Annotated in this window: 47 protein-coding genes (2 of these 47 only partly in view); 26 read left to right on the top strand and 21 right to left on the bottom strand. The window is 72.2% G+C overall.

Translation table 11 applies throughout. The annotated features are described in order from the left end of the window. On the top strand, positions 1 to 1038 hold the 3' portion of the coding sequence (locus ABGB21_RS06685) for a macrolide family glycosyltransferase (protein ID WP_347676789.1). 156 nt of this gene lie to the left of the window's left edge; 1038 of the gene's 1194 nt are visible here — the last part of the coding sequence; its start codon lies beyond the left edge, outside the window; its stop codon occupies positions 1036 to 1038. A 125-nt stretch (positions 1039 to 1163) separates the two neighbouring features. Here ABGB21_RS06685 and ABGB21_RS06680 read toward each other — a convergent pair whose 3' ends face one another. From ABGB21_RS06680 to ABGB21_RS06660, 5 genes are all read right to left on the bottom strand, one after another. Further along, positions 1164 to 2495 (bottom strand): arginase family protein, encoded by a 1332-nt coding sequence (locus tag ABGB21_RS06680; protein WP_347676787.1) that lies wholly within the window; start codon positions 2493 to 2495, stop codon positions 1164 to 1166. Between the two features lie 64 nt (positions 2496 to 2559). Further along, a complete protein-coding gene (locus ABGB21_RS06675; RefSeq protein ID WP_347650997.1) occupies positions 2560 to 3492 on the bottom strand; it encodes a tetratricopeptide repeat protein in 933 nt (310 codons plus the stop codon). Between the two features lie 101 nt (positions 3493 to 3593). After that, positions 3594 to 5282: a methylmalonyl-CoA mutase family protein gene (locus tag ABGB21_RS06670; protein WP_347650998.1), complete on the bottom strand. Its 1689-nt coding sequence runs from the start codon at positions 5280 to 5282 to the stop codon at positions 3594 to 3596. Between the two features lie 115 nt (positions 5283 to 5397). Then, positions 5398 to 5847, bottom strand: a complete 450-nt coding sequence (locus ABGB21_RS06665) for an Asp23/Gls24 family envelope stress response protein (RefSeq protein ID WP_347650999.1) — start codon at positions 5845 to 5847, stop codon at positions 5398 to 5400. A 105-nt stretch (positions 5848 to 5952) separates the two neighbouring features. After that, positions 5953 to 6780, bottom strand: a complete 828-nt coding sequence (locus ABGB21_RS06660) for an AraC family transcriptional regulator (RefSeq protein WP_347676785.1) — start codon at positions 6778 to 6780, stop codon at positions 5953 to 5955. A gap of 49 nt (positions 6781 to 6829) precedes the next feature. Between ABGB21_RS06660 and ABGB21_RS06655 the strand changes: the two genes are divergently transcribed. Beyond that, positions 6830 to 7291: a DUF2000 domain-containing protein gene (locus ABGB21_RS06655; protein ID WP_347651001.1), complete on the top strand. Its 462-nt coding sequence runs from the start codon at positions 6830 to 6832 to the stop codon at positions 7289 to 7291. A 58-nt stretch (positions 7292 to 7349) separates the two neighbouring features. Here the strand turns inward: ABGB21_RS06655 and meaB are convergent, their stop codons facing one another. After that, on the bottom strand, positions 7350 to 8309 hold the full coding sequence (meaB, locus tag ABGB21_RS06650; protein ID WP_347651002.1) for a methylmalonyl Co-A mutase-associated GTPase MeaB: 960 nt from the start codon (positions 8307 to 8309) through the stop codon (positions 7350 to 7352). 92 nt (positions 8310 to 8401) lie between these two features. After that, positions 8402 to 9631: an acetyl-CoA C-acetyltransferase gene (locus tag ABGB21_RS06645; protein WP_347676783.1), complete on the bottom strand. Its 1230-nt coding sequence runs from the start codon at positions 9629 to 9631 to the stop codon at positions 8402 to 8404. 65 nt (positions 9632 to 9696) lie between these two features. Between ABGB21_RS06645 and mce the strand changes: the two genes are divergently transcribed. Then, complete coding sequence (mce, locus tag ABGB21_RS06640) at positions 9697 to 10167, top strand: methylmalonyl-CoA epimerase (RefSeq protein ID WP_347651004.1); 471 nt, start codon at positions 9697 to 9699, stop codon at positions 10165 to 10167. 96 nt (positions 10168 to 10263) lie between these two features. On the opposite strand, the gene ABGB21_RS06635 is transcribed toward mce, so the two are convergent. After that, positions 10264 to 11190 (bottom strand): hypothetical protein, encoded by a 927-nt coding sequence (locus ABGB21_RS06635; protein ID WP_347651005.1) that lies wholly within the window; start codon positions 11188 to 11190, stop codon positions 10264 to 10266. Positions 11191 to 11321: 131 nt separating this feature from the next. Between ABGB21_RS06635 and ABGB21_RS06630 the strand changes: the two genes are divergently transcribed. From ABGB21_RS06630 to ABGB21_RS06610, 5 genes are all read left to right on the top strand, one after another. After that, positions 11322 to 12335, top strand: a complete 1014-nt coding sequence (locus ABGB21_RS06630) for a TIGR03621 family F420-dependent LLM class oxidoreductase (protein ID WP_347651006.1) — start codon at positions 11322 to 11324, stop codon at positions 12333 to 12335. Positions 12336 to 12489: 154 nt separating this feature from the next. Next, on the top strand, positions 12490 to 13770 hold the full coding sequence (locus tag ABGB21_RS06625; RefSeq protein WP_347651007.1) for a cell division protein DivIVA: 1281 nt from the start codon (positions 12490 to 12492) through the stop codon (positions 13768 to 13770). 182 nt (positions 13771 to 13952) lie between these two features. Then, positions 13953 to 16241: a hypothetical protein gene (locus ABGB21_RS06620; RefSeq protein WP_347676781.1), complete on the top strand. Its 2289-nt coding sequence runs from the start codon at positions 13953 to 13955 to the stop codon at positions 16239 to 16241. A gap of 106 nt (positions 16242 to 16347) precedes the next feature. Next, on the top strand, positions 16348 to 17592 hold the full coding sequence (locus tag ABGB21_RS06615) for an AI-2E family transporter (protein ID WP_347676779.1): 1245 nt from the start codon (positions 16348 to 16350) through the stop codon (positions 17590 to 17592). Between the two features lie 296 nt (positions 17593 to 17888). Next, positions 17889 to 19229, top strand: a complete 1341-nt coding sequence (locus tag ABGB21_RS06610) for a hypothetical protein (RefSeq protein ID WP_347676777.1) — start codon at positions 17889 to 17891, stop codon at positions 19227 to 19229. Here ABGB21_RS06610 and ABGB21_RS06605 read toward each other — a convergent pair. The 5 genes from ABGB21_RS06605 to ABGB21_RS06585 are packed head-to-tail and all read right to left on the bottom strand — an operon-like array spanning position 19199 to position 24602. After that, positions 19199 to 20533 (bottom strand): Coenzyme F420 hydrogenase/dehydrogenase, beta subunit C-terminal domain, encoded by a 1335-nt coding sequence (locus ABGB21_RS06605; protein ID WP_347676775.1) that lies wholly within the window; start codon positions 20531 to 20533, stop codon positions 19199 to 19201. The genes ABGB21_RS06610 and ABGB21_RS06605 overlap by 31 nt on opposite strands. Positions 20534 to 20559: 26 nt before the next feature. Further along, entirely contained in the window at positions 20560 to 21858 is a 1299-nt protein-coding gene (locus ABGB21_RS06600) for a polysaccharide pyruvyl transferase family protein (RefSeq protein WP_347676773.1), read from the bottom strand. A 29-nt stretch (positions 21859 to 21887) separates the two neighbouring features. Continuing rightward, the gene (locus ABGB21_RS06595) at positions 21888 to 22523 is read right to left on the bottom strand and encodes a PIG-L family deacetylase (protein ID WP_347651013.1); all 636 of its coding nucleotides are present in this window, start codon (positions 22521 to 22523) and stop codon (positions 21888 to 21890) included. Continuing rightward, a complete protein-coding gene (locus tag ABGB21_RS06590) occupies positions 22523 to 23347 on the bottom strand; it encodes a glucose-1-phosphate cytidylyltransferase (RefSeq protein ID WP_347651014.1) in 825 nt (274 codons plus the stop codon). Before ABGB21_RS06590 ends, ABGB21_RS06595 begins: the two co-directional genes overlap by 1 nt. Positions 23348 to 23372: 25 nt before the next feature. Next, positions 23373 to 24602, bottom strand: a complete 1230-nt coding sequence (locus tag ABGB21_RS06585; RefSeq protein ID WP_347651015.1) for a class I SAM-dependent methyltransferase — start codon at positions 24600 to 24602, stop codon at positions 23373 to 23375. Positions 24603 to 24781: 179 nt separating this feature from the next. Here ABGB21_RS06585 and ABGB21_RS06580 point away from each other — a divergent pair, with 179 nt between their 5' ends. The 4 genes from ABGB21_RS06580 (at position 24782) to ABGB21_RS06565 (ending at position 29592) form a co-directional block, all read left to right on the top strand. After that, positions 24782 to 25822: an SDR family oxidoreductase gene (locus ABGB21_RS06580; protein WP_347651016.1), complete on the top strand. Its 1041-nt coding sequence runs from the start codon at positions 24782 to 24784 to the stop codon at positions 25820 to 25822. Continuing rightward, entirely contained in the window at positions 25819 to 26997 is a 1179-nt protein-coding gene (locus ABGB21_RS06575) for a methyltransferase domain-containing protein (RefSeq protein ID WP_347651017.1), read from the top strand. Before ABGB21_RS06580 ends, ABGB21_RS06575 begins: the two co-directional genes overlap by 4 nt. Before the next feature lie 14 nt (positions 26998 to 27011). Next, positions 27012 to 27926, top strand: coding sequence for a glycosyltransferase family 2 protein (locus ABGB21_RS06570; protein ID WP_347651018.1), 915 nt, complete (start codon positions 27012 to 27014; stop codon positions 27924 to 27926). 64 nt (positions 27927 to 27990) lie between these two features. Then, positions 27991 to 29592: a lipopolysaccharide biosynthesis protein gene (locus ABGB21_RS06565; RefSeq protein ID WP_347651019.1), complete on the top strand. Its 1602-nt coding sequence runs from the start codon at positions 27991 to 27993 to the stop codon at positions 29590 to 29592. A 37-nt stretch (positions 29593 to 29629) separates the two neighbouring features. Here the strand turns inward: ABGB21_RS06565 and ABGB21_RS06560 are convergent, their stop codons facing one another. Continuing rightward, positions 29630 to 30481: a helix-turn-helix transcriptional regulator gene (locus tag ABGB21_RS06560; protein WP_347651020.1), complete on the bottom strand. Its 852-nt coding sequence runs from the start codon at positions 30479 to 30481 to the stop codon at positions 29630 to 29632. Between the two features lie 103 nt (positions 30482 to 30584). Here ABGB21_RS06560 and ABGB21_RS06555 point away from each other — a divergent pair, with 103 nt between their 5' ends. Then, positions 30585 to 31313 carry an SDR family oxidoreductase gene (locus ABGB21_RS06555; RefSeq protein WP_347651021.1) on the top strand — a complete coding sequence of 243 codons (729 nt, stop codon included), beginning with the start codon at positions 30585 to 30587 and terminating at the stop codon, positions 31311 to 31313. A gap of 23 nt (positions 31314 to 31336) precedes the next feature. Here the strand turns inward: ABGB21_RS06555 and ABGB21_RS06550 are convergent, their stop codons facing one another. Further along, a complete protein-coding gene (locus ABGB21_RS06550; RefSeq protein WP_347651022.1) occupies positions 31337 to 34195 on the bottom strand; it encodes a PQQ-dependent sugar dehydrogenase in 2859 nt (952 codons plus the stop codon). Between the two features lie 284 nt (positions 34196 to 34479). Then, entirely contained in the window at positions 34480 to 37311 is a 2832-nt protein-coding gene (locus ABGB21_RS06545; protein WP_347651023.1) for a PQQ-dependent sugar dehydrogenase, read from the bottom strand. A 435-nt stretch (positions 37312 to 37746) separates the two neighbouring features. On the opposite strand from ABGB21_RS06545, the gene ABGB21_RS06540 reads away from it, so the two are divergent. Genes ABGB21_RS06540 through ABGB21_RS06515 form a run of 6 tightly spaced genes read left to right on the top strand, consistent with a single transcriptional unit; the run spans position 37747 to position 44291 of the window. After that, complete coding sequence (locus ABGB21_RS06540) at positions 37747 to 39102, top strand: glycosyltransferase family 4 protein (RefSeq protein WP_347651024.1); 1356 nt, start codon at positions 37747 to 37749, stop codon at positions 39100 to 39102. 60 nt (positions 39103 to 39162) lie between these two features. Then, positions 39163 to 40143 (top strand): hypothetical protein, encoded by a 981-nt coding sequence (locus ABGB21_RS06535; RefSeq protein ID WP_347651025.1) that lies wholly within the window; start codon positions 39163 to 39165, stop codon positions 40141 to 40143. A gap of 53 nt (positions 40144 to 40196) precedes the next feature. Next, positions 40197 to 41603 carry an O-antigen ligase family protein gene (locus ABGB21_RS06530; RefSeq protein WP_347651026.1) on the top strand — a complete coding sequence of 469 codons (1407 nt, stop codon included), beginning with the start codon at positions 40197 to 40199 and terminating at the stop codon, positions 41601 to 41603. Beyond that, entirely contained in the window at positions 41600 to 42448 is an 849-nt protein-coding gene (locus ABGB21_RS06525; protein ID WP_347676771.1) for a glycosyltransferase, read from the top strand. Before ABGB21_RS06530 ends, ABGB21_RS06525 begins: the two co-directional genes overlap by 4 nt. After that, complete coding sequence (locus ABGB21_RS06520; protein ID WP_347676769.1) at positions 42445 to 43299, top strand: glycosyltransferase; 855 nt, start codon at positions 42445 to 42447, stop codon at positions 43297 to 43299. Before ABGB21_RS06525 ends, ABGB21_RS06520 begins: the two co-directional genes overlap by 4 nt. Further along, entirely contained in the window at positions 43296 to 44291 is a 996-nt protein-coding gene (locus tag ABGB21_RS06515) for a glycosyltransferase family 2 protein (RefSeq protein WP_347676767.1), read from the top strand. Before ABGB21_RS06520 ends, ABGB21_RS06515 begins: the two co-directional genes overlap by 4 nt. Positions 44292 to 44370: 79 nt before the next feature. On the opposite strand, the gene ABGB21_RS06510 is transcribed toward ABGB21_RS06515, so the two are convergent. Next, positions 44371 to 45171 carry an alpha/beta hydrolase gene (locus ABGB21_RS06510; RefSeq protein WP_347651030.1) on the bottom strand — a complete coding sequence of 267 codons (801 nt, stop codon included), beginning with the start codon at positions 45169 to 45171 and terminating at the stop codon, positions 44371 to 44373. A 28-nt stretch (positions 45172 to 45199) separates the two neighbouring features. Further along, positions 45200 to 45526: a hypothetical protein gene (locus tag ABGB21_RS06505; RefSeq protein WP_347651031.1), complete on the bottom strand. Its 327-nt coding sequence runs from the start codon at positions 45524 to 45526 to the stop codon at positions 45200 to 45202. A 175-nt stretch (positions 45527 to 45701) separates the two neighbouring features. On the opposite strand from ABGB21_RS06505, the gene ABGB21_RS06500 reads away from it, so the two are divergent. The 6 genes from ABGB21_RS06500 to ABGB21_RS06475 all read left to right on the top strand — a co-directional run bounded on the left by ABGB21_RS06500 (position 45702) and on the right by ABGB21_RS06475 (position 52816). Continuing rightward, a complete protein-coding gene (locus tag ABGB21_RS06500; protein WP_347676765.1) occupies positions 45702 to 46811 on the top strand; it encodes an Ig-like domain-containing protein in 1110 nt (369 codons plus the stop codon). A gap of 146 nt (positions 46812 to 46957) precedes the next feature. After that, on the top strand, positions 46958 to 48073 hold the full coding sequence (locus ABGB21_RS06495) for an Ig-like domain-containing protein (protein ID WP_347651033.1): 1116 nt from the start codon (positions 46958 to 46960) through the stop codon (positions 48071 to 48073). 59 nt (positions 48074 to 48132) lie between these two features. Continuing rightward, positions 48133 to 49236 (top strand): FG-GAP-like repeat-containing protein, encoded by a 1104-nt coding sequence (locus ABGB21_RS06490; protein ID WP_347651034.1) that lies wholly within the window; start codon positions 48133 to 48135, stop codon positions 49234 to 49236. Between the two features lie 40 nt (positions 49237 to 49276). After that, complete coding sequence (locus tag ABGB21_RS06485; protein ID WP_347651035.1) at positions 49277 to 50389, top strand: Ig-like domain-containing protein; 1113 nt, start codon at positions 49277 to 49279, stop codon at positions 50387 to 50389. 52 nt (positions 50390 to 50441) lie between these two features. Beyond that, the gene (locus ABGB21_RS06480; RefSeq protein WP_347676763.1) at positions 50442 to 51563 is read left to right on the top strand and encodes an FG-GAP-like repeat-containing protein; all 1122 of its coding nucleotides are present in this window, start codon (positions 50442 to 50444) and stop codon (positions 51561 to 51563) included. Positions 51564 to 51727: 164 nt separating this feature from the next. Beyond that, on the top strand, positions 51728 to 52816 hold the full coding sequence (locus ABGB21_RS06475; protein ID WP_347676761.1) for an Ig-like domain-containing protein: 1089 nt from the start codon (positions 51728 to 51730) through the stop codon (positions 52814 to 52816). 13 nt (positions 52817 to 52829) lie between these two features. Here ABGB21_RS06475 and ABGB21_RS06470 read toward each other — a convergent pair whose 3' ends face one another. The 3 genes from ABGB21_RS06470 to ABGB21_RS06460 all read right to left on the bottom strand — a co-directional run bounded on the left by ABGB21_RS06470 (position 52830) and on the right by ABGB21_RS06460 (position 56564). Next, positions 52830 to 54698 carry a 3-hydroxybutyryl-CoA dehydrogenase gene (locus ABGB21_RS06470; protein ID WP_347676759.1) on the bottom strand — a complete coding sequence of 623 codons (1869 nt, stop codon included), beginning with the start codon at positions 54696 to 54698 and terminating at the stop codon, positions 52830 to 52832. 121 nt (positions 54699 to 54819) lie between these two features. Next, positions 54820 to 55875 (bottom strand): alpha/beta fold hydrolase, encoded by a 1056-nt coding sequence (locus ABGB21_RS06465; RefSeq protein WP_347676757.1) that lies wholly within the window; start codon positions 55873 to 55875, stop codon positions 54820 to 54822. A gap of 131 nt (positions 55876 to 56006) precedes the next feature. Continuing rightward, positions 56007 to 56564 (bottom strand): FHA domain-containing protein, encoded by a 558-nt coding sequence (locus ABGB21_RS06460; protein ID WP_347676755.1) that lies wholly within the window; start codon positions 56562 to 56564, stop codon positions 56007 to 56009. Between the two features lie 248 nt (positions 56565 to 56812). Here ABGB21_RS06460 and ABGB21_RS06455 point away from each other — a divergent pair, with 248 nt between their 5' ends. Then, positions 56813 to 57671, top strand: partial view of an aldehyde dehydrogenase family protein gene (locus ABGB21_RS06455; protein WP_347676753.1) — the 5' portion only. Its footprint extends 632 nt past the window's final position; 859 of the gene's 1491 nt are visible here — the first part of the coding sequence; the start codon lies at positions 56813 to 56815; its stop codon lies beyond the right edge, outside the window.

Below are 57671 nucleotides of genomic sequence, written 5' to 3'. Positions count from 1 at the left end.
CCGTACCGCTCGACGCTGCCCGGCCCCGACGAGGAGTGGGTCGAGGATCCGATCGGCCAACTGACGCTCTTCCTCGACGACTCGATCGCGATGCTCCCGCAGCTACGTGCCCGGTACGCCGACGACCGCCCCGACCTGTTCCTCTACGACATCGCCGGCGCACCGGCCCGGCTCCTCGGCGAACAGTGGGGCATCCCCGCGATCCAACTCTCCCCCACCTTCGTGGCCTGGGACGGCTACGAGGCGGAGATGGCGCAGGCGGTCGAGGCGATGCGGGCCGAACCGCGCGGGGCGGACTACTACCGGCGGTTCACGACGTGGCTCACCGAGAACGGGTCGTCGGTCACCGACAGCCTCGCCTTCCAGGGCCGACCGACCCGCTGCCTGGCCCTCATCCCCCGCGCGCTGCAACCGAACGCCGACCGGGTGGACCCCGCCGTCCACAGCTTCGTCGGCCCCGTCCTCGGCGACCGGCCCGACCAGGGCACCTGGACCCGCCCGGCGGGCGTCGAGAAGGTGCTGCTGGTGTCGCTCGGATCAGCGTTCACCCGGCACGCCGACTTCTACCGGCGCTGTGTCACCGCCTTCGGCACGCTGCCCGGCTGGCACACCGTGCTGCAGGTCGGCCGGCACGTCGACCCGGCGGAACTCGGCGTCGTGCCGGACAGTGTGGAGGTGCACACCTGGGTGCCGCAGCTCGCGATCCTGGAGCAGGCCGACGCGTTCCTCACCCACGCCGGCATGGGCGGCAGCAGCGAGGGGCTGTACTGCGGCACGCCGATGATCGCCGTACCCCAGGCCGCCGACCAGTTCGCCAACGCCGAACGACTGGCCGACCTCGGCGTGGCCCGGGTCGTCGACCTGGCCACCGTCACCGCCGACGAACTGCGGACGGCACTGCTGCACCTCACCACCGACGCCGTCGTGTCGGCGCGGTGTGCCGACCTCCGCCGTCAGGTACGTGCCGAGAGCGGCACGGCCCGGGCGGTCGCGCTGATCGAGGCCGAGCTGTCCGCCGCCCCACTCCGGACGGCGTAGGACACCGGTGGTCGGCCGCCGCTCCGCTCCGGACGGCGCAGAACACCGGCGGTCGGCCGCCGCTCCGCTCCGGACGGCGCAGAACACCGGCGGTCGGCGGCCGACGGATCGCCGAGTGTCCCCGGTCAGGCGATCTCGGCTGCCGAGCCAGGTCCGGCAACCCGGTGCGGCCTGTCGTCCTCCGGCCCGGTCTCCACGGCACCGGCGCCGTCGACGGCGGGCGGACCCGCCGGCGGCACGGACTGCGAACCAGTCGACGGCACGAACGGCGCCCGGACCGGCGACCCGGTCTCCGCGGGTCTGAGCTCGAGCGGTGGCACCGTGGGGCGCCGCAGCCGGCCGGGGCCGGCCGACGGGGGCGGACCAACCGGCTCGGCCGCGACCACCGGAGACGGTCGGGGCAACCCGGCCAGCCCGAGCGGCGGCACCTCCCGGGCCCCGCCACCGGTCGACGACCCGGTCGGCCCGTACCGGGGGCCCGGCACCGCCGCCGGTCCGGGCCCGGCCGGGGTGCCGCTCGGCAGCAGCCGGGGCGGTACGACGTCCGGGGTGGTCACCGGACTGAGACCGGCCACCAGCGTGCCGACGATCTCGGCGGCGTACGCCCCGTCCGGGTCGTAGTCCGGGTCGAAGACGGTGACCTCCACCCCGAGGCAGTGCGGGGTGTCGACCAGGCCGGCCAGCAGCAGCTCCAGCTCGGCGAAGGCGATCCCGCCCGGGTCGGGCGCGTCGACCGCCGGCATCACCGCCGGATCGAGCACGTCCACGTCCACGTGCACCCAGTAGCCGACACAGTCGGTCAACTGGTCGTGCGCCCACTGCGCGGTCCGGGCCGCGCCCTCGGCCCGCAACGCCGGGACCGGCCGGGTGACGATCCCGGCCGCCTGCAGGTCGAGCCGGTACTCGTCGTGGGACCGGATGCCGAGCACCACCACGTCGATGTCCCGGAAGTACGGCCGCCGCCCCTCGATCGCGGCCAGGTCGGCCTGGCCCCGACCGGTGACCAGGGCGAGGTCCTCACCGGCCGCCGCACCGACGTACGAGGCGTTGCCCGGGTGCCGGAAGTCGGAGTGGCCGTCCACGAACACCAGCCCGACCCGGCCGCCGACCGCCTCGCCGAGCCGGTGCATGGCCAGCGCCGAACCGAGCAGGATGGCGCAGTCACCACCCAGGACCAGGGGAAACTCCCCCCGGTCGATGATCGTGCCGACCCGGTCGGCCAGCCGCATCGAGTACGACGCGATCGACGCCGCATGACACACCCCGTCCCCGGGACGCCAGTCGCCCGGGTCGTACCGGGGCGGGGTGAGGCAGCCGGCGTCCCGGGCACCGAGCCGGGCGATCAGGTCGTGGTCACGCAGCGCGCCGGGAGCCTTGGCACAGCCCGGCACCGACGTACCGGTCGGTGGACGCAGGCCCAGGTTGGAGGGGGCGTCCAGGACGGCGATCCGGCGCATACATTGCTCCCGTCCGGTATCGCGGCTGCCAGCCGGCATGCCCGCCGCTCGTACTCACATTGTTCTAGAAGAGCGCGCGGGAGAGCGCCCGCCGAGCGGTCGCCACCGCAGGATCGTCCGGACCGGCGATGCTGAAAAGGGACACCAGGTGCTGCCGGGCGGCGTCCCGGTCATCGCCGCTGGTCCGTCGGACCAGGTCGACCAGCCGGGCGTACGCCTGCTCCGCCTGACCGCTGAGTACCTCGATGTCGGCGGCGAGCAGCTGCGCCGGTACGTCGTCCGGCGCCGCCTCGGCCGCGGCCATCGCCGCCGCCGGGTCGACCCCGGCCACCCGCCGGGCCAGCGACACGTGCGCGAGGCCGGCCTCGGCCGCCGCGTCCGCCGGACTCTCCGACAGGATCTTCCGGTACGCCCGCTCGGCCGCGTCCAGGTCCCCGCTGATCAGGGCGTCGTCGGCCTCGACCAGCCGGGGGTCCTCCGGGGCCTCCACGCTCACTCCGGCGGCCTTGAGCAGCGCGGCGATCCACTGCCGCAGCTGGGCCTCCGGCTGCACCCCGGTGAACGCGTCCGCCGGCTGCCCGCCGATGATCGCGACCACCATCGGGATGCCCTGGATCCGGAACATCTGCGCCAGCCGCGGGTTGGCGTCGACGTCGACCTTGGCCAGCACCCAGGCGCCGCCGCCCTCGACGGCGAGGCGCTCCAGCACCGGGGAGAGCTGCTTGCACGGCTGGCACCACTCGGCCCAGAAGTCGATGACGACCGGCGTGGTCAGCGAGCGTTCGAGCACCTCGGACTGGAAGGTGGCCTCGGTGACGTCGATCACGGTGACGCCGCCCGGTCCGCCGGCCGGTGCGCCGGGATATCCGCCGCCCGGCGTCGGACGGCTGGCGGGCGGGGTAACCGGGGACTGTGCGGGCGTCTGGGCGGCGCGCAGTGCGCCGAGGTCGACCGCGCCGCGGGTGAAGATCGACGAGGTGATCCGTGGGTCGCTCATGGTTGTCTAGTCTCGCACGCGCGCCGGCCGTCCCCGACGAACCGCCGGTGGACGACAGCTGACCGGAGCCCGCCCGGCCCGGCCGGCGCACCGGATCCGGGTCAGAACCGGGCCGGCTCGCGGTAGACGCCCCACTCGTCGCGCAGCGCGTCGCAGATCTCCCCGAGTGTCGCCTCGGCGCGTACCGCGTCCAGCATCGGCGGGACCAGGTTCCCGTCGGTACGCGCCACCTCGACCATCCGGGCCAGCGCGGAGCGCACCTCGGCGTCGTCCCGGCCGGACTTGCGGGCGGCCAGCACCCGGCGCTGCTCCAGCTCGACCTCGTGCGAGACCCGCAGGATCTCCAGCTCCTTGGCGACCGTACCGGTGTGGCAGTTCACTCCGACGATCTTCTTGTCGCCCTTCTCCAGCGCCTGCTGGTAGACGAAGGCCGCCTCGGCGATCTGACCGGTGAACCAGCCGTCCTCGATGCCGCGCAGGATGCCGGAGGTCATCGGGCCGATCGGGTGCGGCCCCTCGCCACCCAACTGCCGGATCCGGGCGAAGATCTCCTCCGCCTCGGCCTCGATCTTGTCGGTGAGTGCCTCGACGTACCAGGAACCGCCGAGCGGGTCGGCCACGTTGGTGACCCCGATCTCCTCCATCAGCACCTGCTGGGTCCGCAGCGCGATCTCGGCGGACGAGTCGGTGGGCAGGGCCAGGGTCTCGTCCAGCGCGTTGGTGTGCAGCGAGTTCGTCCCGCCCAGCACCGCGGCGAGCGCCTCCACCGCGGTCCGGACCACGTTGTTGACCGGCTGCTGGGCGGTCAGCGACACCCCGGCGGTCTGGGTGTGGAACCGCAGCCAGAGCGCCTTCTCGCTGGTGGCGCCGTAGACATCGCGCAGCCAGCGGGCCCAGATCCGGCGGGCGGCCCGGAACTTGGCGATCTCCTCGAAGAAGTCGACGTGCGAGTCGAAGAAGAAGCTCAGCCCGGGGGCGAAGACGTTCACGTCCAGGCCGCGACTCAACCCCAGCTCGACATAGCCGAAACCGTCCGCCAGGGTGTACGCCAACTCCTGGGCGGCGGTCGAACCGGCCTCCCGGATGTGGTAGCCGGAGACCGAGAGCGGCTTGTACCGGGGGATGGTGCCCGCGCAGTACTCCATCAGGTCGCCGATCAGGCGCAGGTGCGGCTCCGGGTCGAAGAGCCACTCCTTCTGCGCGATGTACTCCTTGAAGATGTCGGTCTGCAGGGTGCCGTCCAGGGTGGAGATGTCGGCGCCCTGCCGCTCGGCGGCGACCAGGTACATGCAGAAGACCGGCACCGCCGGACCGGAGATGGTCATGCTCGTCGTGACACCGGCCAGGTCGATGCCGTCGAACAGCACCTCCATGTCGGCGGCCGAGTCGATCGCCACCCCGCAGTGCCCGACCTCGCCGAGCGCCTGCGGGTCGTCGGAGTCGCGCCCCATCAGGGTCGGCATGTCGAAGGCGACCGAGAGACCGCCGCCGCCGGCGCCGAGGATCATCTTGTAGCGCTCGTTGGTCTGCCGGGCGTTGCCGAAGCCGGCGAACTGCCGGATCGTCCAGGTCCGCCCCCGGTAGCCGGTCGGGTGCAACCCCCGGGTGTACGGGTACTCGCCGGGCCAGCCGATCCGGGCGAACCGTGGGTCGGCGGTCCCCTCCGGCGGCCCGTACACCGGGTCGACGGTCATTCCGGAGAGCGTCGTGAAGTCCGCGTCCCGCTTCCGGGCCGCGTCGTACCGGGCCTGCCAGCGTTCCCGTCCGGCGGCGATCTCGTCCGCGTTCATCACCGCAGTGTAAAGGGTCAACCTGAACGATCGCTAAGGACGCGGGGAAGGGCCCCTTCCGATCGCTGTCCGCGGCAGAGGGGCCCTTCTCAACAGGTGTACGGCGACGGGACGGTCACGCTCCGGCGGCCGCCGGCGGGTTCAGCTCGATGTCGTCAACCTTGACGTTCACCTCGCTGACCTGGATGCCGTACTTCTCGACCTCCTCGATCACCTTCACCCGGACCGCCTCGGTCACGTCGGCCACGACCTGCCCGGCCTCGATGACCAGCACGATCCTGATGGACGCGCTGGTCCCCTTCACCTCGGCCGAGACGCCCCGGCCGGCATCGCCGACCTCGTCCAGACCGACCCGGTCCAGCACGTTGTTGAAGAACCGGGCCACGTCCCCGCCCAGCTCGGCGACCCCAGGCACCGAGCGGGCCGCCGTACCGGCGATCTTCTCGATGACCTCTTCGGACACCTCGGTCGCACCGCGCGGTGCCGCGGCGGGCGCGGCAGCCGGTGCGGCAGCGGGCGCGGCGGTCTCCGCGGCCTGGCCCGCCTCGTTCGGAACCTCGGTCATGCTCTGTCTCTCCCCTGGTCTTGGCAGCCTGACACGGCGCAGTCAGCGTTGACGGAGCCTACTCGGCACCGGCAAACCAACGGCGTAACGTGACGGATTCTCGGCTCAAGTCCGGCCGACCGGGTCGGCTCCGGCAGCGAACCGGGCCGGGCCGACGCCGAGATACCGGCGGAAGTGCCGGGTCAGGTGTGCCTGGTCGTAGAAGCCGGCGGAGACCGCCACCTCGGCCGGTGGCATCCCGGCCAGCAGCAGCCGACGGGCCAGGTCGATCCGGCGACCGGTCAGATAGCGGTGCGGCGGCAGACCGTACCGTCGGGTGAAGGACCGGACCAGGTGCGTCGGATGCGCCGCCAGCGTCGCGGCGGCCTCGACCAGGGTGATCCCGGTGGTCAGTCGGGCGTCCAGCAGCCCGCGGAGCCGGCCAGCGAGCTGTCCGGTCGCCACGGTCGCCGACCCCGACGGTGCCGGCGGTCCGCCGCCCGGCCGGGTCCGCAGGTGGCCGGACAACCGCTCGCGGACGAACGCCAGCCGGCTCTCCGCCTCGAAGGCGTCCCCCGGGTGTACGAGCGCACGGTGCAGCCGGTGGATCCGGTCCCGCAGCTGCGGGTCGGACAGGCTCGGCGTCTCCACCGCCGCGCCGATCAACTCCTCGCCCAGCACGGACGTGTCGAGATAGAGAACCCGCTTGCGGAAGCCGTGCCGGGTCGCCGACCGGCCGTCGTGCGCGACGTGCGGCGGCAACAGGGTGACCTCCGCCCCGACCGTGCCGTGCTCGGTCCGGTCCAGGTCGTACCGGATGGCGCCGTCGTCGACGATCAGCAGGGTCCAGGCGTCGTGGGTGTGCGCCGGGTAGGCGTGGTCGACGAAGTCCGCGTGGAACACCTCGGCGACGCCGGCCACCGCCGGACGCCAGGCCGCGACCCGGGTACGCACGTCAGGAACGTACAAGACCGGGACGGGGCCGCTCGGCAGGCTCGGTCGGATGAACGATCCGAACATCCCACCGGCCGCTGGGGAGCCGACTCCGCCACCGGTCCGGTTCGACAGCAAGATCGCCGTACTGCTCCGGGACGACCTGGCCGGCTGGCAGCGGCTCAACGTGACCGCGTTCCTGGTCAGCGGAATCGCCGGGGCCGAACCGGAGCTGCTCGGCGAGGACTACCTGGACGCCGACGACACCCGCTACCTGCCGATGTTCCGCCAGCCGGTGCTGGTCTTCGCCGGCGACCGGGACATCCTGGCCGCCGCGCACCGCCGCGCGCTGGACCGGGGCATTCCGCTCAGCGTCTTCACCGCAGACCTGTTCCACACCGGCAACGACCGGGACAACCGGGCCGCCGTACGGGCCGTGCCACGCGCCAAACTGGACCTGGTGGGGTTGGCCCTGCACGGCCCCCGCAACGCCGTGGACAAGGTCCTCAAGGGTGCGGCACTGCACCGCTGACCGGTGTCGGGAAGGCCCCTTCCTGCCCGCCGCCCGGACGACGGGAAGGGGCCCGTCCTTACAGCTCCAGTTGGGTGAGCAGGTCACCGGCGGCGGCGTACGGGTCGGTGGTCCCGTCGGCGACCCGGGCGGCGAGGTCGGCGAGCGCCGTACCGGAGCGAAGCGAGCCGAGCCGGGCGCGCAGGGTGCCGAGCGCGATCGCCTCGACCTCGGCGGCGGCCCGCGCCTCCCGGCGGCGCCGCAGTTCGCCGTGTTCGACCAGCCAGCCCCGGTGCTTCTCGATCGCGGCGACGAGGTCGTCGATCCCCTCGCCCCGGGCGGCGACCGCGCGAACCACCCTGGGACGCCACTCGCCGGGTCCGCGCTCGCCAAGGGCGATCATGCCCTGGATGTCCCGGACGGTGTTGTCGGCGCCGTCCCGGTCGGCCTTGTTCACCACAAAAACGTCGGCGATCTCCAGGATGCCGGCCTTGACCGCCTGGATCGCGTCGCCCATCCCGGGGGCGAGCAGGACCAGCGTGGTGTCGGCGAGCGAGGCGACCTCCACCTCCGCCTGGCCGACCCCGACGGTCTCCACCAGGACGACGTCACAGCCGGCACCCTCCAGCACCCGGACCGCGGCCGGGGTGGCGGCGGCCAGCCCGCCGAGGTGGCCCCGGCTGGACATGGAACGGATGTAGACGCCGGGGTCGGTCGCGTGGTCCTGCATCCGGACCCGGTCGCCGAGGATCGCCCCGCCGGTGAACGGGCTGGACGGGTCGACGGCGAGCACCCCGACCCGGTGGTCCCGGGCCCGCAGCGCCCGGACCAGCTCGTTGGTGGTGGTCGACTTGCCGACCCCGGGCGACCCGGTCAGCCCGATGACCTGGGCCCGGCCGGTGTGCGGGGCCAGCGCCGCCGCGATCTCCGGCAGCAGGTCGTCGCCGGACTCGACCAGGGTGATCAGCCGGGCCACCGCCCGGGGGTCACCGTCGCGGGCCCGCTCGACCAGCAGCGGTACGTCGCGGCTGCGTCGCACCGACACCGGGCCGGCCGGGCCGGGGGCCCCGGGGGCGGACCCGGCCGGAGCCGGCCCGGCTGCCGCTGGTCGTCCGGTGGAGCCTGGTGCGGTCACTCCTGGCCGCCGCCCTGGCGGGGAACCGTGATGATCAGCGCGTCGCCCTGTCCGCCGCCGCCGCACAGCGCCGCCGCCCCGGTGCCGCCGCCCCGGCGGCGCAGTTCCATGGCGAGGGTGAGGACCAGCCGGGCACCGGACATCCCGATCGGGTGCCCGAGCGCGATCGCGCCGCCGTTGACGTTCACGATCTCGGGGCTGACCCCGAGGTCGCGGGTGGCCTGGATGCCGACCTGCGCGAACGCCTCGTTGATCTCGATCAGATCCAGGTCGGCGACGCCGAGTCCGGCCTTGCCCAGCGCGTGGCTGATCGCGTTGGAGGGCTGCGAGTGCAGCGAGTTGTCCGGGCCGGCGACGTTGCCGTGCGCCCCGATCTCGGCGAGCCAGCTCAGCCCGAGTTCCTCGGCCTTGGCCCGGCTCATCACCACGACCGCGCAGGCGCCGTCGGAGATCGGCGACGAGCTGCCGGCGGTGATGGTGCCGTCCGGGGTGAAGGCGGGACGCAGCCGGCCCAGCGACTCGGCCGTGGTGTCCGGGCGTACGCCCTCGTCCTCGCTGATCACCAGCGGGTCGCCCTTGCGCTGCGGCACGGTCACCGGGGTGATCTCCTCGGCGAAGGCGCCGTTCTTCTGCGCGGCGGCGGCCTTCTGGTGGCTGGCGGCGGCGAAGGCGTCCTGCTCGGCCCGGGTGATCCCGTGCCGGCCGTTGTGCCGTTCGGTGGACTCGCCCATCGCGCAGCAGTCCCAGGCGTCGGTGAGGCCGTCCAGCGCCATGTGGTCCTTCACCACCACGTCGCCGTACTTGTAGCCGGCCCGCTGGCCGAGCAGCAGGTGCGGGGCGTTGGTCATCGACTCCATGCCGCCGGCGACCACGATGTCGAACTCGCCGGCCCGGATGAGCTGGTCGGCCAGCGCGATCGCGTCGAGGCCGGAGAGGCAGACCTTGTTGATGGTCAACGCCGGTACGGACATCGGGATGCCCGCCTCGACCGCGGCCTGCCGGGCCGGGATCTGGCCGGCGCCGGCCTGCAGCACCTGACCCATGATCACGTACTGCACCTGGTCGGCGGGGACGCCGGCCCGCTCCAGGGCGGCCCGGATGGCAACGCCGCCGAGCTTCGTCGCCGGGAAGTCCTTCAGGTTGCCGAGCAGTCGCCCCATCGGGGTACGGGCGCCACCGACGATCACGGAAGCCGGCCGGGCCGGTGTCAGGGGAGCTGAAACCATGGGTACTGTCGCCTCCGAGGGGACCTGACGGTACGGCTTAACGATAGTTAGGTCAGACTAGCGTCATGGGTGATGACGTCCCGGCCGAGCCCGCTGCCGACTATGTCACAGGGATCGGACTGCTCCGCATCGATCACGTCGGGGTGGCCGTCGCCGACCTCGACGCCGCGATCGAGTTCCACCAGCGGGTCTTCGGCATGCGCTGCGTGCACACCGAGACCAACACCGAGCAGGGCGTACGGGAGGCGATGCTGAGCGTCGGCCCGGACCCGACCGGTGGCTGCGTACAGCTGCTGGCGCCGCTGACCCCGGACTCGCCGATCGCGAAGTTCCTGGACCGTAACGGGCCCGGTGTGCAGCAGGTGGCGTACACCGTGGCGGACGTCGACGCGGCCTGCGCGGCGCTGCGGGAGCGCGGCGTACGGGTGCTCTACGAGACCCCACGACGCGGCACCGCCGGCTCCCGGATCAACTTCGTGCATCCCCGGGACGCCGGCGGCGTACTTGTGGAACTGGTCGAGCCGGCCACGTCCTGACGGCGGCGCACACCCGTGCCCTGCCGGCGGCGCACGCCCGTGCCCTGCCGGCGGCGCACACCAGTGCCCTGCCGGCGCGGCCGGTCGGCGTGGCGGTCAGCCCGGCACGGCGTCGTGCGCCTCGATCAGCCCGGCCGGCAGCGGGGCCAGGTCGGTGGCCCGGCGGAAGTCGCCGAGGGTGGTGCCGGTGCACTCCGAGTCGACGTTGTGGGCGCCCGCCCCGGACTCGACGTCGGTCAGGTTGACCGCCCGGAAGTCGATCGAGAACCGGGTCCGGCCGGAGGTGTTCGGCACGGTGGTGTGCAGCTGCGCACCCGAGAAGATCAGTACGCCGCCGGGCGGGGTGATCACCCGCAGGTCCGGCTCGCGTTCCAGGTCCTGTTCCAGCCGGGGCTGTTCCCGGGTCTCGGCGTGCACCTGCTGGGCGGCCGCGGTCCGACCGTGCGTGACCCACTCGGCGTAGTTGTAGTTCCGGGAGCTGTTCCGCACCCCGGTGCCGAAGTACCTCGGGTGGAAGGCCATCACGTTCGACTCGACCACGTCGTACACCGGCATCCAGAAGTTGAGCTGCGACATCGGCGCGGAGAACCAGGTGTCCCGGTGCGACTCGAACTGCAGGGTCAGCCCCGCGTTGAGGTACTCGCTGGTCATCGTGCGCAGCCGGGGCACGTCGAAGTACGTCTGCTCCGGGTCGGCGCCGAGGTCGGAGAGCACCCCCCGGACGAGTTCGGCACTGCGTGGGTGGTTGATGAAGGTCGGCTTGAGGTCGGCCAGCACCCGTACGTAGTCCGGGCCGGCCAGGTGGTGCTGGGCGTCGGGCGGGAAGTGGGGGGTGAACGCCGTCTCGACCATCTCCCGGGCGAAGGCGACCAGCGCCATCGAGTGTGGCGTCGGCGAGTAGACGAACAGGTCCCCGGCGAAGAGCCGGGCCCGACGCTCCGCGTCGGACATCGGCGAGTCGAAGTGCAGCACCGTCACTGCGGCCTCCTGCGGTAGCTCACGGTAGGTCTGCGCGTCGGTCACGCTAAGCCGCCCCGGGCCGGGGCGGGGAGGGCCGTCAGGTCACCAACCGTGTCGAGAATCCGACTGCCCGTGGACCGGATCTCCGGCCGAACCGCGTATCCGGGGCCGGTTGGCGCGCTTAGAGTCGGACGATGCCACCCCCGCCTCCGGCCGTCCCCGGCTCGACCGCCGACCCCACCGGTCCCGGGCCGTCCGCCGGTCGCCGGCCGTTCCGGTTCACCGCCTCGATGCCCGGACTCGACCGGCCGGTCGCACGGTGGCGGGACGAGATCCGCCGGATCGAGGACCTCGGCTTCGACTCGGTCTCGGTCTCGGACCACTTCACCGGTGGCTGGGCGATGGACCCGCTGGTGGCGATGACGGTCGCCGCCGAGGCCACCACCCGGCTGCGGGTGCTGGGGCTGGTCTTCTGCAACGACTTCCGGCATCCGGTGCTGCTGCACAAATCCCTGGCCAACCTCGACGTCTTCTCCGGCGGTCGGGTCGAGATCGGGCTCGGCGCCGGCTGGCTGCGTACCGACCACGACGCCGCCGGTCTGCCGTTCGACCCGCCGGGCGTACGGGTGGCCCGGCTGGCCGAGGCGATCGAGGTGCTGGCCGGCCTCTTCGGCGACAAGCCGGTGAGCTTCACCGGCCGGCACTACCAGATCGGTGAGCTGGACGGGCTGCCGAAGCCGGTGCAGCGGCCGCACCCGCCGCTGCTGGTCGGCGGCGGTAGCCGGCGCATCCTCGAACTGGCCGGCCGGTACGCCGACATCGTCGGGATCAACCCACGACTCGCCCCGGACGTCGACCCACTCGCCGCGGTGGCCGAGATGGCTCCGGACCGCTTCGCCCGGAAGGTGGCCTGGGCCCGCTCCGCCGCCTCGGCCGCCGGCCGCGATCCGGAGCGGCTGGAGTTCCAGCTGCGGATGTTCGACGTACGGGTGACGCACCGGGGAGTGACACACCGGTCCACCTCCAGTCACGCCCGGCTGGCCGACGCCACCACCCTGGCCGCCTCACCGGCGGTGCTGCACGGCGACGTCGACGAGTGCGTGGACCGGCTGGTCGCGCTCCGCGAGCGGTACGGAATCAACTACCTGCATCTCGGCGGCAACCTGGACGCCGCCGCCCCGATCGTGGCCCGGCTCGCCGGCCGCTGAGCCACTGCCCCGGCGGTCCCGGCCACCGACACAGCCAACGAAGATCATGAAAAAGGTACGGCTGCCCGGCGGGTCGAGTTGACCATGTGAACTGGGCGCGATACAACGTCCCGGCTCTTGCGAAGGCCCCCGGTGTGTCTGCAAGTATGTCCCAATGCCCCAGCAGCAATCCTCCCCTCTCGCGTTCTTCGACAACGCGAACTCGCAGCCAGACTTCACAGTCGCCCTGCGCGGTTACGACCGTGAGCAGGTCAACAGTCACCTCGGCCGGCTGACCGCGGCGCTGCACCAGGCGCAGCAGGACCGGGCCGACGCCGAACAGCGGATGAACGACGCGCAGCGTCGGCTCCGCCAGGCCGAGCAGCGGCTCGCCGCACTCGAGCAGAAGCTGACCGACACGAACAAGCAGCTCGAGGAGAACAACCGGCCGACCCTCTCCGGCCTGGGCACCCGCGTCGAGCAGATCCTGCGGCTCGCCGAGGAGCAGGCGAACGACCACCGTGGCGAGGCCAAGCGCGAGTCGGAGGGCATCCTCTCGGCCGCCCGGCTGGAGGCCCGGGAGATCACCGACAAGGCGCGCGCCGAGGCCGCCGCGATGAAGGCGTCCGCGGAGCGCGAGGCGGGCAGCGTCCGTACCGCCGCCGAGCGGGAGGCCGCCGAGGTCCGGGTGCAGGCCCGCCGGGAGGCCGACACGCTGCGCGCCGACGCCGAGCGGGAGACCAAGCAGCTGCGTACGGTGACCGCGCACGAGGTCGCCGAACTGCGGTCCACGGTCGAGCGTGAGGTGGCGACGCTGCGGGCGACCGCCGAGCGGGAGATCACCCAGCAGCGCGCGAAGGCGGCCCGGGAGGCCGAGGAGAAGCGCGCCGAGGCGACCAAGCTGCTCGCCGACGCCCGGGACAAGCGGGACAAGGACCTGCAGGCCCTGGAGCTGCAGCTGGCGGAGCGCCGGGAGAAGGCGGAGCGCGAGGAGTCCGAGCGGCACGCCGCCCAGGTCGCCCAGACCCAGAAGCTGGTCGCCGAGGCCGAGCAGCGGGCCCGGGCCGCCCAGGACCGGGCGAAGGAGATCGAGCAGCGCGCCGAGGCCCGCCGGGTCGAGTCGGAGCGCACCGCCAACGACACCGTCGACAAGGCCAAGGCGCTGGCCGACAAGACCGTGAACGAGGCTCGGGCCGAGGCCCACCGCCTGCTCACCGAGGCGCGTACCGAGGCGGAACTGACCACGCAGGCGGCCCGCCGCGAGGTCGAGGACCTCACCCGGCAGAAGGACGCGGTCACCGCGCAGCTCGGCCAGATGCTCTCCGGCCTGGCCGGCATCGTGCCCGGCGTCGGTTCGGCGGCTCCCGCCGCCACCCCCGCGAAGGCCGAGCCGGAGGCGAAGGCCGCCGACAAGAGCGACTCCGACGAGCGGCAGACCGCCGACGTCGCCAGCTGAGCCGACCGATCGCACGGTCGGACTGCGGGGCAGCAGCACGGCCGGGGCCGTACCGGATCTTCCGGTACGGCCCCGAGCGCTGTCCGTCCACCGGATCGTCCCCTAGCATGCCGTGACGCCCGGCCCGATCAACGCCGCCGGGTATGGCCGCAGAACCGGGCGACCCGTGTGAGGATGGGAGCATGTCGTACGGCGAGGACTTGTTCGCCCTGGACGGGGACGTGGCTACGGAGCCGAGCTTCGAGTCGGCCCTGCGGGGCTACGATAAACGGCAGGTGGACCGGTACGTCGCCGAGGCCGAGAAGGACATTGCCCGGTTGGCGGCGCAGCGTGAGCAGGCGTACGCGCAGATCCACAACCTGGCCGGTCAGGTCGAGGTGCTGCAACGCGACCTGATGGCGTTGCGCCGGCAGGTCGGTGTGGTGGACCGTGCCTCGTTCCGGCACCTGGGGCCGGTGGTGGAGCACATCCTGACCCTTGCCGAGGAGCAGGCCGAGGTCATCCACCATCAGGCGACGCAGGACATCGAGGCGCGGCGGGCCGAGGCCGAGCAGGTGCTCGAGGACGCCCGCCAACAGGCCGCCGAGGCGCTGCGCGACTTCGAACTCGCGCTGGCCGCCCGGCGGGCCGAGGAGGAGAAGGTCAACAACGCCCGGCGGGCCGAGGCGGAGGCGGCCGTGGCCGCCGCTGCCGAGGAGGCCACCCGGTTGCGGGAGGCCGCGCAGGCGGCGTTCGTCAAGGCCCAGGAGGAGAGTTCCGAGCTGCGTAACCGGGCCGCCGAGGAGGCGAACCGGCTGCGGGAGGCGAGCCACGCCGCGCACACCAAGGCGCTGCAGGAGGCGAAGCAGCTGCGGGACACCGCCGAGCAGGAGGCGACCCGGCTGACCGAGCAGACCGCCCGGGAGACGTCTGAGCTGACCGACCGGACCAACCGGGAGGCCGAACAGGTCGTCGAACGGGCCCGGCAGGAGTCGGCCCGGCTGCGGCACGCGGCGCAGCACGAGGCGAACCGGCTGCGCGACGCCGCCCAGCAGGAGGCCACCCGGCTGCGGGAGGCCGGCCAGGCCGCCCACGCGATGGCCCAGCAGGAGACCCAGCGGCTGCTCGACGCGGCGCGGCAGGAGGCGGACCGGACCATCGAGCTGGCCCGGGCGGAGGCGTCCCAGCTGCGCGAGGCCGGCCAGGGGGCGTACGCGAAGGCGAAGCACGAGGCGACCCAGCTCCGTGAGTCCGGTCAGGCGGCACACAGCACGGCGACGGCGGAGGCGAAGCGGATCACCGAGGAGACCGAGGAGTTCGTCCGCCGTTCCCGGGCCGAGGTCGAGGAGTACGCCCAGCGGGTCCGGGCGGAGACGCAGTCGGAGCTGGCCGCCTGGCGGTCCGGGGTGGAGCAGGAGATCAACCGGCGGACCGCCGCGGCCGACCAGGAGATCACCGCCCAGCGGGAGGCGGCCGAGCAGGAGATCACCGCCGGCCGGGCCGCACTCGACGACGAACTGGCCGCGTACCGGGCCGGCGCGGACCGCGAGTTCAACCAGCTCAAGGCCGAGCTGGAGCAGTCGATCGAGCAGCAGCGGACCGAGCTGGAGCAGACGCTCGAAGAGCGGCGGACGGAGCTGGAGCAGACGTACCAGACCCGGATGGCCGAGCTGGACCAGGCGTACGAGGAGCGGCGTGCCGAGATCGAGGGCGGCGCCGACGAGCTGCGCCGGGAGGCCGAGGAGTACGCGACCCGGATCCGCGCCGAGGCGGAGGAGCAGGCCGCCGGGAAGCGTCGGGAGGCCGAGGAGCGGCTGACCGAGTTGCAGCGGCAGGCGGAGGAGCAGGCCGCCGCGTCCCGGCTGCAGTTCGAGGAGTACCTGGCCACCGCGCAGCAGCACCTGGCCACCACCCAGCAGCACCTGGCCAGCACCCAGCAGGAGGCAGCGGCCGGGCGCCAGCAGCTGGCCGAGGTGATGCAGGAGTTGGCCGGGGCGCAGCAGGCGCTCGCCGACATCCGGCAGGAGACGGTCGCCTCCCGGCAGGAGTCGGACCGGATCCAGCGGCAGCTGGCGGCGGCCCGGGAACAGCTCGGCAACGAGCAGGACCGGTTGACCGGTACGGAGCAGTCGGCCCAGCGGGCCGAGGAGCAGCTGGAACGGGCCGAGCAGCAGTTGGCGCAGGCCGAGCCGGTGATGCAGCAGCTTGTCGAGGCGGCTGTCGAGCAGGTCTCCGCCGATCTGCGGGCCGACGGTGACCGGCCGGCCCGGGTGACCGACCCGGTGACGAACGGGGCGGACCAGCCGCACGAGGGTGAACCGACGGTGGCGGCCGTGCCGGGCACCGCTGGGCGTGAGCCGGTGCCGACCATGATCACGAGCACCGGGGACTCCGGCAAGCGGAGCGGCAAGCCCACCGTCGACGACCAGGGCAGCAAGACCAAAGAGGAGTCGGGCAGCAAGACCACGAAGGTCACCGCCGACTCGGAGTGACGTCGGCGAGAGAGTGGTGCGGCACCGGGGCGAGAGTGGCACCGGCGAGCGGGGCTGGGGACCGCCCGCTAACCTGACGGGCCTGGCGTGACGTCGGGAGGTGCGGGTGGGAAGCGAGCAGCCAGCGGTGCAGGACGAGGGGTCTGCCGGCCGGACCGACGAGGTACGGCCGGCGGACACCACGTCGGCGGTCGACACGGCGGACAGCACGCCGGCGGGCGATACCGCGCGGGACGAGGAGTCCGCCGGCCCGGCCGCCGAGCAGTCCGCCGGCCCGACTGCCGAGGGTCGGCCCGGGCACGGTGACCGGTTCGGGCGACTCGGTCGGCCGCTGCACCTGAACCCGTTCCTGATCGGCCTCACCGGCGGGCTGGGGCTGCTGCTGGCGTACCTGATCTACCAGGCACTGCGCAACGCCGGCTCGATGCTGGTCCTCATCTTCATCGCGCTCTTCCTGGCGATCGGGTTGACCCCGGCGGTGGCCCGGCTGCGCCGTTGGGGACTGCCGCACGGGCTGGCGGTGACGGTGGTGACGCTTGGCCTGTTGCTGCTCCTCGCCGGCGGCGTCTATGCGCTCATTCCGCCGCTGGTCAGTCAGTCCGGCCAGTTCATCGAGGAACTGCCGGACTACGTCGAACAGTTGCGGCGCAGCGAGACCGTCAACGACCTCGTCGTCCAGTACGACCTGGTGGAGCGGGTGAATTCGGCGGTCAGCCAGGAGAACGTGACCCGGGCCCTGGGCGGGGTCTTCGGCGGCGCCCGGTTCGTCTTCGGCGCGGTCTTCAACGTGCTGACCGTACTGGTCCTGACCATCTATTTCATGGCCACCTTCGACCGGCTCCGCAAACTCGGCTACGGCCTGGTGCCGGCCACCCGGCGGGAGCGGGTCCAGCTGATCGGGGACGCCATCCTCGCCAAGGTCGGCGCGTACATGGTGGGGGCGCTGGCGATCGCGCTGCTGGCCGGGGTGAGCACCTTCGTCTTCGCGGTGAGCGTCGGACTGGCGTACCCGTTCGCGCTCGCCGTGGTGGTGGCGATCTGTGACCTCATTCCGCAGATCGGCGCGACCATCGGCGCGGTGCTGATCAGTCTGGTGGGCTTCGCCGCCGACGTGCCGACCGGTATCGCCTGTGTGGTCTTCTTCCTGATCTACCAGCAGCTGGAGAACTACCTGATCTATCCACGGGTGATGCGTCGCTCGGTCGAGGTCAACGACGCGGCGGCGATCGTCGCGGCGCTGCTCGGGGTGGCGTTGTTCGGGGTGGTCGGCGCCCTGGTCGCCATCCCGGCGGTCGCGGCGGTGCAGTTGGTGCTGCGCGAGGTGGTGCTGCCCCGGCAGCAGCTCCGCTGACCGTACGGGGCGACCGTGCCGGAATGGCGGTGCCCCGCTACCCACATCTGTCCACAATCCGTCTGAATCGAGAATTGTAACCGCTTCAACACGGGTTGTAATATTCATGTCGGGGTCAACAGATCGCACCACCCCTGGCCACACCCCTTCCGACCTGGGAGAAGTGCCGTGGGGGTCGTGACGATCATGCCGGCCGGAGCGAGTCGGCATCCAGAGGCACAAATCAACGGTGGGTGACCTCGTCGGGGGCGAGCCGTTTCCCATGCCGGTGTGTAACGCGCCCGTGGGGGGTAGCCGTGACCGACACCAACGCCGCCAAGTCCACCGAGCCGCCGGGCTCCGTACCCGTGGCGGGCCGGCCACGCCGTCGGAAGCTGCTCGTCGGTGCCTTCACTCTCACCATCGCGGTCCTCGCCGCCAGCGGGTACCTGGTGCTGACCCTGACCGGTCAACCGGTCCGGACCGCGCCACTGGTGCTCGACGAGGCCGGCACGGTCTTCTGGGGACAGACCGTCAACCGCCCGATCGAGGTCGCCGCGAACAGCATCACCATCCGCCGGGTGACGGTACGCGCCGGCGGTACGGCCGCGATCGTGGTCCGCCCCGGGGTGTTCGGCACCCTGGTCGAGGAGAGCACGATCCAGTGCGTCTCGTCCGGGACCGACGGGATCGGGCCGGGCGGCTACTCGGCGCTCCGGGTCCGGGTCAAGGGTTGCCGCGAGGCGTTCCGGCAGACCGAGGGCAATCCAGCCACTATCGTCGATTCGACCCAGGACGGCCGGCCATACCCGGGCGGGACGCCGGCGAGCCCGATCGGTCCGATCCCCGACCCCGCCGCGGCGGCGCAGATGGCGAACGAACCGGTGTACGCCCCGGCGCAGACCCCGCCGACCCCGATCACGTACTGGCCGAGCGCGGCGAACACCGGTGTGCCGGCCGGCACCGCGCTGCGCAACTCGGGCTCGCTCAGCCTCCGTACCGCCGGGCAGGTGGTGACCGGGCTCAACATCGTCGGCTGCATCACGGTCGCCGCGGCCAACGTGCAGATCCTGCGCTCGAAGATCACCTGCAGCAGCACCACGTACTCGATCCGGACCCTGGCCGGGACGACCAACCTGCTCATCCAGGACGTCGAGATCAACGGGATGGGAAAGAACTCGGCCTCGATCTGCTGCACCAACTACACGCTGAACCGGGCCAACGTCTACAACATGATCGACGGCCCCCGGCTGAGCACCAACACCCGGGTGACCAACTCCTACCTCCACAGCCTGGCCCGGGTGCCGAACTCACACAACGACATCCTGCAGAGCACCGGCGGCAACAACGTCCTGGTCCGGCACAACACGCTGCTGTCGTACAACCCGGTGACGAACGACCCGTTCAACTCCTGTCTCACCATCGGCTCGGAGACCGCACCGACGCTGACCAACCTGATCTACGAGGACAACTACTGCAACGGCGGCAACTACTCGATCGGGATCAGCCCCCGGCTGATCGGCTCCAACATCTTTTTCCGGAACAACAAGTACGGCCGCAACTACCGGTACGGCGTCGTCTCGGGTTGGAACCGGGCCGGGGTGACCTGGGACCGGCCCACCAACGTCTACTTCGACAACGGGCGGCCGGTGGTCTGAGCCGCCGCCGACCCGGCCCGGGGTTCCGGCGGCTGGTACGGGGCCAGCGTGGCCGGCTCACGCAGCCGCTTGCGACCGATCCGGCGCAACGTACCCACCGTCGACCGGAGCTTCTCGGCCAGCGACAGGTGCCGCCACCAGATCCCGGCCATCGGCAGGTGCCGGAACCGGGGTGCGGGCAGCCCGGCGAGGCGCAGCGTGGCGACCCGCCCCCAGACCGCTCCCCGGGCGCCGAGCAGGTTCGGCTGCGAGGCCGGCAGGATCGTCGGCGCCACCGGGGTCAGCACCAGCACGCCGGCGGCGATCGCCGCCTCGACCAGCCGTACCCCCCGCTCGGTGCGGGCCAGCACCAGCGACTGTCCGGGGTCGTCCCCGGTCGGCCGGTACCACGGGTCGCCGACCGCGACGTCGGCGAACTCGCCGGTGTGGTCGGGACAGAGGTAGCAGCGCCACTGCCGGTGCTTCTGCAGGATGTCGCCCCACGACTCGGCGTAGCTGAGTTCCCGACGGCGCTCCGGTGGATCGTCGGTCAGCCGGGCCCGGGCCTCGCCCGGCCAGCCGTTGCCCCGGTAGTGCACCGACTCCAGTTTCGCCGGGTCGTCGACCCCGAGCCGGTCGAGCATCTCCAGGGTGCCCCGGGTGGTCGGGGTGCCGGCGCAGAAGATCGCGACGGTCAGCCCGAGTCGCCGGTCGAGCTCCGGCCGCAGCCGCCGGGCCATCCGCACCGCCGCCACGTCACACGGCTTGCCGACGAAGACACACGGCCCGTCGGCCTGCTCCACCAGGTCGAGCCGGTCGCACGGGCTGGCCGGGGCGTACCGGGAGCCGGCGTTGGCCAGCAGTTCGGCCGGGCTGCGGGACAGCCGGGTCTCGTTCAGGTACGGCACGTCGGCGCGGGCCCCGATGTGCAGCACCCCGGCCATCCCCTCCCCGGTCAGGCAGTACCCGGCGAGTGCGGTCGCCACCCCGCCGCTGCTGCCGGCGTACCGGATCGCCGGATCGGCGGCGTAGCCCTCCCAGACCGCCCGGACCGGTCCCCAGGCCGGCCGCAGCTCGGCGATCTCCCCCGGCGCCGGTCGACTGCTCTCGTGCCGCAGCCCGGCCCCCGGACAGCAGCCGAGCGCCGTCGCGGCACCGGACGAGCCGGCGGCGGAGGGACCAGCGGCGGAGGCCGCGGTGCCGGTGCGGACCGGGGTGATCGGCAGCGGACGCCGGCCGTGGTCGAGCACGTCGACCATCCGTACCTCGTCCGGGGCGAGATAGGCGCAGACCCCGCAACCGGTGCAGAGCCTGCCCGCCGCCACGTCGTGCACGGTGCGGGGCCGCCGCATCACCGGGCCCCGACCACGGTACGACGCTGGTGTTCACGCCGGGCCAGCGCGACGATCTCGTCCATCTGGGCGGCCGCCCGGGCGACCGCGGCCGGGGTCCGGACCGCCAGTTCGGTGGCGGCCTGCTCCCGTTCCGTCCAGGACCGCCAGAGCGCGTCCAGCAGTGCCTCGTCGCCGAGCCGGCGGGCGTCGGCGACGTGCCGCTGCTGCCCGACGCTGGCGAAGACCCCCCGCGCCTTGTCGCTGTACGCCACGATCGCCGCCGGCACCGCCGAGGAGAGCGCGGCGATGGTGGCGTGCATCCGCATCCCGCAGAACCAGCTGGTCCGGGCGATCACCCACTTCGTCTGGTGCGGGTCGAGCCCGGCCGGGGAGAGCGCCACGCGGTCGCCGTACCGGGCGGCGAGGGTGGCGTAGAGCCGCTCACTGGCCACCCGGTCGTCGTCGGTGCCGTCCGGGGTGAGCACGTGCGGCACGATGATCAGCCGGTGGCCGGACCGGTCGAGCAGGCGTACGCAGAGCTGCTCGGCGACCCGGTGACTGTCGCCGGCCAGACCGAACTGGCTGCGCCCCTCCGGACGGCTGATCAGGCCGCTGACGTTGATCCCGGCGACCGGGCCGGAAGCGGCCTCGAACCAGCCGTCCAGGAACTCGGCCGCCGGCTCGTCCGGGCGCCGGGGTTCCAGGCCGAAGGCTACGTCCACCCCCTGCCGGTGCCGGGCCGGGTCGAGGTCCGGGCCGAGCAGGTCGGCCAGGGCGGCGAAACTGTCCGGGTCGCGGGCCCAGGCCATGGTCGCGCCCCGGGTCAGCGCTGCCGCCTCGGCCCGCAGCCGGGCACCCCGGAACGGCCCGTACGTCTGCGGCAGCAGCACCAGCGGCCGGCGGCGGAGCAGGGACAGCCGCTTCGGCCAGGCCACGGTCCGGAACCGGTGCTCGCCGTAGATGTCGCTGAAGCTGTCCCCGCCGCTGACGTCGAGCACCACGTCGGCGGCGTCGATCCGGGCCAGCCCGGCGTTGCCGAGCCCGCCGAGCGCGGCGCTGATCCGCATGTTCAGGTAGGACTCCGGCCGGTGGTAGCGGCGGGAGTGCCGGGCGCCGGCCAGTCCGATCGGTACCGGCCGGCCGGCGACGAAGGTGTGTCCCCGGCGCTGTCCCCAGCCGTCGTCGAAGACGGTGACCTCGGCCTCCGGCTCGCGGGCCAGCAGCCCGGCCAGGGTCGCGGCGCGCAGCGCGCCGACCCCGAGGTTGAGGTTCGCCCCGGGTACGCCGAACAGGCAGGCCGCCAGCGGCCGTCGCACACCATCCACATCGGTCGTCGCGTCTCGGTTCACAGTTCGATCACCGCTTTCTCGCACCGGAACGCCTCGGCGTACCGGGACCGGCACTCCATTCCCCGCAGCCGGGCCAACCCGAGGAACACCTCGTCGTCCCACCAGTCCCGGGCCTTCTGCGACGGATAGCAGGCGTGCAGCAGCTCGATCTTGCGCCGCACCCGCTCGCCGGTCAGCGGAAGGTAGATGTTGGGTCGCCTCAGGTCCCCGTCCCACTTGGGAATCTCGTAGTACAACACCGTGGCGTCCCGGAACGATGTGGGCACCAGCGCACCGAGTGTGTGGTGATCCTGGTGGGCGTCGTCCGGGGCGGGCGCGACGACCAGGTCCGGGGCGAGGATCGCCGCCGCCTCCTCGACGACCTGCTTCGCCTCCGCCCACCGGGCCGGCACCCGGCCGTCCGGCAGGTCGTGCAGGGCGAAGGTCAGCCGCGCGTCGGGCAGGAACGCGGCGGCCGCCGCCCGCGCCTCGGCCTGCCGGTGCGGCGCGCCGGTCAGCAGTACGTAGTGCACCCGCAGCCCGGGCACCTCGGCGAGGGTGAGCAGCAGCCCGCCGGCGCCGATCTCGACGTCGTCCGGGTGGGCGCCGAGCAGCACCACGGAGCGCACCGCGCCCAGTCGCAGTGGTCGCATCAGCCGAGCACCGGTTCCAGGCCGGCCGGGGCGCGGTCCCGGTTGTGGTTGGAGTCCCAGAGCATCCACGGGCAGCGCGCCGAGTGGTACAGCTCCTCCAGCTCGGCCCGGTCCTTGAAGGTGTCGGCGGCCCGCCAGAAGCCGGTGTAGCGCTGGGCGATCAGCCGGCCCGCCGGCAGCAGCCGGTCGAACCCGTCCGGGACCAGGTCCTCGCCGTCCCGGAGCACGTCGAAGATCTCCGGACGGAGCACGAAGTAGCCGCCGTTCTCCCACTGCATCAGCTCGCGGATCGGGCGTACCCGGGTGACCTGGTCGCCGGCGGTGACGTCGATGACGTGGTGGGTCGACTGCACCGGTACGGCGAGCAGGCTGGCCACCGCGGCGGTGCGGCGGAACCGGTCGATCATCTCCGGCAACGGGGCGTCGGTGAGGGTGTCGGCGTAGTTGGCCAGGAACATCTCCTCGTCCTCGACGTACCGGCGGACCCGCATCAGCCGTTCTCCGATGGTGGCCCCGAGGCCGGTGTTGATGAAGGTGATGTTCCAGTCGGTGATGTCGGCGGAGAAGAGCCGGATGTTGCGGCCGTCCATGGCCAGACTGAAGTCGTTGGAGAGGGTCTCGTCATAGCGGAGGAAGTAGTCCTTGACCGCGGCGGCGCCGTAGCCGAGGCAGAGGATGAAGTCGGTGTGGCCGAAGTGCGCGTAGTAGCGCATCACGTGCCAGAGCAGTGGCCGGTCACCGATCATCGCCATCGGTTTCGGGGCGGAGGCGGCGTCCTCCCGCATCCGCATCCCGAGACCGCCGCAGAAGAGCACGACCTTCATCAGGGCACGCTCCGGGGACCAGGCATCAGACCACCTCCAGGGTGGGGATCGGGAAGACCAGCCGGCCACCCCAGTGCCGTACGTAGGCAAGCTGGGCGGAGATCTCGGTACGCAGGTTCCACGGCAGCACCAGGACGTAGTCGGGGCGGTCCTCGGCGATGCGTTCCGGGGCGTGGATCGGGATGTGCGTGCCGGGCAGGAAGAGTCCCTGCTTGTGCGGGCTCCGGTCGACGGTGTACTCGAGCAGGTCGGCGCGGATCGCGCAGTGGTTCAACAGGGTGTTGCCCTTGCCCGGGGCGCCGTAGCCGACCACCCGGCGGCCCTGGGCCCGGGCGGTCAGCAGGAAGTCGAGCAGGTCCCGTTTGATGTCGAAGACCGCGTCGGCGAAGCCGAGGTGCCCGGCGACGGTGTGCAGCCCCGCCTCGGCCTCGGCGTCGAGCACCGACTTGACGTTGCCGGACGGTTCCCCGGCGGCCGCCGCCGGCCGGGCGTGCACCCGCAGCGAGCCGCCGTGCGAGGAGAGTTCGTCGACGTCGACCACGATCAGGCCGGCGGTGCCCAGGGCCCGCTGGGCGGTACGCAGGGTCAGGTACTGGTAGTGCTCGTGGTAGATGGTGTCGTACTGCCGGCGTTCGATCAGCCGCAACAGGTGCGGGAACTCGCAGGTGACCAGCCCGGTCGGCTTGACCAGGGCGGCCAGCCCGGCGGTGAACCCGATCAGGTCGGGTACGTGCGCGTACACGTTGTTGGCGGCGACCAGGTCGGCCCGGCCGTACCGGTCGGCCAGCTCGACCCCGGTGCCGGCGCCGAGGAACCGCACCTCGGTCCGGACGCCCCGACTCCGGGCCACCTCGGCGACGTTGCCGGCCGGCTCGACCCCGAGCACCGGGATGCCCCGGTTGACGAAGTGCTGCAGCAGGTAGCCGTCGTTGCTGGCCACCTCGGTGACCAGGGAGTCCGGCCCGAGGCCGAGGGTCTCGACCATGGTGTCGGCGTACCGGCGGGCGTGCGCGACCCAGGAGTCCGAATAGGAGGAAAAATAGGCGTAGTCGGAGAATATCTCCTCACCGGTCACGTACGCCGGAAGTTGGACGAGCAGACACTGCGAACAGATCCGTACGTGCAGGGGATAGAACGTCTCGGCCGAATCGAGCCGGTCGGCGGGGAGATAGCTCTCGCACAACGGCGACATACCGAGGTCGACAAAAGTCTCGGTCAATACCGCAGCACACAGCCGGCATTTCGCAACGGTCATGCCCCACCCACCCCGATGTGATCGGAATAAACCGGCGTGGCGCCCGCCCGCCGGGGTCACGCTAACCACGGGCGCCGGAGGGCCGGGGTGGTTCAGTAAAAAGTCCGACAATAGACCGGCGCCCCGATCGGCCACCCATAAACTCGCCTTCTCACCCGGGCGACGACGGGAGCTTTGCCGTGCGTGTTCTCGTGACCGGTCATCATGGTTACCTCGGCGGCGTACTCACCCCACTGTTGCGGGCCGCCGGACACGAGGTCACCGGCCTGGATACCGACTACTACCTGGACTGCCTGCTCGGGCCACCGCCGGACGACGTGCCGGCACTGCGCCGGGACCTGCGGGACGTGACGGCGGCGGACTGCGCCGGCTTCGACGCGGTCTGCCACCTCGCCGCGCTCTGCAACGACCCGATCGGCAATCTGAACCCGGAGCTGACGTACGAGGTCAACCACCGGGCCACGGTGCGACTGGCCCGGGCGGCGAAAACCGCCGGGGTGACCCGGTTCCTCTTCTCCTCCTCGTGCAGCCTCTACGGCGCCGGCCCGGACGACCGGCCGCTGGACGAGGAGGCCGGGTTCAACCCGATCACCCCGTACGGCGAGTCGAAGATCCTGGCCGAGCAGGACCTGTCAACCCTGGCCGACGACAGCTTCTCCCCGGTCTTCCTGCGCAACGCCACCGCGTACGGCTTCTCCCCCCGGCTGCGGGGCGACCTGGTGGTCAACGACCTGACCGCACACGCCCTGCTCACCGGCGAGGTACGCCTGCTCTCCGACGGTTCGGCGTGGCGGCCGCTGGTGCACGCCGAGGACATCGCGGCGGCCTTCCTGGCGCTGCTGGAGGCCGATCGGTCCACGGTGCACGGCCGGGCCTACAACATCGCGGTGACCAGCGAGAACTATCTGATCCGGGACGTCGCGGAGCTGGTCGCCGAGGTGGTGCCGGGGTCGCGGGTGACGTTTGCCGGCGGCGCCTCGGCGGACGCCCGCAACTACCGGGTCAGTGGTGACCGGGTGGCCGCCGAGGTGCCCGGCTTCCGGCCCCGGTGGACGGTCCGCAAGGGCATCGAGGAACTGGTCGAGGCGTACCAGCGGCACGGGTTGACCATCGAGGCGTTCCGGGGCGAGCGGCACCAGCGGCTGCGCCGGATCCGGGCGTTGACCGAGGCCGGCCGGCTGGACCGGGAGCTGCGCTGGACGGGCACGGAGGCACGGTGACCGACCCGGTACGCTGCGCCGCCTGCGGCCGGCACGACCTGGTGCCCTTCGCCGACCTGGGCGGGATCCCGGTGCTCTGCGGGGTGCACTGGGCCAGCCGGGACGAGGCGCTGGCCAGTCCGTTGGGCCGGATGCGGTTGGGGCACTGTCCAGGATGCGGGTACGTGCGCAACCTCGCCTTCGATCCGGCCGTTCTGGTCTACGACACCACCATGGACACGAACCTGCACCACTCCCCGGCGTTCCAGTCGTTCTCGGCGGAACTGGTCAAGCACCTCGCCGAGCGGTACCCGCTGCGCGGCGGCACGGTGCTGGACGTCGGCTGCGGGCAGGGCGAGTTCCTCCGTGAGCTGTGCCAGGTGGCCGGCTGTCGGGGGGTCGGCTACGACGCGATGTACGCCGGTCCGGTCGGCCCGGATCCGTCCGGGGCGCGGTTCCACGCCGGGCACGCCCCGCTGGACGAGCACACCCCGGCGTTCGACCTGGTCACCTCCCGGCACTGGTTCGAGCACCTGGCCGACCCGTACGGCTTCCTGGTCCGGCTGCGCGAACTGGCCGGCGACCGACCGGTCCACGGCTACCTGGAGGTGCCGGACGCCGGCTACGACCTGGCCACCGCCGGCTGGGAGGTGATCTACCCGCACGTCTCCTACTTCGACGGGTACTCGCTGTGCCGGATCGTGGAACGGGCCGGCTGGCGGGTGGAGGCGACCGGACGGCTCTTCTCCGGCATGTTCCGGTTCGTGGAGATCTCGGTGAACGACCCCGGCCCGGGGCGGGGTGACATCCAGGCGGCCGGTCCGGCGGACCGGGACCGCCAGCTCGCCTCGATCGCCGGCTTCGGGGATCGGCACGCCGCCGAGCGGGACCGCTGGCGCGGCACGATCGACCGGCTCGTCCGGGCCGGCGACCAACCGGTGCTCTGGGGTGCCGGCTCCCGTGGTGTGCAGTTCCTGCACCTGGCCGACCCGGACCGGCGGCTCGCCGCGGTGGTCGACGTCAACCCGCGCAAGTGGGGCCGGTTCCTGCCGGTGACCGGGCACGAGGTGACCGCGCCGGAGACCCTCGCCGGGCTCGGCACCCGGACGGTGATCATCACCAACCCCGCCTACCGCAGCGAGATCGGCACCGCGCTGCGCCGGCTCGGGGTGCACGCCGACCTGCTGGTCGCCTGAGGCGGAGGAGAGTGATGGAGCCGGCGCCGCGGGTGACTCTGGGCGTACCCCTCTACAACGCCGAGCGCTACCTCGAGGGCTGCCTCGACGCGATCCTCGGCCAGGACTACCGGGACTTTGAGGTGATCATCAGCGACAACGCCTCGACCGACCGGACGTGGGAGATCTGTCAGCGGTACGCCGCCCTGGACAGCCGGATCCGGCTGTACCGCAACCCGCGCAACTTCGGCGGGCATGTGAACTACGCCCGGGTCGTCGAACTGGCCCGGGGCGAGTTGTTCAAGTGGGTCGCCTACGACGACGTCTGCCTGCCGACGTACCTGCGCACCTGCGTCGCCGCCCTCGACGCCGCCGGTCCGCAGGCGGTGCTCGCCTATCCCCGGACGGTGCTGATCGACGAGGCCGGTGAGGTGATCGGCCCGTACGCCGACCGGCTGGACCTGCGCGACCCGCGTCCCTGGCGGCGGGTCGCCCGGGTGGCGAGGAACATCAACCTCTGCCACGCCCACTTCGGGGTGTTCCGGATGTCGGCGCTGCGCCGCACCGGGATGATCCGGCCGTTCCTCTCCTCCGACTACACGCTGATCGCCGAGGTGGCCCGGCTCGGCGAGATCCACGAGGTGGCCGAGCCGCTGTTCCTGCGCCGGATGCACGGCGCCTCGACCCGGCAGGCGAAGGACGCCACCCCGACCACCGCGCTGGCCTGGTTCGGTCAGGAGGGCGGCCGGGTCCGGGCGCCCCGGCTGCGGATGCTCGCCGAGACGCTGCGCACCCTGGCCACCGGGTCGGAGCCGCTGGGCACCCGGCTCAGTTCGGCGGTGGCGTTCCTGGCCACCTGGTGGGCCCGCCGGGTCCGGGTCCGGCTCGGCCGGCTCCGCCGCCGGCTCGCCCGACGTGCCCGGGCCAGTACGGCGAAGAGCAGCGCGTGAACGATCGGAGCTTCCGTGGCCGAAGTGATGTCCTGGTCGAGCATCATGACGCAGCGGCATATTTATGACTGAGCGTCATATCGTTCAGGGCGCGAACGACTTTCCCGGCGGGCCCGCTCTCCCCGGGGGACTCGCGACCGGCACAGGTCCACCGGCCCCGCCCGAGCCGCCGCCCACCCCGGCGGCACCGCCGGGCCGCCCGGGCAGCCGGCTGCGCTCGGCGATCGGCTGGTCGTACGTGCTCACCGCCGGCCGGATCGGCTCGACGATCCTGGTCACGTTCCTGCTCGCCCGGCTGCTCGGGCCGAGCGAGTTCGGCCTGGTCGCGATGGCCACCGTGTTCATCACCGTGGCACAGACCCTGATCCAGCAGGGGCTGGTCTCGGCGATCGTGCAGCGGGACCGGCTGACCTCGGAGCATCTCGACGGGGCGTTTGTCGTCCTGATCCTGGCCGGGCTGGGCATCGGGGCGCTCACCGCCGCCGCCAGTCCACTCTGGGCGTGGGCGAACCGGGCGCCCGAGCTGACCGTGATCTGTGTGGCGCTGTCACCGCTGGTGCTGCTGCAGGGGCTGTCCATCGTGCCGGAGGCGGTGCTGCGCCGGGAGCTGCGGTTCCGGGCGGTCGCCATCCGTACCCTGCTCGCCTCGCTGCTCAGCGGTGTGGTCGGGGTGGTGCTGGCGCTGCTCGGCGCGGGTATCTGGGCGCTGGTCGCCCAACAGTTGGTGAACGCGGCGGTCGGCCTGGTGGTGCTCTGGGTGGTCTGCCCGTGGCGGCCCAGCCGCCGGCCGAAGCTCTCCGGGATCCGGGACCTGCTGGTCTTCTCCGCCCACTCGGCGAACGCCGGGCTCGGGCTGATGCTCAGCTCCAAGGCCGACGTGATCTTCACCGGGCTGTTCTTCGGCCCGGTCGCGACCGGCATCTACCGGCTGGCGGCCCGGCTGCCGGACATGCTGGTCGACGTCACGGTCCGGTCGTTGCAGCAGGTCGCGCTCCCGTCGCTGTCCCGGTTGCAGCGCGACCGGGCGGCCCTGGCCGCCCACCTCAACCAGCTGCAGCACCTCGGCGCGGTGGCCGGGCTGCCGGTGCTCGGGGTGCTCTCCGCCGCCGCCGGACCGCTGGTCACCCTGCTCGGTCCGCAGTGGGCCGGCACCGAACTGCCGCTGCGGCTGCTCTGCCTGTTCGGCGCGACAAACGTGTACGGCGTCCTGCTCGGTCCGGCGTTGCAGGCGATGGGTCAGCCGGGCCGGCTCGCCGCGATCCTCTGGACCCGGGGGATACTCGGAGTGGCGACGCTGGCCGCGGTCGGCACCCTGCTGACCGGGCGCAGCGACGTGGTGGAGGCGACCGCGGTCGCGCTCGCCGGGATCGCCATGCAGGCCTCGGTGACCGCACTCTCGGTCTGGGTGACGGTACGCCGCACCGCCGGGGCGTCGATCGCGCGCTTCCTCACCCCGACGCTGCCGGCGGTACTGGCCGCGCTGGCCGCCGCCTCGGTGCCGTGGCCGGTCGACCGGCTCGGGGTCGACGCCGGTCCGGTGGTCGACCTGCTGCTGCTCGGCGGGGTGGCCGGGCTGGTCGCCGGGGTGCTGCTCTGGGCCACCGACGCCCGGCTGCGCCGACTCGTCCTGGCCCGGCTTCCCCGCCGGACCAGCGCGCCAGCCTGACCGTCGGCCGGGCCGAGCATCAGCCGGGCCGAGCCGCTCAGCGGAGCTGGTCGGCCGGCCAGCCGGTGCCGACCACGCCGAGGAGCTTCAGCGCGTCGGCGGACGGACTGCCCGGCGCGGCGGTGTAGATCACCAGCCGCTGCCCGTGTCCGGCCAGCTCCAGCACCTCGCACTCCAGGGTCAGCTCCCCCACCACCGGATGACGCAGGTGTTTGGTGGTCGAGCCGTGTCGGACACAGACCCGCAGCTGGTTCCAGCGTCGGACGAACTCGGGACTGGCCGCCCGCAGCCGGCCGATAAGCCGGGCGATGCCTGGATCGTCCGGATAACGTCCGGCGGCGGCCCGCAGCTCGGCGACACACTCGTCGGCGAAGGCCGAGGACTGCGGATCGGCCAGGGCCGGCGCCGAGTACTCCCCGGTGAAGAGGTTCCAGACGATGTTGCGGCGGTCCGCCGGCCAGCTCGACGGGTCGCCGAGCAGGGCGGCGGCCATCGGGTTCCAGGCCAGGATGTCGTACTTGGCGTCGATCACGTACGCGGGTGTGTCGTCGAGCCGGTCGAGCAGGTGCCGGACCCCGGCCGGTACCTGCGGGCTGGGGCCGGCCGGCGGGGCGGGCTGCTCGCCGACCAGGTGGTGGAGGTGGGCCCGCTCGGCGTCGTACAGGCGGAGCGCCCGGGCCAACGCGGAGATCACCTGGCGGGACGGACGTGGCCCCCGGGCCTGCTCCAGCCGGGTGTAGTAGTCCACCGAGATCCCGGCGAGCCCGGCCACCTCCTCCCGCCGCAGCCCCGGGGTCCGACGCCGGGGGCCGGCGGGCAGTCCGACGTCGGCCGGGCTGATCCCGGCCCGACGGCTGCGGAGGAACTCGGCGAGCTGCTGGCGGTCCATTCCCCCATCCTCCCCGGCCGGTCAGCGGCCCATCCAGGGACCGCCGGTCCCTGGATCAGCCGTGCTCTGCTCAACGCGACCGATCCGGCCCAGGCTCGACGGCATGAACGGAACGACTGTCGCCCTCGTCACGGGGGCCAACAAGGGAATCGGCCACGAGATCGCCCGGGGGCTCGCGGCCACCGGCGCCACCGTGCTGGTCGGGGCACGTGACCCCGGGCGCGGGGCGGTGGCGGCGGAGAAACTGGTCGCCGAGGGGTTGCGCGCGGTGCCGGTGGAGCTGGACGTCACCGACCCGGTCTCGGTGTCCGCGCTCGCCGCCCGGATCGACCGGGAGTACGGCCGGCTGGACATCCTGGTCAACAACGCCGGTGTCCTGCTGGAACGGGGACAGGCACCCAGCCTGGCGCCGGTGGAGCTGCTGCGGCGGACATACGACACGAACGTCCTCGGCGTGGTCCAGGTCACCAACGCGCTGCTGCCGCTGATCCGACGCTCCCCCGCCGGGCGGATCGTCAACCTCTCCAGCGGGCTCGGCTCGCTCACCCTGACCAGTGACCCGGGACACCGGTACGCGCAGGCGCCGCTGTTGGCGTACAACTCGTCGAAGAGCGCGCTGAACGCGGTCACCGTGTCGTACGCCAACGAGCTGCGCAGCACTCCGATCAAGGTGAACGCCGCCGACCCGGGCTACTGCGCCACCGACCTGAACGGGCACTCCGGGCCGCGTACGCCCGGCCAGGGTGCGGTCGCGGCGGTGCGGCTGGCCACCCTGCCGGCGGACGGCCCGACCGGCGGCTTCTTCAGCGAGGACGGCCCCGAACCCTGGTGACCCCCGACCGGTCCGGCGGCCGGCTACGGCGTACCGCCGGTGATCGGGATCAGCGCCGGTGGGGTGAAGACGATCGCCCTGTTGTTCGCCAGCACGAGCTGGTTGTAGGAGTACTGCACCCCGCCGGTGCCGGTCGGGTTCTCGATCCCGATCGTCGCCGAGTTGCCCAGCTCCCGGCCGGAGTTCAAACCCGTGTAGTTGAAGACGAGCTGACCCCACTCGGAGATCAGCACCTGGAAGCTGACCCGGGCCGTACCGGCGCCCCTGAAGCCCACGTTGCGCCACTCGACGACAAACTGCCGGTCCGGTGCGATGCCGACCTCCCCGATCCGGACGCTGGAGTCGGCCAGCACCTCCAGGTCGTCCCAGAACGGCAGGATCGCGGCGTTCGGCTTCGCCGGGTTCGGGATCGGCTTGTTGGTCGGCCACGAGCCGCCCGGGTCGGTGAACGAGAGCACGCCGTTGCTGTCCACCCAGACCCGGGTGTGGGTCTGGCCGTAGTACGGCACCGGGAACGGCAGGTCCACCGGCACGGTCGCGTTGTCACCGGTCAGCGGCAGCACGTCGTCGACGAAGAAGAAGGGTCGGTTCGGTGCGGTGGTACAGGTGTAGCCGTAGCTGTCGCCGCAGGTGCCGGCGACCCCGTCGTAGGTCGCGGTGTAGGTCCGGGCGGTCGCCGGTGCGGTGATCACGTGGGTCGCCGCACCCCCGTCCGACCAGCTCGCGAAGGTGTACGTGGCCGGGCCGAGGGTCTGCGGCCCGGGGGCGCTGACCGTGTTGGTCGAACCGACGATCACCTCGACGCTGTTCGGGGTGGTGAGGCTGCGCCCGTTCAGGTTGATCCGCAGCCCGGCCGGCTTGGTGGCCAGCGAGATCCGTACGGTCTGCGGGTCGAGTCGTAGGGTGGTGCTGCCGGTCAACCCGCCGGCGTCCCGGGCGGTCAGGGTCAGCTCCAGGTAGGACGGATACTCGTGGTCCGGGGCGAGGAAGTCACCGGTGCTGACCCCGGTCCACCCGCGTACCGGGTGGCTGTGGCAGTTCTCCACCGTGCTGCAGTGCTGCAGGACCAGCTCCCAGGTCAGCGCCGACGCCGGCAGGGCGCCCTGCTGCGGGTCGGTGGCCCGGCCCTGGAAGGTCACCGTCTGCCCGGTCGACCAGCGCGCCGCCGTGGTCGGGCTCTCGATCACCGGGACCGGGGCGGCGGTGCCGACCCGGATCTGCACCGTCGCGGTGTCGCTGAGCCCGCCGATGTCGACCACCCGCAGCCGGGCGGTGTAGGTGCCGATCGACGTGTACCGGTGGCTGGCGGTCAGCCCGGTCGCGTCGACGGTGCCGTCGCCGGTGAAGTCCCACTGGTACTCCAGGATGTCGCCCGGGTCCGGATCCGACGAGCCGACCGCGTCGAAGGAGACGGTCAGCGGGGCGTTCCCGCTGGTCGGGGTGGCGTCGACCGCCGCGTGCGGGATCTGGTTGCCGGCACTGTGGTGGAACCGACGGACCGTACCGCCGGTCAGGTCCACGTAGTAGAGGTCACCCTCGGGACCGATCCGCAGGTCGACGACGCCGGGGGTGGCGGCGAACGGCACGATCCGGGCCGGGTCGGGCAGCCCGTTGGCGCCGGCCCGCATCGCCCAGAGGCAGCCGCGCGAGTAGTCGGCGAAGAAGAGCGCCCCGGCGTACGTCGCCGGGTAGCCGCCGCCGCTGGTCGGGTAGAACGCCACCCCGGCCGGCGACGACCCGCCGGTACGGCAGCCGTCCCCGGCCGCCACCGACTGGCTGTGCTGGTACGTGTAGTACGGCGGCACGACCGCCGGGTTGGCGTACAGGCTCTCGCACAGCGTCAGGTTCGCCGCGTTGTAGCCGCTCTGCGCCGCGTTGCCCTCGTAGCAGGGCCAGCCGTAGTTGCGGACCGGTCCGACCGCCGGGTCGACGATCCGGTTGATCTCCTCCCAGGTGCGCCAGCCCACGTCACCGGCCCAGACCTCGCTGGTTCCCGGCCGGAACGTCCACCGGAACGGGTTGCGCAGCCCGTACGCGACGATCCGCCGGTTGTTCGGGTCGGCGCTGGCGGCGAGCGGGTTGTCCGGCAGCGCGGCGCCGGTGGTCGGGGAGATCCGGATCAGGGTTCCGCTCAGTCCGGTCGGGTCGGCGTCGGAGCGGATGTCCTGGGAGCGCAGCGCGCCGCCCTCGGCGGTCGGCGGGGTCATCGGTCCGCCGGCCGGGGCGGGCGGGTCGCCGCACGGGTTGGTCGGGCTGCCGGCCTGGCCGTAGTCGGTGAAGGTGGCCGACGCTCCCTCGCCACCGGAGACGTAGAGCGCGCCGTCCGGGCCGAATCCGAGGTCGCCGATGGAGTGGCTGTCGATCTGGTGGCACCAGTCGTGCAGCAGCACCTGCTCGTTGCCGGTCATCACGTCGCCGGCCGCCCGCAGCCGGGAGACTCGGGCGCTCGCCGCGCAGTCGCCGATCTTGGGGCAGGAGTCGTGGTACGTCGGCGCGCTGCCGCCGACCACGCCGTCGTAGCTGTAGCTGACGTAGACGTACGGGTCGTCGGGGAAGTTCGGGGCCAGGGCGAGGCCGATCAGCCCGAGGTCGGTGAAGTCGTACACCTTGGGCCGCAGGTCGGCGAAGACCGTCGGGGTGTTGTCGGCGAGGCTGTCGAAGACCTTGACGATACCGCTCTTCTCGGCGACGAAGACCCGCCCGTCCGGGGAGAAGACCAGCTTGGTCGGCCGGGTGAGTCCGGTGTAGACGACCTGCTGGGTGAAACCCGCCGGGATCGCCGCCGCCGGCCGGGGTGGCACCGGCGGCAGCCCGACCAGGACCGGCACACCGAGCAGAACGGCCAGGGTCAGAACCCAGCTCCGCCGCAGTACCCGTGACATGACGGCCTCCCTCCGCGGACCCGGGTCGGCTCTTCCGAGACCCGATGCCCACACCTCAGGATCACCGTCGGTGACCAACCGGACTGTCGGCGGCCCGACCGGGGCCGACATCAACCAGACCGACTTAACGCCCGATCAGCTTCCCAGGTCAAACGTTTGATCGACGGGCCGGAACGGTCGGCGGGCGCGGGGGAGACAATCGGCCCGACCCGGTGGGACAGCTGTCCCCGGACCCACCGGGCGGCCCGTCATCGACACGCTGAGTGCTCGCGTCCCGTACCCGATCAGGGGGTGTCCGGCCGGTAGACCACGGACGTCCCGTTGACCAGCGTCGGCTGGTTGACCGAGTACGGGAGGGCGACCGTGCCGGCGCCGTTCTCCAGTCCGACCGTCGCCGAGTCACCCCGCTCCCGCCCGGTGCTGTTCAGGTCCGCGTAGCTGAAGGCGATCTCGCCGTCCTCGGCGAAGACCGCCGCGAAACTGATCCGGGCCGAACTGGAGCCGTACAGTCCGCTGTTGCGCCACTCCACGACGAACCGGCGGTGCGGCGCGACGCCGGTGACCGCGGTCCGGACGCTGGAGTCGGCCCGGACGTACAGGTCGTCCCAGAACGGGTAGACCGCCGCGTTCGGCAGTGCGGCGTCCGGCAGCGGGCCGTTGATCGGCTGCGACCCGTCCGGGTCGGTGAACGACACGAAGCCGTTCCCGGAGATCCACGCGCTGTCGTACGGCTGGCCGAAGAGGCGTACCGGGAACGGGAGCGCGACCCGGGTCACCGTGTCGTCACCGGCGAGCGGCAGCACGGTGTCGTCCGCCGTCGGCCACGGCCGGCCGGTCTCGGTGGCGCAGGTGTAGCCGGGCACCGCGCCGCAGCCGGTCGCCCCGGCGTACGTCGCCGTGTAGTTGGTCGCGGTCGCCGGTGCGGTGAGCACGTGCGTCGCCGCGCCGGCGTCCGACCAGCCGGTGAAGGTGTACGCCACCCCGCCGAAGGTCTGCGGGCTCGGCGCGCTCACCGTGTTTGTCGAACCGACGATCACGGTACGGGTGAACGGGGTGGTACCGGTGACCGCGCCGACGCTGAGCCGCAGCCCCGGCGGGTCGCTGACGAAACCGAGGTCGACGGTGCGCGGGTCGAGCCGGCGTACCACGGTGTTGGTCAGCCCCTGGGCGTCGGTGGCGGTCAGCTCCAGTTCCAGGTACGACGGGTAGTCGTGGTCCGGGGCGACGAACGACCCGCCGGCCACCCCCGGCCACTCCCGCAGATGGTGGGTGTGGCAGTTGCCGACCGACTCGCAGTGCTGCATCCGCAGCCGCCAGTGCAGCGCGGACGCCGGCAGGGTGCCCTGCTGCGGGTCGGTGCCGCGCCCGCCGAAGGTGAGGGTCTGCCCGACCGTCCAGTCGGTCCCCGGCACCGGCGTGTCCAGGATCGCGGTCGGGGCGCCGTTGCCGGGCTGGATGGTGACGGTGGCGCTGGCTGAGACGCCGAGGGTGTCGGTGACGGTAAGCGTCGCGGTGTAGCTGCCGCCGTCCGGGTAGCGGTGGCTCGCGGTCGGCCCGGTCGCGTCGACCGTGCCGTCGCTGGTGAAGTCCCACCGGTAGCTGATCCGGCCGACGTCGGCCGGGTCCGGGTCGGTGGAGGAGGTGCCGTCGAAGGTGACGGTGAGCGGCGCCGGGCCGCTGGTCGGGCTGGCGTTGATCACTGCGGTCGGCGGCTGGTTGCCGGGGAAGTACCGGATCCGCCGGACCGTGCCGCCGTTCAGGTCGGCGTAGTACAGCTCGCCGCCCGGCCCGAGCGCCAGGTCGACCGGACCGGAGGCGGCCTGCCCGAACGCCTCCAGGTTGGCGGGGTTCGGCAGGCCGCCCGGGACGGGCGGGCGCATCGCCCAGATGCAGCCGCGTGAGTAGTCCGCGAAGAACAGGGCCCCGGCGTACGTCGACGGATAGCTGCCGCCGCTGCCCGGGTAGAAGGCCAGTCCGGAGACCGCGTCCCCGCCCGAGCCGCAGTTCTCCCCCGGCACCACAGCCGCGCTGTGGTGGTAGGTGTAGTAGGGCGCGGTCTGCCCGGCCCCGGTGTACAGCGACTCGCAGAGGTTCAGGTTGGCGTTGTCGTAGCTGCTCATCCGCCCGGCCCCCTCGTAGCAGGGCCAGCCGAGGTTGGTCGGGCCGGCGGTCGGGTCGACGATCCGGTTGACCTCCTCCCAGGTGTTCCAGCCGACGTCGCCGAACCAGACCTCGTTGGTGCCGGGCCGGATGGTGAACCGGAACGGGTTGCGGGCGCCGTAGCCGACGATCCGGCGGGCGTTGACGTCCGCCGAGCCGGCCAACGGGTTGCCCGGGGCCGCGGCCCCGGTCGCCGGGTCGAGCCGCAGCACCGTGCCGTCCAGGCCGGTCGGGTCGGCGGTGCTCCGGACGTCCTGGGACCGCAGCGCGCCGCCCTCGGCTCGGGGCGGGGTCATCGTGCCGCCGGGCGGGTCGGCGCACGGGTTCGCCGGGCTGCCCAGCTGGCCGTAGTCGACGGCGCTGAAGCTCGCCCCGTCGCCGGCGGTGACGTAGAGCATCCCGTCGGCCCCGAAACGGAGGTCACCGACGGAGTGGCTGGGGTACTGCTGGCACCAGTCGGAGATCAGCACCTGCTCGGCGCCGGTCATCTGGTCGCCGCTGACCCGCAACCGGGAGAGCCGGCCGGTGACCAGGCAGCGCCCGTTGTTCGCGTCGCCGCAGACGTCGTTCCAGATCGGCGCGGTCTGCCCGGGCGGCGCGTCGTACGTGTAGAGCACGTATAGCCAGGGGTTGGCCGGGAAGTCGGGCGGCAGGGCCAGCCCGAGCAGGCCGCGGTCCCACTGGTTGTGCACGTTGGTGCCGAGGTCGGCGACCACCGTCGGGGTCGGGTCGGCGAGGTCGGTGAAGACCTTGACCCGGCCGCCCTTCTCGGCGACGAAGATCCGCCCGTCCGGGGCGAACTCCAGGTTGGTGGGCTGGTTCAGCCCGCTGAACACGATCTGCTCCTGGAAGCCGGCCGGCAGGGTCACCGCCGCCGCCGGCGGCGTACCGCCCGGTGCGGCCAGTATCCCGCCGACCAGCACCGCGACCAGAGTCAGTCCGTTACCCCGACGCATCCGCACCGCCGTACCTCCGCACGTCCCGCCGCCCGCCTGTGTGGGCACAGGGTCGGGCACCGGTGCGGTGGAGGAAAGCCCGCCGCGTCAAAACGCGAATGCGGACGAAGATCACGTTATCAGCGCGCACCCGACGGGGAGCGTGGCGATTTGTCGGGCGACAGTCTCGAAGTGGACCCGTCCGGACCGCCAAGACGCGGATGAATGAGTGAACGAACAATCGGCCGATCGGTCGCGACCTTGTAAGTAAGTCGACAGACTCGTCAATCAACGGTCCTTGCCCGTGGCGGTTCCGTGCAGCAGTGTCTTTGTAGGACCGGAGCCGGTGGCGTATGCCCCGGTGACAACGAGTTTTATTCGGGTCGCGGCGTATTTCGACAATGCCGCGACCTTCCATCGAAAACGTCGTCCGAGCTGCGCGGATGGGAGTTGAAGATGGCCGATCGACGCCCACACGTGGTCATCGTGGTGGTCAATCTGCCGGCCGAACGGGACCGCCGGGTGATCCGGGAGTGCCAGGGGCTGGAGGCCGCCGGCTACCGGGCGTCGGTGATCTGCCCCCGTGGTCCGCGGCGTCCCACCCTGGTGCCGGGTACGGTGGCCACCCGGATCCACTCCTTCCCGCAGCCGCTGGCCGGCAAGAGCATCCTCTCCTTCGCCGCCGAGTTCGCCTGGGCGCTGATCGCGGTCACCGTACGACTGCTCGGCCTGATGCTGCGGACCCGGGTCGACGCCGTACAGGCCTGCAACCCGCCGGACGTCTTCTGGATCGTCGGGCTGCTGATGCGGGCGCTGGGTCGGCCGTTCGTCTTCGACCACCACGACCTGAGCCCGGAACTCTACGAGTGCAAGTCCGGCCAGCCCCGACCGGCGGTGCTCTGGACGCTGAAGCTCTTCGAACGGCTCTCCTGGCGGGTCGCCACCGCCGTGGTCGCCACCAACGAGTCGTTCCGGGAACTGGCCGTCAGCCGGGGCGGCTGCCCACCGGAGAAGGTCGTGGTGGTCCGCAACGGTCCCGCGCTGGCCGAGGTCGGCCGGGCCGGACTGCTCGGACCGGACGTCGCGGCCGGGCCGAAGCCCACCGTCGTCCGGACCCCGGACGCCGGGACCGGGTCGGAGAGCGCCGACGGGTTCCCGGACACCGACCGGCTCCCGGTGGACCGGAACCGGCAGCGGATCGTCTACGTCGGCGTGATCAACCCGCAGGACAACGTCGAGGCCGCGGTCCTCGCCGCCGAACGCCTGGTCGGGCTGCGCGGCGCCGACGACTGGGAGCTGGTCGTCGCCGGTGACGGCGAGAGCCTGCCCGAGCTGCGCCGGCTCGCCGCCGACCGGGGCGTCGACGACGTCGTACGGTTCACCGGCTGGTTGGAGGCCGACGAGGTGGACGCCCTGCTCTGCTCCGCGTCGATCGCGATCCAGCCGGACCTGCCGAGCCGGATGGCCGAGTTCTACACGATGGCCAAGACGGTGGAGTACGTCGCCCGGGGCGTACCGGTCGTCGCGGTGGACCTGCTGGAGACCAGACGTACCGCCGACCGGGCGGCGAGTTATGTGCAGACCGGCAGTCCGGACGAATTCGCCAAGGCCATCGACCAGTTGCTCAGTGACGGACACGCCCGGACGGAAATGCGCCGTACGGGTCGCCAGCGGTTCATTGCCGAACTCGCCTGGGACCACCAGGTCAAGTCGTACATCCGACTCTGGGATCGATTGCTCCGGCCGTCGCCAAACGGCTACAACGAAGTTTCACCCGATAGCGGAGCCGATGCCGCGCGCCTGCCGAACTGACCGGCGCTGCCGTAACGACGACGACACCAGCACATCCGCACCCGGCGAAGGGGCCGCCCGATGGACCTTCTCGACCTGCTGAAACTCATGTTTCGGCGGTGGTACGTCTCGGCCCCGATCGTGGTCGGGACCCTCGGCGCCGCCTTCGCGTTCGGACTGGCGATCCAGCCGGAGTACAAGACCGAGGTGGCCATCCTGCTCGTCCCGCCGACCACCGCGCAGGCCCCCCCGGCGCCGAACGCGACCCCGCAGCCGGGCAACCCGTGGCTGCGGATCGGCGAGAACGCGATGGCCCAGGCGGTGCAGATCTCCATCTCCTCGCACGACGCCCGGATGAAGGTGGCGACGGCTGGCGGCGACCCGGACTACGAGGTCGGCCTGGTGACCCGCAGTTCGATCCTGACCGTGGCGGTAACCGCCGCCACCGAGCAGAGCGCGCGGGCGACCGTGACCGCGGTGACCCAGTTGCTCACCGACGAGGTGGCCGGCAAGCAGGCCGAGTACCGGCCGAAGCCCGGCGAGCAGATCACCACCCAGGTGCTCGACCCGGGGCTGAACATCGTCCCGTCCCGTTCCAACGTGCTCCGGGCGCAGGTGGTGATCGCCGCGATCGGTCTGCTGCTGGCCGCGGTCGCCGCCGTCGTCTACGACGCGGTGCTCCGCCGCCGGGCGGCCGCCCGGCTCGGCCGGCGCGACCCGCGTACCCCGATGACCTGGAACGGTGGCCAGGCGACCGTCGGGCCGGCCCGGGGCGGCGGCCAGCCTGCGGTGACCCCGGCCCCGGCCGCCCGCTCCGCCGGGTCGGCAGCGGGCGGCGAGCGGGACCTCACCCAGCCCCTCTCGGTCCCCGCCGGGCGGATTACCGGACGGCAGACGGACGACCGGGGCGGCGCGCACGCCGCCGACGAACGCGGACCCGGTGTCAATGAGCGGAACGCGACCTTCGGCCCGGCGCCCCGGGGCGAGTACCGGTCCGGGCAGCCCGACGAGACCATCCTGCTGGCCACCGTCCGCAACCCCGCCGACGATTCGGCCCAGTGATCGCCGAAAGCCCCAGCAGCGCCGGATGACGGCGCACGGACGAGACGAGCGACGTGCCGACCTACCTATCCGCGCGGCGATCCGACACCGTGTACGACGGCATCGCCCCCGCCGTACGTCACTTCCCGGACGCGACGGCGGCCGTCATCGCCTCGTTGCTGCTCGCCTACCTGCTGCCGTTCCGGCTGGTCTTCCCGCCGCTGAGCGACCTCGGCAAGCCGGGGCTGATGGTGGGGTTCGGGCTGCTCGTCTGGTGGGCGCTGAGCCGACTGCACCCCAACCTGGCCACCCGCGGCCAGCAGCCGATGCGCTGGGCGATGGCGATCTACCTGGTCACCCTGCTGCTCTCCTACGTCGCCGGGCAGGCCCGGGGCATGCCGGTGTTGGAGGTCAACGGCGCGGAGCGGACCCTGCTGCAGGCGCTGGCCGGCGCCGGGATCCTGCTCGCCGCCGCCGACGGCGTGCTGACCCGGGACCGGATCGACACGATCCTGCGCTGGCTCTGCTGGGGCTGCACCTTCATGGCGTTCGTCGCGCTGACCCAGTTCGTCACCCGGATCGACCTGACCACGTACATGAAGCTTCCGCCGGTGCTGACGTTCCACCGGGAGGTGGTCGGCTTCCGGGAGCGGGGCGGGGACGGGCTGGTCCGGGTCGCCGGCACCGCCGGGCACTACATCGAGTTCAGCGTGCTGATGGTGATCGGCCTGGTGGTGGCGATCCACTTCGCCCGGTTCGCCGACAAGCGGCGGGACCGGCAGATCTACGGCGCCTTGGCGATGGTCCAGGCGGCGGTCATCCCGATCTCGCTGTCTCGGACCGGGGTGCTCGCCCTCGGCGCCGCCATCCTGCTCTTCATCCTGGTCTGGCCGCTGCGGACCACGTTCAACGTGCTGGTGGTCGGCTGTTTCCTCACCGCACTGATCCAGACCGTCCGGCCGGGGCTGCTCGCCACGTTGAAGTCGCTGCTGCTCGCCGGGGAGAGCGACCCGAGCGTGCAGGCCCGGGTGGAGGACTACGACTACGTCACGCCGTTCATCCAGGAACGCCCCTGGCTCGGCCGGGGCATCGGCACGTTCCTGCCCGAGCTGTACCAACTGCTCGACAACCAGTGGCTGACCACCCTGGTGCAGACCGGGATCATCGGGGTCGTCGGGCTCACCGTCTTTTTCATGTCCGGGGTGGTGGTCGCCGGCCGGGTACGCCGGTTCGCCCGCTCGGAACGCGACCGTGACCTGGCGGCGGTGCTCGCGGTGGCGCTCGGGGTGGCCGCCGTCTCCGGCTTCACCTTCGACTCGATGTACTTCACGACGTTTTTCATCACGGTGCACCTGCTGCTCGGCCTGGCCGGTGCGTTGTGGCGGCTGACCAGGGCGGAACGGATCAACGTGATCGAGGCGGGCCGGGCCGCCCGGGTCGCCCGGACCAGCCCGGCGGAGCGCAGCGAGGAGGCGCCATGAGCGACGACGGCATCGACATCCTCATGATCACGTACGACCGGCCGGAGTACGTCCGGCTCTCGCTGCCGCACCTGCTGAGGACGTGTCCCCCGGACGCCCGGGTGTGGCTCTGGCACAACGGCACCGACCAGCCCACCCTGGACGCGGTCGAGGAGTTCCGCCACCATCCGCGGGTGCACCGGTTCCACCACAGTCCGGTCAACGCCGGGCTCACCGAACCGACGAACTGGCTGTGGCGGGAGTCGACCGGGGCGTACCTGAGCAAGGTGGACGACGACTGCCTGCCCGACCCGACCTGGCTCGACGTGCTACGCCGGGCGCACCGGGACGTACCCGGCCTCGGGGTGGTCGGCACCTGGCGTTTCCCGCCGGAGGACGTCGACGAGACCCTGGTCGCGGCGAAGCTCGCCGACTGTCCCGGGGGGCACCGGCTGCTGCGCAACCACTGGGTGCAGGGCAGCGGCTACCTGCTCAAACGGGAGATGCTCGACCAGGTTGGTCCGCTGCGTGACGGGGAGACCTTCACCGCCTGGTGCCTGCGCTCCGCCCGGCTCGGTTGGGTCAACGGCTGGTACCACCCCTTCCTCCCCGAGGACCACATGGACGACCCGCGCAGTCCGCACACCATCTACAAGACGGACGCCGACTTCCTGGCCCGCCGGCCGCTGTCGGCCCGCCGTACCGGGGTGACCACGGTCGCCGAGTGGACGGCCCAGATGCGGCACTCCGCCCGGGTGGTCCAGGCCGCCCCGCTCGACCTGCGGGAATACCAGGGCTGGCGGTTGCGCCGACGCAACGCCGCCCGGCGGATCCGGCTCGCGTTGACCGGGCGGGCGCCGTGGTGACCAGTGTGGTGATCGCCGCGCACAACGAGGCGGCGGTGCTCGGCCGTACCCTGCGGACCCTGCTCGCCGGCGCCGCTCCCGGCGAGTTCGAGGTGGTGGTGGTGGCCAACGGCTGCACCGACGGCACCGCCGACGTAGCGCGCGGGGTGCCCGGGGTGACGGTCCTCGAACTGCCCGCGGCCGGCAAGCCGGGCGCGCTGAACGCCGGTGACGCCGCCGCGACCGCGTTTCCCCGGATCTACCTCGACGCCGACATCGGGCTGGCCACCGCCGGGGTCCGGGCGCTGGTCGCCGCGCTCGACGAGCCGGGGGTGCTGGCCGCCGCGCCGGGCCGCCGGCTGGACACCACCGGCCGCCCCCTGCTGGTACGCGCCTACTACGCGATCAACGGCCGGCATCCCGCGTACCGGAACGCGCTCTTCGGCCGGGGCGCGATCGCACTCTCCGCCGCCGGCCGGGCCCGGTTCGACCGGTTCCCGGACGTGATCGCCGACGACCTGTTCCTGGACGCGCAGTTCACCGAGGCCGAGAAACGCGAGGTGACCTCGGTGGCGACCGTGGTGGCCACCCCGCGACGCACCGCCGACCTGCTGCGCCGGCTCGGCCGGGTCCGGGCCGGCAACGCCACCCTGCGGGCCGCCGACGACCAGGTCCGGCCGGCCCGACGGACCTCCTGGCTGGTCGACGTGGTGCTGCCCCGGCCGTGGCTGCTGCCCGCCGGGGTCTGTTACGCCGGGCTGACCCTGCTGGCCGCCGCCTCCGCCCGCCGACCGGGGACCCGGCGGCAGTGGGGACGCGACGAGTCCAGCCGACGCCCCGACGCCGGTCCGGAGACGGGGGCGACGTCGTGACGCCGCTGGTGAGCGTGATCGTGGTGTCGTACCAGACCCGCGAGTTGATCCTGACCGCCCTGTCCAGCCTCGCCACGGCCTGCCCGGCCGAGCCGTACGAGGTGATCGTGGTCGACAACAACTCGGCGGACGGTTCGGCGGCGGCGGTGGCTGCGGCCTTCCCGGAGGCGCGGGTGGTCCGGCTGGCCCGTAACGTCGGGTTCGGCCGGGCGGTCAACGTCGGGGCGGCCCAGGCCCGGGGTGACTGGCTGATGCTGCTCAACCCGGACACCGAACCGGTCGGCAACGTCATCGGCGAACTGCTCGCCTTCACCCGGGAGCATCCCCGGCACGGGATCTACGCCGGCCGTACCCTCGCCGCCGACGGTACCGACGACGGGCACTCGGTCTTCGGCCCGCCGTCGCTGTGGTCGCTCACCTGCTTCGCCACCGGCCTGTCCAAGCTCTTTCCCCGGTCCCGGCTCTTCAACCGGGAGGCGCTGCCCTGGTTGGACCGGTCGACCCTGGTCCGGGTGCCGGCCGCCTCCGGCTGTCTGCTGCTGGTCCGCCGCTCGCTCTTCGCCCAACTCGGCGGCTTCACCCCGGACTACTTCATGTACAGCGAGGACCTCGACCTCTGCCTGCGGGCGACCGCGATCGGCGCCGACCCGGTGCTGGTGCCGACCGCCCGGGTGGTGCACGTCGGCGGGGCCGCGTCGACCAGTGCCGGCAAGCGGGTGATGCTGTTGCGCGGCCAGGTCACCTTCCAGCGGCTGCGCTGGTCCCGGTCGCGGGCTCGGCTCGGCCGGGTGCTGCTGCGGCTCGGTATCGCGACCCGGGCGGCGGCCGCCCGACTGACCGGGCGGGCCGGTTACTGGCGCGAGGTGTGGCGGCAGCGGCGGGTGTGGCTGGCCGGTTGGCCGCCCGCCGCCGAACTCGCTCCGGTGGAGATCACCGAATCGGGTCCGGCCGACGGCGCGCCGGCGGCCGGCGGTCTCCGGCGTCCCGCCTGACCCCACCGCCAGCCCGGCCTGCCCCCTCAACCAGCCCGGACCGGCTGACCGGTCAGCCGACCCGGCGTTCCGAGACCGGTCAGTCCGCGCCGCGTTCCGACACCGGTACGTCGGCGAACGCGGCCACCGTACGGTCGGCGTACGCGCTGGCGTCGCCGGTCTCCATCGGACCGTCCCAGGTCGACGGCAGCGGCACCGGTACGGCCGGGTTGACCCGCCGGACGATCTCGTCCAGCACCGTCTCGGCGGCGCCGACCCAGAGGTGCTTGGCCCCGGGCACCCCGACCACCTCCGCCTGCGGCACGACCCCGAACCGGTGCCGGGCCTCGTCCGGGCGCAGGTAGTCGTCGAACTCCGGGACCAGCGCGGTCAACGGCTTGCCGGAGGCGGACCAGGTGGCCAGGTCCTCGTCGCCGGCGGTCCGCAGCGGTGGTGAGAGCAGGATCGCCCCGACCACCCCGGGGTCGCAGCCGTGCCGGAGGGTGAGGTCGGTGCCGAACGACCAGCCGACCAGCCAGATGTTCGGCAGCTCGTGGAACTCGGCGTACTCGATGGCGGCGGCGACGTCGTACCGCTCGGCGTCGCCGGCGTCGAAGGTCCCCTCGCTGGTGCCGCGCACGCTGCTGGTGCCCCGGGTGTTGAAGCGCAGCACCGCGAGGTCGGCGAGCGCGGGCAGCCGCCAGGCGGCCTTGCGGAACACGTGGCTGTCCATCATCCCGCCGTGGGTGGGCAGCGGGTGCAGGCAGATCAGGGTGGCGACCGGGTCCCGGTCGGCCGGCAGCGCCAGTTCGCCGACCAGGCGCAGGCCGTCGGCGGTGTGCAGCTCGATGTCCTCCCGGCGGGCGGGCAGGATGCTGGCGGCGCGGATCGGTGTGCTCACCGGTCCAGTCTCACCCAGGTCGGCCCGGTCAGCCGTACCGGGGGGCGCTGCGGGAGCGTTCCACTCCGGGGGCCCGCCGGTCCCGGGCCCGCCAGCAGCCGGTGTGCCAGTGCCGCCGATCGCCCAGGTCACCCCGACCGTCGGCCGGCCAGGCCACCACGTGCGCGACCCCCGGGCGGATCTCCTGGACACAGCCGGGACAGCGGTACGTCTTGGCCGCGGCGGAGGCGGGGATGGCCCGGACCTGCCACTCGCCGTCCTGCCAGGTCTGGACCGAGCCGACGCCGCGTTCCAGTCGCTCCCGGTCCAGCGGTGGGGCCTCCTCGGGGCGGGGACGGTTGCGACGTGGGCTCACCTTTCCAGGGTACGCAGCGCCGACGCGGGTGGATCACGGCACCAACCGGGACTTTCATCACTTGAAGTAGTTGTCAGATCACGGTCAGTGTGACGCGAATCTCCGCATACGGGTCTAACGTCCGCGAATAGCGGTCGTCCTCGACGGGCGGCGGCTACGGAGCAAGGAGGGCGCCATGTGGAGCAGGCGCATCACCACCCTGACCATCCTCACCACCGCCGCCGCACTCATCGCGGTACCGTCCGCCACGCAGCCCGCCTCGGCCGGCAGACCGGGCGATGCGATCGTCGGCGACTTCAACAACGACGACATCCCGGACCTCGCCGTCACCGGTTCCGTGAACCCGGGCCTCTGCTCGATCATCGTCCAGTACGGCACAGGCCCCGGGGTCTACCAGCCACCGATCGCCTTCACCTATCTGCGCCCCGGCGGCGAGGCGTCGGACTGCCCGGACATCGGGACCGCGTTTGACGAGGACGGCGATCTCATGGACGAACTCTGGCTCGGCTGGAGCTCGGGTCCACCAGCGGGCCTGAACTACAACCGCGTGATCGTCGACCACAACTTCCGGGTGGTGTCGACCTTCACCTCGCCGATCACCCCGGTCTTCCTCGGCAACGCGGACTTCAGCGGTGACGGCGTCCCCACCCCCTACTCGTACGGCCACGGTGGGTTCGCCACCTACGTCTTCATCAACGGCGTGGGACAACTCGGTCCGGAGCAGTGGTGTACGGCGGGACCGCCGACCGTCCAGCTTCAGGATTTCAATGGAAACCGGGCGATGGACGGTCTCGTGTCGTACACCGACGGCTGCGCCGACGGCGGCAGCGGGGTGGTCGTGGTGCTCGACGACGGCACCGCTCAGCAGCTCGAATTCGATCCACGGAACGAGACCGTCTGGCGAGTCCGGCTGTTGGACGCCAACAGCGACCGGAACCGGGACATCTGGACCGAGAACACGGCCACCGGAGAGGTCAACCACTTCCTCGGGAGGGGCGACGGCACGTTCGTACGCGGGCCGAAGGCGAACACCGACCGGGTCACCCTACCCACGAATCGACCGATCGCCATCGATGTGCTGGCGAACGACTGGGTGTCGTCGAACATCCGGCTGGTCATCAGCAGCCCACCCCGGTACGGCCGGGTCCAGGTGTTGACGGACCGCCGGATCCTCTACTCGCCGAACCCGACCCACGGCCGGACCGATCGGTTCACCTACACCGTCATCCGGGACGACCGGCGCAGCAGCGCCGTGGTCTACCTCAGCTATCCGCGCGAACCGTAACCGAGCAACCGCGCTGAGCTGCGGAAATGTTCCCACCGCCGCTGTCGGATCACGGTCAGACAACAATGAACTCCATCAAAAGGTGTCTACCGTCCGTATCAGGAGCAGCCAGCCATACGGAACGGGGAAGACAGCAGGAGGCATCCATGTCGAGCAGGCGCCTTGCGGCAGTGGTTGCGGTGTTCGTCGCGGTCGCGACCAGCGCGGCGGCACCCGCCGCCCACGCAGCCCTACCCGGTGACCCCCTCTACGGCGACTTCAACGCCGACGGAATCACCGACCTCGCCGTCCTCGGCGAGACCGCCCCCAACCTCTGCTCGACCGTCGTCGAGTTCGGTCGGGCGGCCGGCGTCCTCGCGCCGCCGGTCGCCTACACCTACCTGCGTCCGAACGGCAGCTCCGACGCGCACTGCCCGGACGTCGGGGTCGCGCTCGACGTGGACGACGATCCCGCCGACGAACTCTGGGTGGGCTGGTCCACCGGCGCCCCGGTCACGGTCTCCTTCAACCGTCTCGTCCTGCAGCCGCCGACCTTCGTACCCAGCGCCTACCACACCTCGATCATCCGGCAGCCCAGCTTCGTCGGGATGGGAATGTTCGACGGGAACGGCCGGCCGAGTCCGTACGACGTGGGGCCCGGCGGAGTGCAGAACTTCGTGATCAACGGCGCCTCGGTGGTGCCGGGCCCGGTCGCGTTCTGCACCGTCGACAGCCCTGCCGTCATCGTGAGCGACTTCAACCAGGACGGCATCGACGGAACCCTGGTCACCTACCAACGCAGCTGTGCCGACAACAGCAGCGGAGTGCTGCGGATCCGCAACGAGGGTCCGGTCGCGCAAGTCCTGGAGAGCGATCCGACCGGCGCGACGTCCTGGGACAGCCGGGTGGTGCACGCCAACGACGACCGGTACATCGACGTCCGGACCGTGAACCGGGACACCGGCCGGGTCAGCCACTTCATCAACCGCACCGTCGGCACCGAGACCCTCTTCATCAGAACGCCGGACGCGAACACCGACCGGGTCCGACTCGCCTCGGTCAAGGCGCTGGCGATCGACGTACTGGCCAACGATCACGCGACCCGGAACGTCGACGTGGTCGTCACCCAGCAACCCCGGTACGGCAGCGTCCAGGTCCAGTCCGACCGCCGGATCGTCTACCGACCGAACCCCCGGTACGGCCGCACCGACCGGTTCAGCTACCAACTCCGCGAAGAGGGCAGACGCAGCAGCGCGACCGTCACCATCCAGCTCCCGGGCTGAATCCGGCGGACCGACGTATCCACGAGGAGGCGAACGCCATGTGGCGGAAGCGGACAGCGATGTTGACAGTGGCGATGCTGCTGGTCACGGCGGGTGGGGTGGGGGGCCTCACCCCCGCTCCCGCCTGGGCCGGCGGTCGGGGCGAACAGATCCTCGGCGACGTCAACGGTGACGGCCTCACCGACCGGGTCACCCTCGGCGTCGTCGACCCGGACCTCTGCTCGGTGATCGTGGAATACGGCACCCCGTCCGGGGACTACCGACTTCCGGCGGCCTACGTCTACCTGCGACCCGGCGGCACCGGAGCCGGCACCCGCTGCCCGGAACTGGGGGTGGCGGTCGACCTGGACACCGACCGCACCGAGGAACTGGTGGTGGCCTGGTTCCCGGGCCCACCGCCGACCGTGCCGTACAACCTGATGGTGCTGGACACCGCGTTCCAGCCGTCGTTCGGCCTGGTCTCGGCGATCTTCGCGCCGTACTACCTGGGCGAGGCCGACTTCAACGGCGACGGCCGGACGGACGTCTACCTCGTCACCGACCAGGGACAGGGCATCGAGACATACCTGAACCTGGGCAACGGCACGCTCACCCACGGACCGGCCCAGTGGTGCGCCAAGCCGATCCAGTACGAGCTGAGCGACCTCGACGTCGACGGCCGGACGGACCTGGTCAACAGCTACACCGAACGGTGCCTGTCGGCCACCTTCGCCAGCGGGGTCGCGGTGGTGCTCGACGACGGCAGCGCACAGGAGCTGGAATCCGATCCGGTCGGCGTGGAGACCTGGACCGCCCAGGTGACCCACCTCAATGGCGACCGGCTCCCGGACATCCGGACCGCGTCCCGACTGACCGGCGAGGTCGACTACTTCATCAACACCGGTGGCCGGTACGTCCAGTCCCCGAAGGCGAACACCGACGCCGTCTACCTCACCGGCACCCGCGCCGTGACCATCAACGTGCTCGACAACGACTGGGCGACCAGTTCGGCGACGGTCACCATCACCTCGCCGCCCCGGTACGGCACCGCGCAGGTGATCAGCGGTGGCCGGATCGTGTACCGCCCCCGGGCGAACCACGGCACGACCGACCGGATCACCTACCAACTGACCGACGACGGCCGCCGCAGCAGCGCGGTCGTGTACATCCGGTGGACCGGATGAGTCCAACCCGGTCGGGTTGGCCAGCCCGAGGAGGCGTGCCATGAGGGGTAGACGGATCGCCGCGGCGACCATGGCGGTGACCATGGCAGCGGTCGGCGTGGTGGGTCTCGGCGCGCTCCCGGCCTCGGCCGGTGGGCCCGGCGAGCCGATCATCGCCGATGTGAACGGGGACGGCCGGCCGGACCGGGCGGTGCTCGACCTCGTCGTGACGGCCGCGTCGAACTGCCGGGTGGCGGTCAGCCTTGGGCTGTCCGGCGGTGGTTACGGCACACCGCAGACGTACACCTATCTGACCCTGCCGGCGGACGAGCCCAACTGTCCGGACATGGGGGTGGGGGTCAACCTCGACGCCGACGTCCCGGCCGAGCTCGCGGTGGCCTGGTTCGCCGGGCCGCCGACCACCGTCTCGAACACCCTGCTGGTGCTGGACAACTTCCGGGTGGCCCACGGGTTCAACACCATCTACCAGCCCAGCTATCTCGGCACCGCCGACTTCGACGGCGACCAGCGGGAGGACATCTACCAGTGGACCGACCAGGGTGAGGGTTTCGCCACCTATCTCGCCACCACCACCGGGACACTCGTGCCGGGTCCGGTCCGCTACTGTGCCGGCCCGCACACCCCCGAGCTCGCCGACTTCGACCAGAACGCCGCGATGGACGTCGTTATCACGTACATCGAGGGATGCGCCGACTACTTCAGCGGCGTGGTCGTGGTCCTTGACGACGGCACCCAGGTCAACCTGCACGGAGACGTGGACGGGCTCGCGAGCTGGACGGTGGAGACGGCCGACGCCAACCGCGACGGGCTGATCGACGTGACCACCTACAACCAGCTCAACGGCCAGATCACCACCTTCATCAGCCTCGGCAACGGCTCCTTCGTCCGGTCCCCGGTCGCCATCCGCGACTACCCGACGGTCAGCGGTGTCAAGGCGACCGGCATCCAGGTACTTGGAAACGACCACGCCACCGCCCGGGCCAGGGTCACCATCTGGACCCCACCCCGGCACGGCACGGTGAAGGTCACCACCAGCGGAACCGTCATCTACACCCCGAACCCCACCCACGGCCGGACCGACACGTTCATCTACCGCCTCACCCAGGACGGCCGGACCAGCAACGCCGCGGTCAGCCTCAAGATCATCGGATGATGCCACCGAACCACCGAGTCCGCGCCGCGTCTCACCACTTCGGAGGAAGGTCATGTGGAGAAGCCCGCTCGCGGCAGTGGCCGCCATGGCGACGATCATCGCGGTAGGCACGGTCGGTGTCCCGCCCGCCCGGGCGGGCGGACCCGGCGAACCACTGTACGGCGACCTCAACGGCGACGGCCCGGTCGACCGGGCCCGGCTCGGCGCCGCGCCCCGCGCATGCACCGTCACCGTCGAGTTCGGCAGACCCGAGGGAGGGCATCTCCCGCCGCGCCAGTACACCTACCAGGCACCTGGACGCGGCGCGTCGGCCCGATGCCCCGACCTGGGCGTGGCGGTTGATCTCGACACCCCCGCGACGGCCGAGGATCCGGGCGTCGCCGAACTGGTCCTCGGCTGGTACGGCGGTCATCCTGGTGACAGGTCCATCCATGATCTGGTGGTGCTGCGAAACCTCGCGGTGTCGTCCAGCTTCCCGGCGCTCCCCCTGCCCAACTTTCTCGGACTGGCGGACTTCGACGGAGACGGACGGCAGGATCTCTACGCGTGGACCGACCAGGGGCAGGGGTTCGCCACCTACCTCAACGACGGGGCCGGGGCACTGCGGCCCGGCCCGGTCCGGTACTGCTCCGGACAGTTCGACCACCAACTCGCCGACTTCGATCGCGACGGCGCGATGGACGTCGCGCTCACGTACGTCGACCGGTGCGCCGACGGCACCCGGGGTGTGGTGGTGGTGCTCGACGACGGCACCGCGGTCGAACTCCAGAACATGACGGACGGCGAGCGGTGTTGGACGGTCCACGTTCTGGACGCGGACCACAACAAGGTGCCCGACGTGCTCACCTATCACCTACCGACCGGGCTGCCCACCACCTTCCTCGGCGTCGGTGACGGTACGTTCGTCAGGTCGCCGCTCGCGCTCCGGGACACCGTCACGGTCAGCGGCGCCGCGCCCACAAACATCCCGCTGCTCGACAACGACTGGGCCAGTCGCCGGGCGAAGATCAGCATTGTCACCCCACCGACGGCCGGTACGGCGCAGGTGCGGGCCGATCGGTCCATCGTCTACATCCCGGGTTCCACGCCCGGGCTGACCGACCGGTTGGTCTACCGCGTCACCCAGGACGGCCGGACCAGCGACGCGACGGTCATTGTCAAGATCACGCCCTGACGCCGGGACCGGCGACGTCTGGCGGTGCCGGCGTTCACCGCCGCCGGATTGATCCTCAGCGGACTGTCGGATTACCTGCATTTACCCCTGATGATGACAAAACCGACCTAATCTGCAGTGGAGACTCCGCCGCCGGAGCAGCTGATCAGGGCTGAGGAGGCACCATGTGGATTCGGCGAATCGCCACCGTCACCGCCGCGGTGACCGTGGCCCTGAGCGCAACAACCGGTCCGGGCCGGGCCGGCGGGCCGGACGAGCCGATCCTCGCCGACGTCAATCGCGACGGACGCGCCGACCGGAACACCCTCGGCCACCTGCCCGGCCCCGGCCAGTGTGTGGTCACCGTGGAACTGGCCCTGCCCGGCGGCGGCTACGCGCCGGCGCAGCCCTATCCGTACCTGTCTGCGCCCTACTGCCCGGACATGGGGGTGGGACTCGACCTCGACGGTGACGTCGCGGCCGAACTGGCGGTCACCTGGTTCTCCGGGCCGCCGCCGTCGGTCGACCACACCCTACTGGTGCTCGACGACTTCGCCGTGTCCGCCGGCTTCGACACCATCTTCCAGCCCAGCTACATCGGCACCGCCGACTTCAACGGGGACGGTCGGCAGGACATCTACGAATGGACCGACCAGGGCGACGGCTTCACCACCTACCTCAACACCGGCGCCGGTGCACTGAGCCCCGGCCCGGTGCGGCACTGCTCCGGTCGCCCGGAGTTCCAACTCGCGGACTTCGACGCCGACAGCGCGGTGGACGTGGTCATCGGGTACTTCGAGGGCTGCGGAAGCTACTTCAGTGGCGTGGTCGTGGTGCTCGACGACGGCACGGTGGTGGACCTGAAGGGCGATGTCCACGGCGACGACCACTGGACGGTCGAGGCGCTGGACGTGAACGGAGACGGCCACCTGGACGTCCGGACCACCAGCACCATGACCGGCAGCCAGGAAGTCTTCCTCGGTACCGGCACCGGCACCTTCCACCCGAGCCCCACCGCGATCCTGGACAACTTCCGGGTCAGCGGTCTCCGGGCCACCAACCTCGCGGTACGGGCCAACGACTTCGCCACCGCCGCCGCGCGGCTGAGCGTCGTCACCCCGCCGATGTACGGCACGGTGCAGATCACCAGCGCCGGCACGGTCGTCTACCGGCCGGACCCGGACGCCCGGTCACTCTCCGACCGGTTCGTCTACCGGCTCACCGAGGCGGGCCGGGCCAGCAATGCGGCGGTCAACCTGAGACTCGTCCGCTGACGGACGCCGGAGGTCAACTGGTCGGGGTCGCCGGGTGGTCGCGGAAGCCGCGACCGGTGCGCTCACCGAGACAGCCGGCGGTGACCAACTGCTCCAGCAGCGGCGCCGGCGCCAGTCCCGGTTCCCGGGTCGCATCGTAGATTCCACCCTGGACCGCCGACGCGACGTCCAGACCGATCCGGTCCAGCAGGGCGAACGGCCCGACCGGGTAACCACAGCCGAGCGTCATCGCGTGGTCGATGTCGTCCGCCGTCGCGTACGACTCCGCGAGCATCCGGATCGCGTCGTTCAGGTACGGGAACAGCAGGTTGTTGACGACGTACCCGGCGCGGTCGGGGCAGACCACGGCGGTCCGGTCGAGCCGGGCGCAGACCGACCGGGCGGTGGCGACCGCCTCCGTCGAACTGAGCACGGTACGGACGATCTCCACCAGCGGCGCCTCCGGCGTGACCGTGCCGAAGTGCAGACCGACCACGTCGGCCGGGCGGCCGGACGCGACCGCCAGGTCGGTCACCGGCAGCACGGCGCCGGTGGCGGCGAGCACCGTTCCCGGCCCGCACCGCCGGCCCAGTTCGGCGAAGAGCGCCCGCGCCCCGGCCAGCTCGTCGCCGGTCACCCCGACGGCGTCGGCAGTCCCGACGGCGGCGGTCGCCGCCACGGGCCCGGCGGTCGCCGCCACGGGCCCGGCGGTCGCCACCACGGGCCCGGCGGTCGCCACCACGACCAGGTCCGCGTCGGCGAGCCCGGCCAGGTCGACACCGCCGGTCCCAGCCGTCGCCGGGTCGGCGGCTCCCGCCGGCGCCAGGGGTTCCGCCCTGGTCCACGGCACCGGGAGCACGGTGTATCCGGCCCCGGTAAAGAGGCCGGCGAGGGTGGCGGCCGGCGCACCGGACCCGACCACGGCGACGGTCCCGACCGGACGGCCGTCCTCCGGGGCGGCCGGCGCGGCCGGTGACGCCCCCGCCGGCGTCCACCCGTCCGGTACGACCTTCCCCGAGCCCGGCCGCTCGTACCGGTAGAAGCCCTGGCCGGACTTGCGGCCGAGCAGTCCCGCCACGACCAGCTGGCGCAGCAACGGCGCCGGGGCGTGTCGCTGGTTGCGGCCACCCCGCCGGTACATGGTCTCCAGGATCTCGTACGCGGTGTCCAGCCCGATCAGGTCCAGCAGGGCGAACGGCCCCATCGGCAGCCCGGCGCCGAGCCGCATCGCGGCGTCGATCTCCTCGCGGGAGGCGTGGCCGGCGTCGTACATGGCGACGGCCTGGTTGAGATAGCCGAAGAGCAGCGCGTTGGCGACAAATCCGGCCCGGTCGCCGATGGTCACCGCGACCTTGCCGAGCCGGGCGCAGAGCGCCTCGACGGCGGTGACCACCTCGGGGGCGGTGACCACGGTCCGGACCACCTCGACCAGCTTCATCACCGGCGCCGGGTTGAAGAAGTGCAAACCGAGCACCTGCCCCGGCCGGCCGGTGGCGACGGCGATCTCGGTGACACTCAGCGAGGAGGTGTTGCTGGCCAGGATCGCGCCCGGCTTGCAGACCGCGTCCAGGTCGGCGAAGAGCCGCCGTTTCAGGTCCAGCCGCTCGGGCACCGCCTCGACCACCAGGTCCACGTCGGCGAGCGCGGCCAGTCCGGCCGCGAAGGTGACCCGGCCGAGCAGGGCGTCCCGGTCGGCCTCGGCGAGTCTGCCCCGGCGGACCGCCCGCTCGGTGGAGGCGGTGAGGATGCCCCGGCCGCGTTCCAGCGCCTCCGGCGTGACCTCGACGGCGACCACCTCGAACCCGCTGCGGGCGAAGACCTCCGCGATGCCGGCGCCCATGGTGCCGAGGCCGACGACACCCACCCGGGAGATCCCGGTTCCGTCGGTGAACCCGTCTGCCACTGGAGCCTCCCACCTCGTCGCCGGACCGCCACCTGAACGGCCGCTCAGCCACTGCGGGCGAGTCTGCCATGCCGTACGCCGCCGCCGGAACAGCCCGCCCCGGGCCGGGAGCACGCTGCGCTCAGCGGGTGCCGGTCAGTTCCAGCAGCGCGGCGACGAACTCCGCCGGCCGTTCGACGTTCGGGGAGTGGCCGCAGCCGGCGAAGACCAGCTCCCGGAAGCTGCCGCCGGCCGCCGCGTACCGCTGCAGCACCGCCCGGGTCTGGCTGACCATCGGCTGCGGCGGGCAGGCGTCCGCCCCGGGCCAGCCGGGGACCAGACCGAGCGAGCCGAGGTACGCCAGGTCGAACAGCGAGGTGTCCGACACGATCACGTCGGCGTCACCCCGTACCCAGGTGATCGGCGGCTTGACCTCGACGGCGACCAGCTCGTCGGCGATCCGGAAGTGCTTCGGGGCCAGGGTGTTCAGCACGCCCCGGTCCCCCGGCGCGGTGCCCGGCCAGGTCTCGACCCGCTCGGCGGTACCCGGATAGTTGTCGTCCCCGACCGCGGTGGAGAGTACCGAGTCGAGCAGCAGGTCCTCGTCCGGGCCGAGGCGCGCCGGGTCCGCCACGTACGCGCCGCGCAGCACGTTGCGCGGGCTGGTCGGGGCGTCGGTGCCCCGGTCCTGCGCGGCGAGCCGCTGGACGAAGTCCGGGTTGGCGCCGCCCGCCCCGGTGCCGGCAAAATCGGGGGTGGTCGGGGTGCCGGCCAGGTCCCGGGTGCCGCCGAACCCGTACGGCGACACCGGCGCCGCCAGCAGCAGGCCGGCCACCCGGTCGGGGTGGTCGACCAGCAGCCGCATCGCCACTCCCCCGCCGAGCGAGTGTCCGACGACCACCGGCCGCGCCCCTGCCCCGAACAACTGCGGTACGTCGAGCAGCGCGGCCACGTCGTCGGCGAAGTCGCGCAGCCCCCGGGTCGCGTCCAGCGGGGCGGTCTCGGTGCCGCCGTAGCCACGCAGGTCCGGGGCGACCACCCGCAGCTGTGCCGGCAGGTGCCGCAGCAGCGGCTGCCAGAAGTCGGCGGAGGAGCAGTTGCCGTGGATGAGCAGTACCGGCACGCCGTCCTCGGCGCCGGCCACCAGCACCCGCTGGCGGATGCCGTTGGCGACGATCTCCCTGTGCCCGATCTTCATTCGGGCGATCATGCCAGTCGGGTCGGACCCGTTCCATGTGGTCAGGCGCCATATCCCGGCCCGGGCCGCTGGCCGACCCACCACCGCCGTACGACGGTTCCGTCCGCCGCCGGCATTCCGTCACCCGGTCCTCAGCTCAGGGCGAGATAGGTCCAGGCCAGCCAGCCGGCCAGGGCCGCGGCCGCGCCGAGCAGCAACAGCAACCGACGGGACCGCCGGGGCGTACCCATCAGCTGGGTCGGCATGGTGAGCGCGGCCGCGGACCCGGCCGGGTCGGGTGGGCCCGGCGGCGGCGCCGACCGGGCACCGGCGCCGGCCGGTACGGCGGCCGGCGGCGGCAGCCGACGCAACGTGCCGACCGGCTCGGTCGGCGCCGAACCGGGGTCGAAGAAGCGCAGCTCGACATGGCCGACCCGGATCCGGTCCCCGTCCCGCAGCTCGGTCCCCGCACCGACCCGGCGGTCGTTGAGCCAGGTTCCGTTCGTCGACCCGGTGTCGGTGAGCAACACCCGCCCGCCAACCAGTTCGACGACGGCGTGCCGACGGCTCACCTTCGGATCGTCCAGCAGGACGTCGACGCCGTCCTCCCGGCCGATCCGGCGCAGCCCCGGCCGCAGCCGGAAACTCGCCCCGCGTAGCGGTCCGCTCGTCACGGTCAACAGCGGCATGAGATGCACGTCGTCGGACATGGACCCGCCCCCATCCCCCCCGTTCTGTGGCCGACGCGGCAACGCCGGCTACGCCGGTCAGCATCGCAAGGTAAGACCGACTACGCCGGCCAGCATCCCAGGTGACGCCGCCATAGCTCCACGTCCGGCGGACCGAGTCGGGGTGTCCGGCCGGCGGTCCGACGCTGCCGGTTCGGTGCGTGAATCGGTGACGATCGTGCTCATCCGCGTACCTACCCGCGAGTAATGCTCCGGTCTACACTCGCGCCATGACAACCGTTACCGGCGTGCCGACGGTCGACGACGGCGAACTGGTCTCCACCAGTCCCGCCACCGGGGAACTCGCGGGACGCTTCCCGGTCGCCGAGCCGGAGGACGTCGACCGGGCGGTCGACCGGGCCCGGGCGGCGGCCGACTGGTGGGCCGGGCTCGGCTTCGCCGGTCGCCGTACCCGGCTGTCGCGGTGGCGGGCGATGCTGGCGAACCGCCTGCCCGAACTCGCCGACCTGTGCCATCGGGAGACCGGTAAGCCGGTCGCCGAAGCGGTGGTGGAGATCCTCGCGGCGATCGAGCACGTCGACTGGGCGAACCGGAACGCGAAACGGGTGCTCGGACCACGCCGGGTACGCTCCCGGCTCGTCCTCGTCGAACACTCCGCGCACCTGGAGTACCAGCCGTACGGCGTGGTCGGGGTGATCGGACCGTGGAACTATCCGGTGCTGACCCCACTCGGCTCGATCGGCTACGCCCTCGCCGCCGGCAACACCGTGGTCTTCAAACCCAGCGAGTACAGCCCGGCGGTCGGGCAGTGGCTGGTCGACACCTTTGCCGAGGTGGTACCCGAACAGCCGGTGTTCCAGGTCGTGCACGGGCTCGGCGAGGTCGGTGCGGCGCTCTGCCACGCTCGCGTGGACAAGGTCGCGTTCACCGGCTCGACCGGCACCGCCAAGCGGGTGATGGCCGCCTGCGCCGAGTCACTCACCCCGGTGGTGCTGGAGGCCGGCGGCAAGGACGCCATGATCGTCGACGCCGACGCGGACCTGGACGCCGCCGCGGAGGCCTGCGTCTGGGGGGCGTTGACCAACGCCGGCCAGTCCTGCATCGGCATCGAACGGGCGTACGTCGTCG

This window comes from Plantactinospora sp. B24E8 (assembly GCF_039871735.1).
In the GTDB taxonomy this organism is placed as follows: Bacteria; Actinomycetota; Actinomycetes; order Mycobacteriales; family Micromonosporaceae; genus Plantactinospora.
Note: the sequence above shows the minus strand (reverse complement) of the source record. Positions and strands in the feature narration are given on the sequence as shown.

Excerpts from the sequence above, each read along its gene's own strand:
- ABGB21_RS06680 (WP_347676787.1), bottom strand. The coding sequence starts at position 2,495 with ATGCGCCGGATCGCCGTCCTGGACGCCCCCTCCAACCTGGGCCTGCGT.
- ABGB21_RS06675 (WP_347650997.1), bottom strand. The coding sequence starts at position 3,492 with ATGAGCGACCCACGGATCACCTCGTCGATCTTCACCCGCGGCGCGGTC.
- ABGB21_RS06670 (WP_347650998.1), bottom strand. The coding sequence starts at position 5,282 with ATGAACGCGGACGAGATCGCCGCCGGACGGGAACGCTGGCAGGCCCGG.
- ABGB21_RS06665 (WP_347650999.1), bottom strand. The coding sequence starts at position 5,847 with ATGACCGAGGTTCCGAACGAGGCGGGCCAGGCCGCGGAGACCGCCGCG.
- ABGB21_RS06655 (WP_347651001.1), top strand. The coding sequence starts at position 6,830 with ATGAACGATCCGAACATCCCACCGGCCGCTGGGGAGCCGACTCCGCCA.
- ABGB21_RS06645 (WP_347676783.1), bottom strand. The coding sequence starts at position 9,631 with ATGGTTTCAGCTCCCCTGACACCGGCCCGGCCGGCTTCCGTGATCGTC.
- mce (WP_347651004.1), top strand. The coding sequence starts at position 9,697 with ATGGGTGATGACGTCCCGGCCGAGCCCGCTGCCGACTATGTCACAGGG.
- ABGB21_RS06630 (WP_347651006.1), top strand. The coding sequence starts at position 11,322 with ATGCCACCCCCGCCTCCGGCCGTCCCCGGCTCGACCGCCGACCCCACC.
- ABGB21_RS06625 (WP_347651007.1), top strand. The coding sequence starts at position 12,490 with ATGCCCCAGCAGCAATCCTCCCCTCTCGCGTTCTTCGACAACGCGAAC.
- ABGB21_RS06620 (WP_347676781.1), top strand. The coding sequence starts at position 13,953 with ATGTCGTACGGCGAGGACTTGTTCGCCCTGGACGGGGACGTGGCTACG.
- ABGB21_RS06595 (WP_347651013.1), bottom strand. The coding sequence starts at position 22,523 with ATGCGACCACTGCGACTGGGCGCGGTGCGCTCCGTGGTGCTGCTCGGC.
- ABGB21_RS06590 (WP_347651014.1), bottom strand. The coding sequence starts at position 23,347 with ATGAAGGTCGTGCTCTTCTGCGGCGGTCTCGGGATGCGGATGCGGGAG.
- ABGB21_RS06585 (WP_347651015.1), bottom strand. The coding sequence starts at position 24,602 with ATGACCGTTGCGAAATGCCGGCTGTGTGCTGCGGTATTGACCGAGACT.
- ABGB21_RS06570 (WP_347651018.1), top strand. The coding sequence starts at position 27,012 with ATGGAGCCGGCGCCGCGGGTGACTCTGGGCGTACCCCTCTACAACGCC.
- ABGB21_RS06565 (WP_347651019.1), top strand. The coding sequence starts at position 27,991 with ATGACTGAGCGTCATATCGTTCAGGGCGCGAACGACTTTCCCGGCGGG.
- ABGB21_RS06560 (WP_347651020.1), bottom strand. The coding sequence starts at position 30,481 with ATGGACCGCCAGCAGCTCGCCGAGTTCCTCCGCAGCCGTCGGGCCGGG.
- ABGB21_RS06555 (WP_347651021.1), top strand. The coding sequence starts at position 30,585 with ATGAACGGAACGACTGTCGCCCTCGTCACGGGGGCCAACAAGGGAATC.
- ABGB21_RS06550 (WP_347651022.1), bottom strand. The coding sequence starts at position 34,195 with ATGTCACGGGTACTGCGGCGGAGCTGGGTTCTGACCCTGGCCGTTCTG.
- ABGB21_RS06545 (WP_347651023.1), bottom strand. The coding sequence starts at position 37,311 with ATGCGTCGGGGTAACGGACTGACTCTGGTCGCGGTGCTGGTCGGCGGG.
- ABGB21_RS06540 (WP_347651024.1), top strand. The coding sequence starts at position 37,747 with ATGGCCGATCGACGCCCACACGTGGTCATCGTGGTGGTCAATCTGCCG.
- ABGB21_RS06535 (WP_347651025.1), top strand. The coding sequence starts at position 39,163 with ATGGACCTTCTCGACCTGCTGAAACTCATGTTTCGGCGGTGGTACGTC.
- ABGB21_RS06525 (WP_347676771.1), top strand. The coding sequence starts at position 41,600 with ATGAGCGACGACGGCATCGACATCCTCATGATCACGTACGACCGGCCG.
- ABGB21_RS06500 (WP_347676765.1), top strand. The coding sequence starts at position 45,702 with ATGTGGAGCAGGCGCATCACCACCCTGACCATCCTCACCACCGCCGCC.
- ABGB21_RS06495 (WP_347651033.1), top strand. The coding sequence starts at position 46,958 with ATGTCGAGCAGGCGCCTTGCGGCAGTGGTTGCGGTGTTCGTCGCGGTC.
- ABGB21_RS06490 (WP_347651034.1), top strand. The coding sequence starts at position 48,133 with ATGTTGACAGTGGCGATGCTGCTGGTCACGGCGGGTGGGGTGGGGGGC.
- ABGB21_RS06485 (WP_347651035.1), top strand. The coding sequence starts at position 49,277 with ATGAGGGGTAGACGGATCGCCGCGGCGACCATGGCGGTGACCATGGCA.
- ABGB21_RS06480 (WP_347676763.1), top strand. The coding sequence starts at position 50,442 with ATGTGGAGAAGCCCGCTCGCGGCAGTGGCCGCCATGGCGACGATCATC.
- ABGB21_RS06475 (WP_347676761.1), top strand. The coding sequence starts at position 51,728 with ATGTGGATTCGGCGAATCGCCACCGTCACCGCCGCGGTGACCGTGGCC.
- ABGB21_RS06465 (WP_347676757.1), bottom strand. The coding sequence starts at position 55,875 with ATGAAGATCGGGCACAGGGAGATCGTCGCCAACGGCATCCGCCAGCGG.
- ABGB21_RS06460 (WP_347676755.1), bottom strand. The coding sequence starts at position 56,564 with ATGTCCGACGACGTGCATCTCATGCCGCTGTTGACCGTGACGAGCGGA.